Consider the following 56,482-nt stretch of genomic DNA (forward strand, 5'->3'; position numbering starts at 1 on the left):
TCTCCACACGCCGCCACCGCCCGCGGCACCCGGGGACGGGCCCGCACCATGTGGTGCGGGCCCTTCCGGTCGAATGGGGGTCTGAGGTCAGGCCGCCCGGTTCTGACGGCCTAGATCGCTGCCTCGTCGATGGCGCCGGAGACGATGGTGGCGTTCATCGCGCGGAGTCGATCCTCGTGCTCGTTGGCGTGATGCTGGCAGAAGAGGAGTTCTCCACCAGTGGCGAGCACCGCGCGGACGCGAGCTCCGGCACCACACCGGTCGCACCGGTCGGCTGCGGTCAACGGGGGGCTGGTCAGTGTTCCGGGCATGACTCCTCCGTACTGGCTCCCGGTGCGACCCGGGACCCCTGGGGGCTGGTCCGCCGCGTCGGGTGACGCGGTGGCATCACTCTGTCAGACGTTTGGCGTTCGGACGATGTTCCCGACGGTGTTTCTTTGTGGTTTCACTAACAGAAAACACGGCCGGACCGGTGATGCAGGTCACCGAACGGGCGCGGGATAGGGTCTGTCCGTGACGGACCCGACCCTCGTGCACATGTGCACCGCAGCCGAGTGGGAGCAATCCCGGACCGCCGGTGTGCGTGTCCCGGACTCGTTCGCCGAAGACGGGTTCGTGCACCTGTCGACGCTGCAGCAGGTGCACCTGCCCGCGAACCGTCTGTTCGCCGGGCGCGACGATCTGGTCCTGCTGTACCTCGACGCGACCGGGCTCGGCGCCGAGGTTCGCTGGGAACCCGGGGTGCCGACCGATCCGGCGTCGATGCGGTTCCCTCACCTGTACAGCCCGCTCCCCGTCGCCGCGGTCATCGCGGTCGCGCCGTACCGGCCGGGCCCGGACGGCACGTTCGGAACACCCCCGAATCGATGACCTGCGACCGGAAACTCGTTCCAGCGCTACCGTTGAGACATGAACGTGGAAGTGACCCCACTGCCCGGGATCGGGATCCGCAAGGACTTCGAACTCTCCACCGGGCGACGCGTCGGGGTGGTGACGCTGCGCGACGGCGGGACCGACCTGATCGTCTCGAAGAAGGACGATCCCGACGCCTGCCAGGCCTCGGTGCGGTTGACCGACGACGAGGCGGCCGTGCTGGCGAATCTGCTCGGGGCGCCGCAGCTGGTGTCGCAGCTGCGGGAGGAGCACCGGGACCTGCCCGGCATCACCACCCGGCAACTCCCGATCACCGAGGAGTCACCGTTCGACGGCCGCACACTGGGGGAGACCGCGATGCGGAGCCGGACCGGGGTGTCGGTGGTGGCCGTGATGCGGGCCGGCCAGGCGTACCCGTCGCCGAATCCGGATTTCAATCTGACCGAGGGCGACCTGCTGGTCGCAGTCGGCACTTCCGACGGCCTGGACGCCGCCACCAAGATCCTGCACCACGGGTGAGCCGTGGATAGCACCGCGCTCGCGCTCGTCGAGCTGGGTGCGGTCTTCTTCGTCCTCGGTGTGCTCGGTCGCCTCGCCGGCCGCGTCGGCATGTCGCCGGTTCCGCTGTACCTCGTCGGAGGTCTGTGCTTCGGGCAGGGCGGATTCATCACGCTCGGCGACATCAGCGGCTTCGGCCACCTGGCGAGCGAGATCGGCGTCGTTCTGTTGCTGCTGCTGCTCGGACTCGAGTACTCCGCGTCGGAACTGATGACCGGGCTGCGCAAGTCGTGGATGGCCGGCGTCCTCGACCTGGTCCTCAACGCGGCTCCCGGTGTGGCCGTCGCGCTGCTGCTCGGCTGGGGTCCGGTCGGCGCGCTCGTGATGGCCGGTGTCACCTACATCTCGTCGTCCGGCATCGTGGCCAAGGTACTCAGCGACCTCGGTCGGCTCGGCAACCGTGAAACCCCGGTGGTGCTCTCGATCCTGGTGTTCGAGGATCTGACGATGGCGGTCTACCTGCCGATCCTCACTGCGATCCTGGCCGGGGTCGGTCTCGTCGGGGGAGTGAAGGCACTGGTCGTCGCCCTGCTGATGCTGGCGCTCGTACTGACGGTCGCGCTGCGTTACGGCCACGTGGTGTCCGCGATCGTGGACGCCAAGGACCGCGAGGTGTTCCTGCTCAAACTGCTCGGTGCGGCGCTGCTCGTGGCGGGGTTCGCGTCCTCGCTGCAGGTGTCGGCGGCGGTCGGGGCGTTCCTGCTCGGCATCGCGATCTCGGGGGCGACCGCCCGCAACGCGGCTCAGGTCCTCGAGCCGTTGCGGGACCTGTTCGCGGCGATGTTCTTCGTGGTGTTCGGTCTCAACACCGACCCCGCGACCGTCCCGCCGGTGCTCGGCTGGGCGGCGGCGCTGGCGGTGGTCACCACGGTGACGAAGATCGTCACCGGGGCGTGGGCCGCTCGCAGGCAGGGCGTCGCCCTGATGGGTCAGTCCCGCGCCGGGGCCGCGCTGGTCGCCCGCGGCGAGTTCTCGATCGTCATCGCCGGTCTCGCGGTCTCCGCGGGTGCCGTCGAGGGGGAGATCGCGGCGCTCGCGACCGCGTACGTCCTCCTGATGGCTGTGCTCGGACCGGTCGCCGCCCGGATCGTCGAACCGGTCACCCGGTTGCTCGTGCCCCGGCTACGCGAACGGCCGTCGGCTCAGGAGCCGACGGCCGTTCCGGACGAGACGGGCGAGATCTGACGATCTAGTCGAGGTAGTCGCGCAGCACCTGCGAGCGCGACGGGTGGCGCAGCTTCGACATGGTCTTCGACTCGATCTGGCGGATCCGCTCGCGGGTGACGCCGTAGACCTGGCCGATCTCGTCGAGGGTGCGGGGCTGGCCGTCGGTCAGGCCGAACCGCAGCCGCACGACGCCGGCCTCGCGCTCGGACAGCGTGTCGAGGACCGACTGCAGCTGATCCTGCAGCAGCGTGAACGACACCGCGTCGACCGCGACGACGGCCTCGGAGTCCTCGATGAAGTCGCCGAGCTGGCTGTCGCCCTCGTCGCCGATGGTCTGGTCCAGGGAGATCGGCTCGCGCGCGTACTGCTGGATCTCCAGCACCTTCTCCGGCGTGATGTCCATCTCCTTCGCGAGCTCCTCGGGAGTGGGCTCGCGGCCCAGGTCCTGGAGCAGCTCACGCTGGATACGGCCGAGCTTGTTGATCACCTCGACCATGTGCACGGGGATGCGGATGGTGCGGGCCTGGTCGGCCATCGCGCGGGTGATCGCCTGCCGGATCCACCAGGTGGCGTACGTGGAGAACTTGTAGCCCTTGGTGTAGTCGAACTTCTCGACCGCGCGGATCAGGCCCAGGTTGCCCTCCTGGATCAGGTCCAGGAACGCCATGCCGCGGCCGGTGTAGCGCTTGGCCAGCGACACGACGAGGCGCAGGTTGGCCTCGAGCAGGTGGTTCTTCGCCCGGTTGCCGTCGCGGCAGATCCAGTTCATGTCGCGGCGTTGCGCGGCGGGGAGCTTCTCGCCCTTCTCGGCGTGCTCCTGCATCAGCTGGGTCGCGTACAGGCCGGCCTCGATGCGCTTGGCGAGCTCGACCTCCTCCTCGGCGTTGAGGAGCGCGACCTTGCCGATCTGCTTGAGGTACGCGCGCACCGAGTCGGCGGAGGCGGTGAGCTCGGCGTCCTTGCGGGCCTGCCGCAGCGCCTCGGACTCCTCCTCGTCCCAGACGAAGTCGCCGGACGCCTTGTCCTTCTCGGACGGCTCCTCGGTCGCCTCGTCCTCCTCGACGGTGACCTCCTCGACGACCTCGTCGGTCAGGTCGCCCTCGGGCACGTCGAGATCGCCGATGTCGCCGTCGTCGAGACCCTCGTCCATCGCATCGGGGTCGCCGGCCTTGGCGGTCGCCTTCTTTGCGCCCGCCTTCTTGGCGGCGGTCTTCTTGGCAGGGGCCTTCTTCGCGGCCGCCTTCTTGGCAGGGGCCTTCTTCGCGGCCGCCTTCTTCGCAGGGGCCTTCTTCGCCGCCGCCTTCTTCGCGGGAGCGGTACCGGTGACCTCCGCTTCGGTCGCGGAGTCGGAGGTCGGACTGGTTTCGGTGGCGGCCACGTACGCCCTTTCGTGACGGAGTCGTGCGGCGTCACGCCAGAGTGGATTTCCGGCGGAGAGGTCAGTTGATTTCGGCCGGCTTGGACGTCGGCCTCACCATTGTAACTATCGTCGCGGGGAGCTACGTTCCGATGCTGGTCACAGCGGCGAGAGCGGCCCCCGCGATACCCGCCGTGTTCTGCAGCGACGCCGCGACGACCGGTGTTCTGTTGGTCAGGTGGGGGATCCACTTCTCGGCCTTGCGGCTGATTCCGCCGCCCGCGATGAACAGGTCCGGCCACAGCAGGTCCTCGTAGCGGGTGAGCACCCGGGAGACCTCCTTCGCCCACTCCTTGTACGACAGGTCCTTGGTCTCCTTGGCCGCGGACGAGGCCCGGTGCTCGGCCTCCTTGCCGTCCACCTCCATGTGCCCGAACTCGGTGTTCGGCAGCAGCACGCCGTGGTTGAGAATCGCCGAGCCGATGCCGGTGCCGAACGTGAGCAGCACGACGACGCCGTCCACGTCCTTGCCCGCGCCGTACCGGTCCTCGGCGACCCCGGCGGCGTCGGCGTCGTTGAGCACGGTGACGGCGCGGCCACCGAGCGCTCCGGAGAACAGGGCGTTGGCGTCGGTCCCGATCCACGTCGCGTCGATGTTGGCGGCGGTGCGCGCGACGCCAGCCGTGACGACGGCGGGCAGTGTGATCCCGACCGGTCCGTCCCATCCGGCCTGCCGCACGATGTCGGCGACGGTCGCGGCGACGGCGGTGGGCGTGGCCGGCTGCGGGGTGAGGATCTTGATCCGGTCACCGATCAACTGGCCGGTGTCCAGGTCCACCACACCGCCCTTGACGCCGCTGCCCCCGACGTCGATGCCGAAACCCCGATTCGCCTGCTGCGTCGTCATGCCGGTCACGATAGTGGTTGTGGGTGCTGCGTGACGGGAACCCGTGAGGCACCATGGGGCGTGCCGCTTTTCGCCGATCATCCCGCAGTCCGTGCCCACCTCGACGCCGTTGTCGCACAGGCCCCCGACGACCCGGCCGCGTTGCGCGCGGTGGCGGTTCGGGTCGCGGTCGAGGCGGCCGAGCACGTCGCGCGCCGCCGTCCGGAGGTCTTCGCAGCGGTCGGTGACGAGGCCGCCTCCGACGCCGTGACCACGAAGAGCACCCCCACCGATCCGGTGACCGTAGTGGACACCGAGACCGAGGACGTGATCCGGGCGCGGCTGGCCGAGATCCGTCCCGGTGACGCGGTGCTGGGGGAGGAGGGTGGGCGCGACGGCGGCCCGGCCGGAGTGCGCTGGGTCGTCGACCCCATCGACGGCACCGTCAACTTCCTGTACGGGATCCCTGCGTACGCGATCTCCGTGGCCGCCCAGATCGACGGCGTGTCCGTCGCGGGCGCGGTGGTCGACGTCGCGGCGGGTGCGGTCTACTCGGCCGCCCGTGGTCTGGGCGCGACGCTCCACGAGGCCGACGGCACGGCGCACCGACTGCGCTGCACCACAGTCACCGAGGTGTCGATGTCGTTGCTTGCGACCGGCTTCGGGTACGCGCAGGGCCGCCGTCGCCAGCAGGGCGAACTGGTCGCCGCGCTGCTGCCCCGCGTTCGCGACATCCGCCGGATCGGGTCTGCCGCGCTGGACCTGTGCATGGTTGCGGCGGGTCGGGTCGACGCACACTTCGAGCACGGTCTGAGCCCGTGGGACTGGGCCGCAGGCGCGCTCGTCGCGGAGGAGGCCGGTGCCGTGGTGCGGTTGCCGTCGGCGGAGTCCAGCGGCGACGAGGGTGCGATCGTGGTGGCCGCCGCCCCGGGGGTCGCGAGGGCGTTGGATGCGCTGTTCGCGGAGGTGGGGGCGCTCGACCCGATCCCGGTGTAGCGGCGGCCGCCGAGGACGGCACAGTCGGTGCGAAGCGGCCGCCGAGATCAGCAGTGCGCGGCGCGCGCGGCCTTGAGGAGGTCGATGTCCACCGCGCCGGCGCCGCCGGGGGCGGCGGTCTTCAGCGAGGAGAGGACCTCTTCGGCGTCGGTGTTCGGCTGGAGCTTGCGGAAGTACGTGCCCAGTGCGAGGTCGACGATGTCGTCGCTGCGGCCGTCCTGGATCAATTCCGCGCACGGCATGGCCAGCCACAGGGCGCTGGCGGCCGCGAGGCCGTTCGATCCGAACCGGATCTGACCCTGGCACTGCATGTTCTGGTCGACGTAGACCGGGTCGTTGCCGGACTGTACGTCGGGTGCGGAGGCGAAGCCGTAGTCGCTGAGCTGGGACGCCACGTCCGCGGCCTGGCCGCGCTCACCGTTCGCGTTGAAGACCCGGACGCGGGTGGAGGCGAGCGGGGCCGGCTCGACGTCGAGCAGCGTCGTCGCGGACACCGGCTCGCCCAGCGGCTGCGGTTCGGGCTCGTTCGGGTCGAGCGGACCGGACACGGACGGCGGGTTGCACACGACCGGGGCGGACAGCTCCTCCGGCTTGGTCAGGATCCGGAACCACACCACGGCGCCGAGGACGGCGAGGACCGCGATGAGGGCGATCACCGGCAGTGCCCGGCGGTACGGGTAGGGCTTGCCGTTGGGGCCCGTGGAGCTGCCCTCGGTGATCAGTGAAACCACGTTGCGTCCTGACCTCTCGCTGTTCGGGTGCTGCTGCGTGCGCACAGCGTAGTGAAGGGCGGTGCCGGGTTGCGACACCGGAGGTCAGGCGGCGTGGGCGTGGTCGGCTGCGACGGCCTGCGCCGCGCGCGGCGTGTCGCGGTGTGACGGATGTCCTCCCGGCCCGGAATGTCCAGGGCCGCGGAGGTGTTTGTGACGATTGCCGGACGATTTTCGGGCCACGGGGAAATGGACCGAGACATTTTCGCCGAGTTCGGCTATTGTCTGCCCGCCTGATCGTGACAGGACGATGGTCGCGGAGGTGTGCAAGTTTCGGAGAATGTGAGGCGAATCATATTTTCTGTTGCTAACTTCCGGGCACGAATTTTCGTTCTGCCGCGTTGTGCAGCGAGGCTGCGACAGGCGGCGCGCCCACCGGGGCGTGGGGACGGGGACAGATGACGAGAGAGGACGAGGGGAACACGAGATGGCAACCGACTACGACGCACCGAGGCGTTCGGAATCCGATGAGGTGTCGGAGGACTCGCTGGAGGAGTTGAAGGCGCGGCGAAACGAGGCCCAGTCCGCGGTCGTCGACGTCGACGAGTCGGATACGGCGGAATCCTTCGAACTGCCGGGCGCCGACCTGTCCGGCGAGGAGCTGTCGGTTCGTGTGGTGCCGAAGCAGGCGGACGAGTTCACGTGCTCGAGCTGCTTCCTGGTGCACCACAGGAGCCGGCTGGCCAGCGAGGCCAACGGCGTCATGATCTGCATGGACTGCGCCGCCTGACGGTGCAGTACTGCGGCCGCGCAACCCGCCCGCGACCGAGCCCGTGGAGGCTCGGCCGGCGGTGAGGTGCGGCGGTGTCGCGCACCGACCCCGCGCCCGGACGAACAAGCGCCCGATCCGACCTGGACATCCAGTTCGGACCGGGCGCTCGTCGTTCGGGTACGGCTACGACGCGGTGGTCTTCCAGCCCAGTGCCGCGGCCAGCTCGTGCGGGCGGCGGGTGCTGACCAGCCAGTACGGCGTCGGATCCTCCGGATCGTCGAGCAGGATCAGCAGCATCGGCTTGACCCAGGTGCGGTTCTGCACGAACGCGGCCGGATCGAGCTGGCGGCCGAGCGCGGCGGACTTCGCCGACGGCGGCACCACCGCCACCCGGGAGATCACGTCGACGGGCAGGTGGGCGCGCCCGATCTGCAGCTCGCCCGGACCGCCGTCGGCGCCGGGCGTGACCTCGACCCGCCATCTGCTCAGCCACAGCAGGCCCCACGCGGGGAAGGGGAGCAGCAGCACGTACGGCACCCAGGCGAGGATGCTCGGCGCTCCCATGTGCACCTCGGCCGCGAGCAGGCCGGCGACCGCCAGACCCGCAACCCACCACCACAGCGGGACCCAGAGCCGCTCGGAATAGATCGGTGGTGCGGTGGCGGCCGTGTTGTGGACGGACGTCGATTCGTGGTTCCCAGGTCGGGGGTTCGCAGACACACACTCAGAGTAGTCTCGGTGCACGTGAGCGATCTTCCTGCCGTCGAGCTGCTACGCCTCGACCCCGAGATACCACTGCCGCGACGTGCCCACGAGGGTGACGCCGGCGTCGACCTCTGCTCGACCGTCGACGTGACCCTCGAGCCCGGCGAGCGGGCCCTGGTGGGCACCGGCATCGCCGTGGCGCTGCCGCTGGGGACGGTGGGATTGATCCATCCCCGCTCCGGCCTGGCCGCGAAGTCGGGGCTGTCGGTGGTGAACACCCCCGGAACGGTGGACGCCGGATACCGCGGGGAGATCAAGGTCTGCCTGATCAATCACGACACCCGCACCCCGATCGACATCCGCCGAGGCGACCGGATCGCGCAGCTGCTGGTGCAGCGCGTCGAATTGGTGACGTTCGTGGAGGTCGACTCGCTCGACGACACGAGCCGGGGCGCGGGTGGACACGGTTCGAGCGGTGGGCATGCGCTGCTGCACGCGGCGGCGGGCCCGGCCGAGGAAGAGGCACGCTGATGTTCGGACGGAAGAAGAAGGACGCCGCGGCGGCCGACGAGTCGTACTCGGCGGATGTCCCGGTGGATGACACCGACCCCACGGCCGTCACCGACGAGTTCCCGGCGCTCGGCACCGAGGATCGCGGTCCCTATGACGTGAACGACCTGGACGTCGATCCGGCCGAGGGGCGCCTGGACCTGGGCTCGGTTCTCGTTCCGGTGCCCGACGGCGGCCAGATCCAGGTGGAGATGGCGCCCGACGGGTCACCGCAGGCGGTGCACCTGGTGACGCAGCACGGCCGGATCACCGTGGCCGCGTACGCCGCCCCGAAGTCTCCGGGGCAGTGGCGCGAGGTGACCGCCGACCTGGCCGACTCGCTGCGCACCGACAACGCGCAGGTGACGGTCCAGGGCGGACCGTGGGGGCGCGAACTTCACGCGGTGACGCCCAATGCCGACCTGCGGTTCATCGGCATCGACGGGTACCGCTGGATGATCCGCTGTGTCGCGGCCGGGCCCGCCGGCTCCGCCGGTGCGGACGCACCGCTCGCGCAGATCGCGCGGGAGGTGCTGCGCGAGACCGTCGTCCGCCGCGGCGACGAACCGCACCCGGTGCGGACCCCGCTGCCGGTGATCCTGCCGCAGGTGCTGGCCGAGCAGTTGGTTGCCGCCCAGCAGCAGCAGGTCCTGGCGCAGCAGCAGGCCGCGGAGCAGCAGGCCGTGGCGCAGCAGCAGGCGGCCGAGGCCGCGGCGCTCGCCCAGCAGGAACGGGACGCGACGCCGCCGGAGCATCGACCCGGCGGTTCCGGCTCGGCGATGCAGCAGATGGACCGAAACTAGCTCCGCTGGCCGGCCGCCTCCAGGAGCGCGTTCAGGCAGTTCCGGCCGAGGACGGCGGGATCGGCGCCGACCTGGTCGAGGGTGACGGTGTGGAGGGCGGCGTCCGGGAGGATCCGCGTCCACAGTTGTGCGACCTCGATCGGGTGCACGGCGTCGTCGATCGCGGCGCAGATGCCGACGGGTACCGCGGTGTGCGCCATCTCGTCCTCGGTGAGGCCGTGGTACCCGGCGGCCTCGTCGAGTGCGAGTGGCAGGTGCGGCCACTGCGACCGCCAGGAGCGTTCCAGTTCCCCGCCCAGCCACGCGGGTGAGGTTTCGATCATCGCGCTGGTGACGGCCTCGAGTCCGTCGGCGCGGAGCCGGGTTGCGGTGAACGTGGCGCTCATCGCGGCGGGGGCATCGGTGGGGTCGCCGGTCCACGCGGGCAGTGCCGCGAGGACGCCCACCGCGCGGTCCGGGTGTCGCGTCGCCCACTCCAGCGCGACCGAGGCGCCGATCGAGATCCCCGCGGCGAGCACGCGGCCGTGTTCGGCGGCGGCGGCATTGAGCGCGTCGAGATAGCTGCCGACCACCCGGCGAGGGTCGGGATCGACGGCAACTACATGGACTCCGACCTGCGACAACGCGCCGGTGAAGGCGCGCGCGGCGAAGTCGGCATCGGACCCGGTTCCGGGTAGGGCCACCGCGACCGGTGGCAGCGTCAGCTGTGCCATACGTCGATAGTGCACGGCCGTCCGGGGACGGTCTGCAGGCGGTCTTGTTGACCGGTTCGGAAGTGGGTCTACAGTGGCGATCACACAGACCTACAAGCGGGGCGAGGGATCGCACCGTACCTGCTCGGAGGAGCGCGCAATGGCACTCGCGGCCAACGGATATTTCCGACGACTGTCCCGGCGGCTGACCGGAGATCTCGACGAACTCGACGCGGAGGAGATGGCGGAGTCCTCGCAGGCGTCGGGGGCCCAGCGGGCCAGTGACTGCCGGCACGGCGAGGAGGTGACGATGCAGGGCCGCTTGCGCAGTGTGGAGTCCTGTTCCAAGTCGTCGAGCGCCACCGTGCAGGCGGAATTGTTCGACGGCACCGATCCGGTGACGCTGGTGTGGATCGGCCGCCGCCGGATCGCCGGGATCGAGACCGGAAAGAAGCTGCTGGTCCGCGGCAGGCTCGGGGACCGCAACGGGCAGAAGGTCATTTACAACCCCTACTACGAACTGCTCGGCGACTCGTAGGAACTTCCGCAGGTGGAATGCTCCGGGTGACGGCCGGTGCCCACCTCGATCGCGATGTGGCACCCTCGTGTGGTGACCGACAGGCAGCAGCCCACCATCCTCGAACAGCTCGGCGGTATCAGCGGGCTCGTCTACTCGACGCTGCCGATCGTGGCGTTCGTCCCGGTGAACAGTTTCTTCGGCCTGACCGCGGCGATCTGGGCCGCGCTCGGGGTCGCGGCGGCGGTGCTGGTGTGGCGGCTGGTCGTGCGCGGCACCGTGCAGCCGGCGATCTCGGGTTTCATCGGGGTCGGGGTCTGCGCGTTCATCGCACACCGGACCGGTGACGCGAAGGGCTACTTCCTGTTCGGGATCTACACGTCGCTGCTGTACGCGGGCGCCTTCGTGGTGTCGATTCTCGTGCGGTGGCCGCTGGTCGGCGTGGTGTGGGGCTTCCTCAACGGGCACGGCAACAGCTGGCGTCGGTCGCGGGCGGCGATCCGCGCCTACGACATCGCCACCCTGGCGTGGGCGGTGGTCTTCGGGGCCCGGTACCTCGTGCAGTCGCAGCTCTACGACACCGATCACACCGGGTGGCTGGCGGTGACCCGGATCGGGATGGGCTGGCCGCTGACGGCGCTGGTTCTGCTGGTGACCGTCTGGGCGGTGCGCAGGGCGGACCAGTCGGTCGATGCGGAGGCGCTGGACGCGGACACGCTCGACGACGCCGCGGTCGACGACGGGGTGGTCGACGACGGGGCGGTGGACGCGAACCCGCAGGATTCGGACCGGGACACCCGCTCGTAGCTTCGGATCGACTTCGATGCGTTATGGAACTGCGGAGAAATTGTTATCTTCTGCGCGATTATTCATTCGAATGGATGAATTCCCGATATTCGTACGCCGTCGAAATGTCTTTGTCCGTTAGCGGACCGATTGCGCGGGAATCAGGCAAATCCGAAGTGCCGTAATTCCTGTGAAAGGCGAAGTATCTGTCCGCTTCGTCGGGATCAGCCCACGCCGGGTCGCTCGGCAGGGTGCCCGGTCTCGGGCCCCGGTCGCAGCGACAGCGTCACCACCGCGATTATCGCGCAGACCACTGCCACCGCCGTGGTCACCCACAGCACGGCGTCCAGGCCGTCGACGAATGCGCCGTTCGCCGACCGCAACAGCTGTGGGAGGTCGAGTCGGCGGGCGATTTCGTCGGCGGCGGGCACACCCTGACGTGCCCGCTCGGCGAGCGGCTGAGGGAGCGCTCCGGTGTTCAGGTTCGCCCGGTAGACGGAGTTCAGAACGGTGCCGAGGACGGCGACCCCGATCGTCCCGCCGGCCTGGCGCAATGCCTGGATCAGCGCCGCTCCGGACCCGGCCCGCTCCTCGGACAGGGCACCGACGGCGGCGGCCATGATCACCGGCAGTGCCAGCCCGAGCCCGAGTCCCGCGACGGTGAACCAGGTGGCGACCAGGCCGTAGCCGGTGTCCGCCCCGGTGACGGTGCCGAGGGCGGCGCCACCGGCCAGGACCCCGAAGCCGAGTGCGGCGACCGCACCGGGGCCGAGGTGGTTGCCCAGGGCGTCGCCGATCCGGGCGCCCGCCGCGAGTCCGGCGATCAGCGGCAGGAGTTTGACCCCGGTGGTCAGGGCGTCGTTGCCCTGCACGGACTGCAGCAGTTGCGGCAGCGCGAAGAACAGACCGAACATCACCAGGCTCATCAGGGTCGAGAGCGTTGCACCCCAGGTGAATTCGCGAACGGTGAAGAGCGAGGGGTCGACGAGAGGATGGGCCGCGATGCGGAGCCGAACCGCGAATGCGGCCAGCAGTGCCGCCGCGACGGCCAGAGCGCAGAGGGTTACCGCATCGGACCAGCCGGAGGTGCCCGCCCGCGTCAATCCGTAGGTGAGGGCGAACAGTCCCGTGCTGGCCAGTCCGGCACCGGGCAGGTCGAACGGGATCTTCTGCTTGGACCGGGACTCCGGCACCAGGGCCGCGACCGCCACGACCCCGACACACACCAGCGGCAGGTTGATCAGGAACACCGACCCCCACCAGAAGTGCTGCAGCAGCCAGCCGCCGACCAACGGGCCGAGAGGGAGTCCGACGGCCGTCGCAGTGACCCAGACCGACAACGCCCGGGCCTGCTCGCGGCGGCCGGGGAAGAGCACCGGCAGTACCGCGAGCGACATCGGCATCATCACGGCCGCGGCCAGGCCGAGGAGCGACCGGGCGGCGATCAGCTGACCGGCGGTGCCAGCGAAGGCGCAGAGCAGTGACGCGACACCGAACAGTGTCATCGCGCCGACGAGCAGGCGTTTGCGGCCGACCCGGTCGCCGATCGCACCGGCAGGTAGCAGCGCCGCGGCCATCACGAGCGTGTAAGAGGACACGAACCACTGCAACTGTTCGGTGCTCGCGCCCAGGTCGACGGCGAGAGTGGGGAGCGCCACCACGAGAACGGTGGTGTCCAGGCCGATGGTGAGCATCGCAACGGCGAGCGCCGAGAGCGCCCACCAGCGACGGCGCGTGGAGACGGAGTTCTTCGATGTGACGACCATGACGGTCACCTCGAAACGAGAGCTGCAACCAGTCGACGGTAACCCCTGTGAAAATCCGTCGACAAGGGCCCGGCGTCCGGCCCGCTCAGCGGGTCAGGCCGACCGCCTCGCGCAGTTCGTCCTCCACCTCGACCGAGGCCACGAAAACCAGTTCGTCGCCGCCCTCGATCGGGTCGTCGGGCTGAGGCACGATCACCCGGCCGCCACGGATGATCGTGACCAGCGCGGCGTCGCGAGGCAGCTGCATCCGGCGCACGGGCTTGCCCGCCAGTGCGGTGTCGGGAGGCAGGGTGATCTCCACCAGGTTCGCCTGACCCTGCCGGAATGTCATCAGCCGCACCAGATCTCCGACCGAGACCGCCTCCTCGACCAGCGAGGCGAGCATCCGCGGCGTCGACACCGCGACGTCGACACCCCAGGACTCGTCGAACAGCCACTCGTTGCGGGGATCGTTCACCCGGGCCACGACGCGCTGGACCGCGAACTCGGTCTTGGCGAGCAGGCTGACCACGATGTTGGCCTTGTCGTCGCCGGTGGCGGCGATCACCACGTCGTACGACTCGAGTTTGGCGGCCTCGAGCAGCCCGAGTTCACAGGCGTCGGCATGCACCCAGTGCGCCTCCGGAATCGCCTCCGGGTCGACGTGCTCGAGTTTGCGCTCGAGCAGCATGACGTGGTGGTCCCCGCGGACCAGTTCGCGGGCGATCGAACGGCCGACGGCGCCGGCTCCGGCAATTGCGACTCTCATCGGGTACATCCGATCGGGTAGTGGTGAGCGGTCACGCTCGCGGGTACTCGGGACGGTGTCGGTGGTCTCACTCGTCCGCCGGCGGGGGGGTCGTCGCGAGGGCCACGGCCTCGGCGACGGTGCCGGACACGGCGGCGATGTACACCTGGTCGTCCGCCTGGATCACCGTCTTGAGGTTCGGCAGCACGCCGGTGCCGAAGCGGATGAGGAACGCGACACGGGAACCGGTGAACTCCTCGAGTTCGGTGACCTTGTGCCCGACCCAGTCCTCGTGCAGGTCGAGCTCCGCGACCGCGACGGTGCCCGTCGGATCCCGCCACTTCGCGGTGTGCGACTCGAGTGTCAGGTGGTGCAGGAACCGGTCCGTCGTCCACGGCACCGTGGCCACCGTCGGGATGCCGAGCCGCTCGTACACCGCCGCGCGTTTGGCGTCGTAGATCCGTGCGACCACCCGGTTGACGCCGAAGGTCTCCCGGGCCACGCGCGCGGAGATGATGTTCGAGTTGTCGCCCGAGGACACCGCGGCGAATGCCTCGGCCCGCTCGATTCCCGCCTTGATCAGCACGTCGCGGTCGAAGCCCATGCCGACGACCCGCTGCCCGGTGAACTCCGGGTCGAGGCGCCGGAACGCCTCCGGGTCCCGGTCGATGATCGCGACCTCGTGTCCGATCCGGTTCAGCCCGGCCGCGAGGGCCGATCCCACCCGGCCGCACCCCATCACGACTACGTACACCGCTGGCCCCTCCGCTCCGGTCTCGACGGAGCTGTCTCTCGTGCCGCGCACACGGCACCGCTTCCTTGTGAACCCGAACGGTACCGCTCCTGATCGGCGGGTGCCCGCACGCGTGCCGAAATCGGCGGTGTTCGGTGCGGATGGCGCCGGATCGGTGCCGACGGCTTACGCTTTGGCGGTGTCAAAGCTCTCGACCGCTGCGAAGCGGCTGTTGGTGGGTAGACCGTTCCGGAGCGACAAGCTGGGTCACACCCTGCTGCCCAAGCGGATCGCGCTCCCGGTCTTCGCATCCGATGCGATGTCCTCGGTGGCCTATGCGCCGGAGGAGATCTTCCTGGTCCTGTCGGTGGCCGGCATCTCCGCATACGCGTTCACCCCGTGGATCGGGCTCGCGGTCTGCGTCGTGATGGCCGTCGTCGTCGCCAGCTACCGGCAGAACGTGCACGCCTACCCCTCCGGCGGCGGCGACTACGAGGTCGCGACCGTCAACCTCGGCCCGAACGCCGGCCTCACCGTCGGCAGCGCCCTGATGGTCGACTACGTACTCACCGTCGCGGTGTCGATCTCGTCGGCGGCATCGAACATCGGATCGGCGGTTCCGTTCGTCGCGACGCACAAGGTGCTGTTCGCGGTCGCGGCGATCGTGCTGCTCACCGCGATGAACCTGCGCGGGATCCGGGAATCGGGGACCGCGTTCGCGATTCCGACCTACGCGTTCATCGTCGGCATGTTCGCGATGCTCGGCTGGGGGCTGTTCCGGATCTACGTGCTCGGCGACGACGTGCGTGCGGTGTCGTCCGGATTCGAACTGCAGGCGGAGGACTCTCATCTGTACGGGATCGCGTTCGCCTTCCTGATCGCCCGCGCGTTCTCCTCCGGATGCGCGGCGCTGACCGGTGTCGAGGCGATCTCCAACGGCGTGCCTGCGTTCCGGAAACCGAAGTCCCGCAACGCGGCGACCACGCTGCTGTTGCTCGGCACATTCGCCATCACGCTGCTGATGGGCATCATCATCCTCGCCCAGAAGATCGGCGTGGTGTACGCACACGACCCGGCCACCCAGCTCATCGGGGCGCCGGCGGACTACCAGCAGAAGACGCTGATCGCCCAGCTCGCCGAGGCGGTGTTCTCGGGATTCCCGATCGGGTTCTACTTCATCGCGACCGTCACCGCCCTGATCCTGGTTCTGGCGGCGAACACCGCGTTCAACGGTTTCCCGGTGCTGGGTTCGATTCTCGCGCAGGACCGCTACCTGCCGCGTCAGCTGCACACGCGCGGCGACCGCCTCGCGTTCAGCAACGGCATCCTCTTCCTATCCGGTGCCGCGATCGCCTTCGTGGTGCTGTTCGGTGCCGAGGTCACCAAGCTGATCCAGCTCTACATCGTCGGCGTCTTCGTCTCGTTCGTGCTCAGTCAGACGGGCATGATCCGGCACTGGACCCGGCACCTGAGGGACGAGACCGATCCCGCACAGCGACGGCACATGCAGCGCTCGCGGGTGATCAACTCGATCGGCCTCGCGATGACCGGTGCGGTGCTGGTGATCGTGCTGCTCACCAAGTTCGCTGCCGGTGCCTGGATCGCGATCGTCGCGATGGTCGCGATCTTCGTGGTGATGAAGTCCATTCGGCGGCACTACGACAGCGTCGCCGCAGAGCTCGAGGAGCAGGAGTGGGATGGGGTGCTCCCCAGTCGTACCCACTCGATCGTGCTGGTCTCGAAGATGCACATGCCGACCATGCGGGCACTTGCGTACGCCCGCGCGACCCGCCCCGACACGCTGGAGGCGGTGACCGTCAACGTCGACGAACCGGACACTCGGGCATTGGTGCGGGAATGGGAGAAGAGCGACATCACGGTGCCGCTCAAGGTGATCGAGTCGCCGTACCGGGAGATCACCAAGCCGGTACTGGACTACGTCCGGCGGGTGCGGCGGGATTCGCCCCGCGACGTGGTGACCGTCTTCATTCCCGAGTACGTCGTCGGCCACTGGTGGGAGCAGATCCTGCACAACCAGAGTGCACTGCGGCTCAAGAGCAGGCTGCTGTTCCAGCCCGGTGTGATGGTGACCTCGGTGCCCTGGCAGCTGACCTCGTCCGAACGGGTCAAGCGTTACACCGTGCCGACCGGCCCCGGCGGGACCCGACGCGGATTCGACGCGCCCGAAGGAAACGTGAAGCAGTGAGCGAGAACTGGTACGGCCGGGAGCTCGAGGTCACGCTGGGCAATCCGGGTCATGGCGGGTTCTGCGTGGCCCGGTACGAGGGCCGCGTGGTGTTCGTCCGGCACGGGCTGCCGGGTGAGGTGGTGCGGGCCCGCGTCACCGAGGACCGCGGGGGTTCCTACTGCCGGGCCGACGCGGTGGAGATCATCTCGGCTTCGGCCGATCGTGTCGATCCGTTGTGCCCGATCTCCGGGCCCGGCGGCGCGGGCTGCTGTGATCTGTCCCACGCGACACTGTCCGCGCAGCGGGCGATGAAATCGTCGGTGGTCGCCGAGCAACTGCACCGTCTCGCCGGGGTCGAGCGCGATGTCGAGGTCGAGGAGCTGCCGGGAACCGGGGCAGGCGCGGGTTGGCGCACCCGGCTGCGGCTCGCTGTCGACGCCGACGGCCGCGCCGGCTTCCACGGCTATCGCAGCTCGGACGTGATCACGAATCTCGCCTGTCCGCAACCTGTTTCGGGTGTCTACGACGGGTTGGCCGAGCGGTCGTGGCGTCCCGGTGGCGAACTGCAGGTCACCGTGGACGCGGCGGGGGACCGGCACGTGGTCGAGATCGAACCGGCCCAGGTGAGCCGCACCGGCCGTCGGAGCCCCGGCAGGCGCGGCGCGACCGCCCGCAGGGCGGCGACGGCCCGGCCGCGGCGCGAACACGTGGTACTCGGGAGCGGGCGCGCCGTGCAGCGTGTCGGTGACCGGGAGTGGGAGCTGTCGGCGACCGGATTCTGGCAGGCTCATCGCGGGGCGGCGCAGCGGTACTCGGAGGTGGTCGCCGAATGGTCGGGGCTCGGCGTGGGTGACACCGCCTGGGACCTCTACGGCGGGGTCGGTGTGTTCGCTGCCGCGCTCGCCGGACAGGTGGGGGAGCGCGGCACGGTCGTCTCGGTGGAGTCGAGCCGCGGAGCCGTCGAGGACGGTAGGCGCGCGCTGTCGGATCTGCCGCAGGTCCGGCTGGAGTCGGCGCGGGCGGAGAACCTGGTCACCGCGCTCCCGGGCCCGGTGTCGACGGTCGTCCTCGACCCGCCGAGGTCCGGCGCGGGCCGTGCGGTGATCGAGGCCGTCGCGTCCGCCGGGCCGCGCACGGTCGTGCACATCGGCTGCGATCCCGCGGCCTTCGGCCGGGACGTCGGCCTCTATCTGGGGCAGGGGTACCGGCTCGCGCAGGTGCGGGCCTTCGACGCCTTCCCCCTCACCCATCACATGGAGTGCATCGCGCTGCTGCAGCGCTGAGGGTCCGCGCCGCGGCGCGCTCGCCTCGCGGGCCCGGACGTGTGGCCCCCGCCGGGAGGTGGGGTGTGAATCACACCCCGGAGACCCTGCCTCTACTTGCTTGCATAATGCAATCAATATATACTTGCATAACGCAAGCATATTAAAGTTGGCTTTACTTTTCCTGGGGGCTTCCCGTCATGACCGTGCAGACCACCACCGCGCAAGACCTGGTGGAGGAGGTGTTCCTCTTCGGTCGTACCCTGCGCAACCTGCTGGGCAACGCCGACGAATCCGGGCTGCCGCCCGCATTGCTGGGCGTCCTGCACGTTCTCGCGGGTTCCGCGCCGTGCAGGCAGAACGAGCTCGCCGTGAACCTGTGCGTCAGTCAGTCGTCGCTAAGCAGGCAGATCGCCGACCTCGTCGACGCGGGTCTCGTCGAACGCCGCACCGACCCGGCCGACGGTCGGGCCTCGTTGGTGCAGCTGTCCGACGCCGGAGTCCGGTTCCTCGCCGACAACAGGGAACTGCGAGCCGCCCGTCTCCGGCGGATGCTCGCGGACTGGAGCCAGGGCGAGGCCGAAGACGCATTGGCTGCCCTTCGGCACCTCAAACTGACCTTCTCGTCACCGGCTCGGACCCCCGTGACCGGCGCCACCGCACCACTCAAAGGGGGATTTCGCGCATGACCACCACCGAATCCACCGTCGGGCACCGCGCCCCGCCGGAGCAGCTGATGACACACCGGGAGATCCTCGAGGTGCTCGCCGGACTGCTCGCCGCACTGTTCACGGCGTTGATCAGTTCGACCATCGTGTCCACGGCGCTGCCGACGATCATCGGTGACCTCAACGGCAGCCAGACCCAGTACGCGTGGGTGATCACCACCTCGCTGCTCGCCACCGCGGCGTCCACGCCGATCTGGGGCAAGCTTTCGGATCTCTACAACAAGAAGTTGCTGGTCCAGTCCTCGATCGTCATCTTCGTCATCGGGTCCGTCATTGCCGGCCTGTCGTCGACGGTGCCGATCCTCCTCGGTGCCCGGGTGATCCAGGGCATCGGCATGGGTGGTCTGACCGCGCTGGTCGTCGCCATCATCGGAACGATCATCCCGCCGCGCGATCGCGGTCGGTACTCGGGCTACATGGGTGCCGTCATGGCGGTGTCGATGGCGGGTGGGCCGGTGCTCGGCGGTGTGATCGCGGACAGCCTCGGCTGGCGCTGGTGCTTCTTCGTGTGCGTGCCGCTCGCTGTCATCGCCCTGTTCCTGCTGCAGAAGACGCTGCACATCGACACCACGCGTGTCGAGGGCGTGAAGATCGACTGGCTCGGTGCCACCCTGCTGACCGCGGGCGTGTCCGTGCTGCTCATCTGGGTGTCCTTCGCAGGCAAGGCCACCTACTACGACTGGATCTCCACCGAGTCCGCACTGATGGTCGGTGCCGGCCTGCTGCTGCTGATCGCCACCGTCGTAGTGGAGAGCAAGGCGTCGTCGCCGATCATCCCGCTCAAGATCGTCGTCGAGCGGACCACCGCCCTCGCGATCATCGCGTCGGTGGCCGTCGGCATCGGTCTGTTCGGTGCCACCACCTTCCTCACCCAGTACTTCCAGACCGCGCGTGGCTTCTCGCCGACGGAAGCGGGCCTCCTGACCATTCCGATGGTGCTCGGCATGCTCACCGGCTCCGTGGTGTCGGGTCTGCTGATCACCCGGTTCGGTAAATGGAAGGGATTTGTCGTCGCGGGTGCCACGCTGCAGGTGATCGGCTTCGCGTTGCTCTCGACCGTCGATCACGAGACCGCGATCCCGGTGATCGGGCTGATGATCGCGCTGCTCGGCCTCGGCACCGGCATGTTGATGCAGAACGTGGTGCTCGCGGTGCAGAACACGGTGAGCGTCCACAACGTCGGCGCGGCGTCGAGCGTGGTCGCGTTCTTCCGCACGTTCGGCGGCGCGATCGGTGTCTCGGTGCTCGGTTCGGTCCTGGCCACCCGGGTCACGGAGCTGACGGCCGCCGGCTTCGCGAAGCTCGGCATCGACTCGCACACCCCGGGCGGCGGCGGGAACCTCAATCTCGCCGCCCTTCCCGAGCCGGTGCGTGAGGTGATCCGGGCCTCCTATGGCGACGCGACGGGCCGGATCTTCCTGATCGCCGCCGTCGTCTCCGTGGTCACCCTGATCGCCGTGAGCCTGCTGCCGAACAAGGCGTTGCGCACCACGATCGACCTGAAGCCGTCCGAGGCGGATCAGGAATACGCCAAGGTGTAGGCGCACACGAAAGGCCCGGTCCCACACCAGGGGCCGGGCCTTTCGCATGTTCAGGACTTGCGGTTGTACAGCCGCATCGTGATCGGCCCGAAGACGATCACGAAGCCGGCGCACCAGGCCAGCACGACGCCCAGTTGCGCGGCGTTCACGTCACCGGCCATCAGCCCGCGGATCGCGGTGACCAGATGACTGATCGGGTTCACGTTCACGAACGACTGCAGCCAGCCCGGCATCGTCGACGGGTCGACGAAGATGTTGGACGCGAAGGTGAGCGGGAACAGGATGAACATCGACACGCCCATCACCGCCTGCTCGGTGCGCATCAACATCGCGAACATCGTCCAGACCCACGACATCGAGAACGAGAACAGCAGCAGCAACGCCACGGAGGCGACCACACCGACGACTCCGCCCGCGGGCCGGAACCCGAGGATGAGGCCGAGCACCATCACGATCACCGACGCGATCGTGTAGCGGACGAGATCGCCGAGCAGCGCGCCCACCAGCGGGGCCGGCCGCCAGATCGGCAGCGACCGGAACCGGTCGAAGACGCCCTTCTCGATGTCCTTGTTCAACGTCAGCCCGGTGTACATCGTGATCATCACGACCGTCTGCACCAGGATGCCGGGGATCAGGAACTGCACGTACGCCTCGGTCGAGCCGGCCAGCGCGCCGCCGAACAGGTACGTGAACATCAGCGTGAACATGATCGGGAACATGGTCACGTCGAACAGTTGCTCGGGGACGTGCTTGATCTTCAGCAGGGCCCGCCACCCGAAGGACAGCGACGCCGCCACCGCGCCGGAGCGCTTCGGCCGGGGTCCGTCGAGGGCAAGGGCGGCGCTCACCGCGGCGGCGGGTGAGGTGGTGACTGTGGTGGTCGTCATGCCGGGGTTTCCTCGAGGTCGGAGTCGGCGGGCCGGCCGGTCAGAGCGAGGAACACCTCGTCGAGGCTCGGCTGCCCGAGGGCGAAGGTGGTGACCGTGATCCCGGCTTCGTTCAGCGCGGGCAGGGCGCGGGCGACGCGCTCGCTGTCGTCGATGCGTGCGGTCAGTGCGGCGGGATCGGATTCAACGGTGACGTCGACGCCGAGCGCCGCCCTGAGCACGTCGGCGGCGTCGGCGCGTCGGCTCGGGTCCGCGACCCGCACGTGCAGGGCACCGGACCCCACGGACGCCTTCAACTCGCCGGTGGTGCCCTCGGCGATGACGCGTCCGTGGTCGATCACCGCCACCCGGTCCGCCAACTGGTCGGCCTCGTCGAGGTACTGCGTGGTCAGCAACACGGTGGTGCCGCCCGCGACGAGTGCGCGCACGATCTCCCAGACCTGGTTACGGCTGCGGGGATCGAGACCTGTGGTCGGTTCGTCCAGGAAGATCAGTTCCGGGGTGACGAGGATCGAGGCGGCGATGTCGAGTCGGCGCCGCATGCCGCCGGAGTAGTTCTTCACCTGTCTGCCGCCCGCCTCCGACAGTTCGAAGGCGGCCAGCAGCTGGTCGGCGCGGGCGCGGGCGGCGGATCGGGAGAAGCCGTACAGGCGGGAGAGCAGGACGAGGTTCTCGGTGCCGGTCAGGTCCTCGTCGAGCGATGCGAACTGCCCGGTCAGGGCGACCTTGCTGCGGACGGTGTCGGCCTCGCGGACCACGTCGTGTCCGAGGACCCGGGCGGTCCCGCCGTCGATGTCGAGGAGGGTGGCCAGCATGCGGATGGTGGTCGTCTTGCCTGCACCGTTCGGGCCGAGTACGCCGTAGACGCCGCCGCGGGGAACGGCGAGGTCGACGCCGTCGACCGCGACGTTGCTGCCGAAGCGTTTGACGAGTCCCTTGGTGTCGATCGCGAGGTCGGACATGGGGTTCAGACTGTCCGATTTCGGCGGACCGGGCAACGCAATTACCGAATGACGGCGTCGCCCGGCGCGGTGTCTCCTTGCACGGAAATGCCGCGAATCGCCGAATCGAGCTGCGCATACGCGCCGGTCACCAGCCGGTTCAGGATGGACAGTTTCAGGGTCGGCGCGGCATCGGTGAGCTTCGCGAATCGGCCGGGGCCCATCACCGCGATGCGGGCCGGTGTGTCGGCACGGACGTCGTTGAGGAAGGTGCGGCCGGTCAACGTGGGAATCTCCCCGAACGTCATGCCGGGAGCGAGCGTGGAGATCCTTTTCCCGGTGCCGTTCGGTCCGGCGACCACGGTGCTGATCCGTCCGGACAGGATCAGCGCGATCCCGATGCCCTCGTCGCCGCGGTGGACGATGGTGTGCCCGCCGGGCACGTCGACGAAATCGAGTTCGGCTCGCACCAGCTCGAGCTGGTGCTCGTCGAGGTCTGCGAGCAGCGGATGGTCCGTGAGCTCGATGGACTCGGGGATACGGCCCGCGGCGCAGTGCCGGTCCAGCACCACGGTCTCCGCCCATTCCAGAGCGCTGTCGAGGTCGACGAAGACCCGGCCCTGTCCGGACGGGTCGAGGCTGGAAGCGGTGTTCCCGAGGTGGCTGTCGGGATCGACGAAGGCGCAGGGCAGGCCTCGGGCATCGAGGTCGGTGCGCATCTCGGTGAGCATGCGGCGCGCGACGTCACCGACCTCGTCGACGCGACGAAGGTCGACGACCAGGGCCTCCAGGTCCTGTACGCGCTCACTGATGGCCCGGACCGCGGACTCGGCGCCCGCGAACAGCAGGTCCCCGTGCAGTTCGTAGATGCGCGTCCGGTGACCGACTCGATCGAGTGTCGCCCGCTCGGCATCGGTGCGACGCTGCCGCGACGGCGCCTCCGCGACGGTGTAGCTGGACCGGATCGCCGACCGGGCCGCGCGGGTGACGTGCAGGAAGTGCAGATCGAGAGACCTCGACAACTCGCGGCACGCCTGGACCCCGCGCACGCTGTTGCCGTGCGAGTCCAGACGGGGGGAGTGCACCGCGATCCCGATCTGGCCCGGCAGTACCGCGAGCACGCCGCCTCCCACCCCGCTCTTCGCGGGTAGCCCGACCTGGGTGATCCACTCGCCGGCCGCGTCGTACATGCCGCAGGACGTCATCACCGAGAGCACCTGCTCGACGTGGGCGGGGGACAGGGCGACGCGGCCGGTGCGCGGGTGGGTGCCGTTGTTCGCCAGGGTCGCCGCGATCAACGCGAGGTCGCGGCAGGTGACGTTGATCGAACACTGCCGGAAGTACAGGTCGACCGCCTCGTCGGGATCATCGGCGATGATGCCGAACGAACGCAGCATGTGGCCGATCGCCCGGTTGCGGTGCCCGGTTCGTGCCTCCGACGTGTAGACGGCCTCGTCGACTGTCAGCTCCCGCCCCGTGTATGCCGAGTAGCACCGGCGGATCCGCTCGAACCGCGCGGCCGGGCCGGCACCGGCGATCAGGGACGCGGCGGTGATCGCACCCGCATTGATCATCGGGTTGCGGGGCCGTTCGGTGACGGGGTCGAGGCTGATCTCGTTGAAGGGCTCTCCGGACGGTTCGACGTCGATCTTGGCGGCGACGGAGTCCGGGCCGTTGTCGGCGAGGGCGAGTCCGTAGGTGAGTGGTTTGGAGATCGACTGGATGGTGAACTCGACGTTCGACGCTCCCACCTCGTAGACGTGGCCGTCGGTGGTGGCCACACACAGTGAGAACGTGTCCGGCGGTACCTCGGCCAGCTCGGGGATGTAGTCGGCGAGGGCGCCGGCCCGGTTGCCCAGACACCGCTCGTACACCTCGCCGATGATCGTGTCCACGACAGTGCGCATGCCGACCAGGTTGTCACTCGCGGCCGCGCCGTGCAGGTTGAGCCCGTCCCGGGCCGTGCAGGTCGAGCCCGTCCGGGGCGGCGCGCGCTGTGAGGTGACTCACCGCGGAAGGCATAATGGACCAGGCAGCGCGGCCGCACGACAGCGTCCGACGGTATGCCTGGCGGTGTTCGGATACCGGGCTCCGTAGACTGACCGGGTCGACCGGTGGTCGGTCGGCGGGTTGTTGTGCAGTACTGCGGAGGGAGCGATCTCGTTGGGTGTTCTTTCTCGAGTTCAGACGCCCGGTGATCTTCGTGGTCTGACCCTCGCCGAGATGCGTGAGCTCGCCGCCGAGGTGCGCGAGTTCCTGGTGCAGAAGGTGTCCGCGACGGGCGGGCACCTGGGACCGAACCTCGGCGTGGTCGAGCTGACCCTCGCGGTGCACCGGGTCTTCGACTCGCCGAAGGACGCGGTGCTCTTCGACACCGGCCACCAGGCGTACGTGCACAAGATCGTGACGGGTCGCCGGGACGGGTTCGACTCGCTCCGCAAGCAGGGTGGTCTGTCGGGTTACCCGTGCCGGGCGGAGTCCGAACACGACTGGGTCGAGTCCTCCCATGCGTCGGCGGCGCTGTCGTACGCGGACGGGCTGGCGAAGGCGTTCGCGCTCACCGGGCAGGACCGGCACGTCGTTGCCGTCGTCGGTGACGGTGCGCTGACCGGTGGCATGTGCTGGGAGGCCCTGAACAACATCGCCGCGGGCAGGGACCGCTCGGTGGTCATCGTGATCAACGACAACGGCCGCTCGTACGCGCCGACCATCGGTGGCCTCGCCGACCATCTCGCGGCGCTGCGGCTGCAGCCCGGCTACGAGAAGGTCCTCGACAACAGCCGGCGGATGGTCAAGAAGATGCCGTGGATCGGCCGCGCCGCCTACCAGTTCCTGCACGGCATGAAGGCCGGCATCAAGGACATCGTCAGCCCGCAGGTGATGTTCACCGATCTCGGGATCAAGTACCTGGGCCCGGTGGACGGCCACGATCAGGCGGCGATGGAGTCGGCGCTGCGGCGGGCCAAGGACTTCGGCGGCCCGGTGCTCGTGCACGCCGTCACCCGCAAGGGCATGGGATATGCGCCGGCCGAGAACCACAAGGCCGACCAGATGCACGCGACCGGAGTCATCGATCCCCGGACGGGTCGCTCGACCAGCGCCCCGGTCCAGGACTGGACTTCGGTGTTCTCCGACGAGCTGATCGCCCAGGCGCGGACACGCGAGGACGTCGTCGCGATCACCGCTGCGATGCCCGGCCCGACCGGCCTGGCCGCGTTCGGCGAGGCGTTCCCGAACCGGATGTTCGACGTCGGGATCGCCGAACAGCACGCGGTCACGTCCGCTGCGGGCCTGGCTCTCGGTGGCCTGCACCCGGTGGTCGCCGTGTACTCGACCTTCCTCAACCGCGCCTTCGACCAGTTGCTGATGGACGCCGCACTGCTCAAGCAGCCGGTCACGCTGGTCCTCGACCGCGCCGGCGTCACCGGCCCCGACGGCGCCAGCCACAACGGCATGTGGGACTTCTCGCTGCTGGGGATCGTGCCGGGCATGCGGGCGGCCGCGCCGCGGGACGCCGCCACCCTGCGGGAGGAGCTCGGTGAGGCACTCGCGGTCTCGGACGGCCCGACGGCCGTGCGGTTCCCGAAGGGCGCGGTCGGCGACGACATCCCGGCGCTCGAGCGGATCGACGGGGTCGACGTGCTGGCGATGCCACCATCGCGGCGCGAGGACGTGTCACCGCAGCGGCGCGGCGACGTGCTGATCGTGGCGGTGGGCTGCTTCGCCGCGATGGCGCTGGAGACCGCGAACAGACTGGCGCAGCAGGGCATCTCGGCCGCGGTCGTCGACCCCCGGTGGGTGTTGCCGGTGCCGCGTCCGGTCGTCGAGATGGGCCGCGACTTCTCGATGGTCGTCACCGTCGAGGACAGCGGTGTGCACGGAGGCATCGGTTCGGCGGTCTCCGCTGCGTTGCGGGCCGCGGGCATCGACACCCCCGCGCGCGACGTCGGCGTTCCGCAGCGGTTCCTCGACCACGCCTCGCGGGACCAGGTGCTCGCCGAGGTCGGCCTGACCGCTCAGGACCTCGCCCGCCAGATCACCGGCTGGGTGGCCGGGCTCCGGTCCGAGGAGGACGCGCCGGCCGCCCCGAACGCCGCGGACAGCGACATCGTCACCCCGAAGCCGTGACCGGGTGTGCCGGGGCCGCGTGACGGCCCCGGCACCGGGCCTCAGCCGGCGGCTTCGAGTGTGCGGCCGCGGGTTTCGGTCACGAGCTTCCACACCACGAAGAACGAGATCGCGGCCATCACCGCGTAGGCGCCGTAGGTGAGCGAGAGGTTCCAGTCGGCCAGGGCCGGGAACGTCGCGGAGACCAGGAAGTTCGCCACCCAGTTGGACGCGGTCGCGATGCCGACGGCCGCCGCGCGTACCCGGTTCGGGAACATCTCGCTGATCAGCACCCACACCACGGGGCCCCAGGAGAAGGCGAAGAAGAACACGAACGCGTTGGCCGCGATCAGCGCGACGGTGCCGGCGGTGCCTTCGAGGGTGGCGACCGACTCGCCGATGTCGTTGGTGGTGACCGTTGCCGAGCTGAAGCAGATCGCGGCGGTCGCCAGGGAGACGGCCATGCCGACCGAACCGATCAGCAGCAGCGGCTTTCGCCCGATCCTGTCGATCACGGCGATCGCGACGAAGGTGCCGACGATGTTGACCAGTGCACTGACGACGCTGATCAGCAGCGACCGGTCCTCACCGAAACCGACCGCCTCCCACAGGGTTGCCGAGTAGTAGAAGATCACGTTGATGCCGACGAACTGTTGCAGCGCGGCGAGCGCGATGCCGACCCACACCAGCGGCGCGACACCAAGCGGCTTCGAGAACAGTTGGCGCAGTGTGGTCTTGGTGCGGTGCTCGCTGAGCGAGGCGCGGATCTCGCCGATCCGGGCGGTGACGACATCGTCCCCGCCACCTTCCAGATTCGCGAGGATCTTCCGCGCCGCGTCCTCGCGTCCGCGCAGCACCAGGAACCGGGGCGACTCGGGGATGGTGAAGCTCATCAGCAGGTAGAGCAGGGCGGGTACCGCTTCGAGGGCCAGCATCCACTGCCACGCCTCGATGCCGGCCAGGTGTTCCCGGGCCCCGCCGGCGGCCTGGTTGAGTGCGTAGTTGACGAGCTGCGAGATCGCGATGCCGAGCACGATGGCCAGCTGGTACATCGACCCGAGCCGGCCGCGGATCGCCGCGGGGGCGATCTCCGCGATGTACGCCGGTGCGATCACGGATGCGAAGCCGACCGCCACACCACCGACCACTCGCCACGCGGTCAGGTCGTAGATGCTGAAGGGGAACGCCGAGCCGAGCGCGCCGACGAGGAAGAGGATCGCCGCCAGCTGCATGACCTTGATCCGGCCGAGCCGGTCGGCGATGTCGCCGGCGATCCAGGCGCCGAGTGCGGCGCCGAGCAGTGTCAGCGAGACGGTCAGACCCGTTCCGCCGGCACCGATGTCGTATTTGTCGCGGATCGCGCCGACCGCGCCGTTGATCACGGCGGTGTCGTAGCCGAAGAGGAATCCGCCCAGTGCCGCCGTGGCGGCGATCATCAGCGCGTGCCCGACGGCGGCCCTCGCGGCCCCGGATCCCGTGCCGCCGAAGGCGGTGTCGCTCGTTGCCATGTCAGCCCCCAGACTCTCGGCCTGAATGCCTCCGGGCCGACGCGCCGTTGCGTCGTGACACACCCGCAGCATTCTGACGCTACTGCGAATCCGGCTCGTGCGCGCGGTGGCCACGCGACTGCGCCCCGGGGCCGAGGCTCCCGGGGCGCAGTCGCGGATCGACGTGTCGCGAAATCAGCCGATGTTGGCGGACAGGTCGGGAATCATCCGGTTGACCTGGTCCTCCCAGTTCTTCCAGTTGTGTACGCCGGTGGCGGGGTAGTCGTAGTGGGCGTTCGCGCCACCGAGGGTCGACATCCGGACCTCGAACGCGCGGGTGTTGGCCAGCGCCAACGCCTCGAGGGGCACCGACTGCACGATGCCGAGGGCGTCGCTCACGTCGCCCGCGCCGGGGACGCCGCTGCCGGAGGCGATCCACAGCCGGGTGTTGTTCACCTTCAGCATCGGCGCGAAGACGAAGGGGTCCATCCGCAGCCACTGCGGTCCCCATGGGGGCGCCATCGCGTCGATGTTGAAGCCGCCGGCCGAGATCATCGCGGCGCGCAGCGCCTCCCGCATGCCCGGAGCGGAGTTGTTGAGGAACCCGGAGTACGACCCGGCGAAGCTGAACTGCTGCGGGTGGTACGCGGCCAGGGTCAGGGCCGCGCTGCCGCCCATCGAGAGACCGAACACACCGTTGCGGTTCGAGCTGAAGCCCAGCCGGGAACCCAGTGCGTCGGGAAGCTGCTGCGTGAGGAAGGTCTCCCACCGGTACGTGTTGGCCTTGCCGTCGACGTTGCCTCCGGCATCCGAGCTGCCCAGCGCCGACGACCCGCCCGAGCTGCCGGTGGAGGACCCGAGATCGCCCGGGCCCCATGTGCTCGGCGCGTTCCAGTCCGCGTAGAAGCTGGACTGGCCGCCGACCGGCATCACGACGTTGATGTTCGCCGCGGTCAGGGCCCGTGCGACGTTGGTTTCGATCTCCCAGCCGTTGAGATCGTCGCGGGCCCGCATGCCGTCGAGGGCGTACACCACGCGATCGGTGTTGCCGTTGGCCGCGCGGAAGATGCGTGACTTGATGTCCCCCATGTCGGATCTGACCCAGAAGTCGAAACCGAAGTTCGGGTCGTATGCCGCGTTCGCGGTGCCCACGGGACCTGCTACCGACGCCCCGAGCGGTAGCACGATCGCCATGGACACCAACACCGAGCGTTTGAGCCAGGACCCGGCTCTTCCGCCCTTCACTTGTCTGACTCGCATCCCTTTACTGGCCTTTCGTCCGTGCGGCCGTGCACAGCCGCAGGTTCACGGGTTCGTGCACTGTATCGCGGTGTGCGCGCGGTGAAGGCCGGACGACACGATCGTGATGCAATCGGTGACAGGGCCCATTGCAGTTCGCCGCCACGCCGATGCGGGGAAGATCGCAGGTCGCAGGTGTGCCCGGGAGAGCGTGCATGCACCGGCGGGCGCGGCACGGGAGACACCCGTCGCCGCGCCCGCCGATGCGGTCTCGCGCTGCCGGTCAGACGCTGGCAACACCCTCGGCCAGGAACCGCTTGCCGTTGACGGCCTCGGAGGTGCCGGTGCGGTCCAGGTACGGGGTGATGCCGCCGTTCCAGAAGCCGAAGCCGCCACCGAGGATCAGGCACAGGTCGATGTCCTCGGGGGCCGCGACGACGCCTTCGTCGAGCATGATCGCGATCTCCTCGGCGAACGCGCGCCGGGTGCGCTCGAGGACTTCCTCCGCGGTGGACGGCTTGTCGCCCTGCGGCCACAGTGCGGCGACCTCGGGGTCGACGACCTGTCCCTCCGGACCGTAGGTCCACACGCCGGGCTTGCGGGCCTCGACGAGGGCCTCGAGCCCGGGGGAGGACTTGAACCGGTCGGGGTACGCGGCCTGCAGGGTCTCGCCGGTGTGCAGCGCGACGGCCGGTCCGACGAGGGCGAGCAGGGTGAACGGGCTCATCGGCATACCGAGTTCGGCGACCGCGTTGTCCGCGACCTCGAACGGGGTGCCCTCGTCGACGGCGGTCATGACCTCGCCGAGGGTGCGGGTGACGAGCCGGTTGAACACGAACCCGGGCTTGTCGGCGCACAGCACCGCGGACTTGCGCAGCGTCTTGGCGGTCGCGAACGCGGTTGCGAGGGTGGCGTCATCGGTCTTCTCACCCTTGATGACCTCGAGCAGCGGCAGCACCGCGACCGGGTTGAAGAAGTGGAAGCCCACGACCCGCTCCGGGTGCTTCAGGTCCGAGGCCATCTCGGTGATGGACAGCGAGGAGGTGTTGGTCGCCAGGACGGTCTCGGGGGCCACGTGCTCCTCGAGTTCGGCGAACACCTTCTTCTTGACGTCCATGTTCTCGAAGACGGCCTCGATGACGAAGTCGGTCTTCGCGAACGCGGCCTTGTCCAGCGAGCCGGAGACGAGCGCCTTGAGGCGGTTCGCGGCGTCGGGGGACAGCCGGCCCTTGCCCTGGAGCTTGTCGATCTCGGCGTGCACGTAGCCGACGCCCTTGTCGATGCGCTCCTGGTCGATGTCGGTGAGGATCACCGGCACCTTGAGCTGCTTGACGAACAGCATCGCGAGCTGGCTGGCCATGAGGCCGGCGCCGACGATGCCGACCCCGGAGATCTTGCGGGCCAGGGACTTGTCCGGTGCTCCGGCCGGCCGCTTGGCGCGGGAGTTGACGAGGTTGAACGCGTACAGGCCGGCGCGCAGTTCGTCGGTCATGAGCAGGTCCGCCAGGGCCTCGTCCTCGGCCGCGAAACCGGCGTCGAGGGTCGCCGGGTCGGTGAGGTCGATGGACCGGGCGGCGTCGAGCAGTGCGACGGTGCGCACGGCGCCGGGGGCGTTGTTCTTGGTCTTGCCGGCGACGATCGCCTGCGCGCGGGCGATGGCCTCGTCCCAGCCGGCGCCGCGGTCGATCTCGGGGCGGGCGGGGACGATCTCTCCGGCGAGGACCTTCGCCGCCCAGGCGAGGGACTGTTCGAGGAAGTCGGCGGAACCGAGCACGACGTCGGCGAGTCCGAGCTTGGCGGCCTGGGCCGCATTGATCGTCTTGCCGTTGTTCAGCGGGTTCTCGACTGCGATGGTCACGGCGTTCGCGGGCCCGACGACGTTCGGCAGCAGCTGGGTTCCGCCCCATCCGGGGACCAGGCCGAGCATGGCCTCGGGCAGGCCGAGGGCGGGCACGTTGTCGGCGTAGGTGCGGTAGTGGCAGTGCAGGCCGACCTCGAGGCCGCCGCCGAGCGCGAGGCCGTTCACGAACCCGAAGGTCGGGACGGTGGACTCGCGCAGCCGGCGGAACACCTTGTGGCCCAGACGGCCGAGTTCGAGGCCCTGCTCGCGGGAGCTGATCGACGGGACGCCCTTGAGGTCGGCACCGGCGGCGAAGATGAACGGCTTGCCGGTGACGGCGATGGCGGCCGGGTTGGCGGCGAACGCCTCGTCGAGCGCGGCGTCGAACGCGAGCAGGCCGCGCGGGCCGAAGGAGTTCGGCTTGGTGTGGTCGAAGCCGTTGTCGAGGGTGATCAGCGCGACGGGGCCCTCGATGCCGGGGACCGAGACCAGCTTGGTGTAGGCGTTGGTCACGACCTCGTCGGCGAAAGCGCTTGTGATGTCGGTCATTTACTTGGCTCCCGCCTGGTAATCAGCGTGGTTGGGGTTCTCCCAGATGACGGTTCCGCCCATGCCGAGGCCGATGCACATGGTGGTCAGGCCGTAGCGGACGTCGGGGTTCTGCGCGAACTGACGCGAGAGCTGCGTCATCAGGCGCACACCCGAGGATGCGAGCGGGTGGCCGCATGCGATGGCGCCGCCCCACTGGTTGACGCGCGGGTCGTCGTCGGCGATGCCGAAGTGCTCGAGGAACGCGAGCACCTGCACGGCGAACGCCTCGTTGATCTCGAACAGGCCGATGTCCTCGATCTTCAGGCCAGTGCGGGCGAGCAGCTTCTCGGTCGCCGGGACCGGGCCGATGCCCATCACGGCGGGATCGACGCCCTGGAACGCGAAGCCGACCATCCGCATGCCGACCGGCAGGCCGAGCTCGGCGGCGGTGTCCTCGCCGGCGAGGATGCAGGCGGTGGCGCCGTCGTTCAGTCCCGCGGCGTTACCGGCGGTGATCCGGCCCGCGGGGCGGAACGGGGTCTTGAGCGCGGCGAGGTCCTCGATCGTGGTTCCGGGACGCGGCGGCTCGTCCTCGGTGGCCAGGCCCCAGCCGTTCGCGGCCCGGGTGGCGACCGGCGTCAGGGTGTCGGCGATGAAGCCGGCCTTCTTCGCGGCGTCGTACTTGTTCTGTGAGGCAACCGCGTAGGCGTCGGTGCGCTCCTTGGTGATCGACGGGAACCGGTCGTGCAGGTTCTCGGCGGTGTTGCCCATCACCAGGGCGGATGGGTCGACAAGCTTGTCGGTCATGAACCGCGGGTTCGGGTCGGCGCCCTCACCCATCGGGTGGCGGCCCATGTGCTCGACGCCGCCGGCGATGACGACGTCGTACTGGCCGAAGCCGATGCCGGACGCGGTGGTGGTGACGGCGGTCATCGCGCCCGCGCACATGCGGTCGATCGCGAAGCCGGGCACGGTCTCGGGCAGGCCCGCGAGGATGGCGGAGGTGCGGCCGATGGTCAGGCCCTGGTCGCCGGTCTGCGTGGTGGCGGCGACGGCCACCTCGTCGACGCGCTCGGGCGGCAGCTGCGGATTGCGGCGCAGCAGCTCACGGATCGCCTTGACGACCAGGTCGTCGGCGCGGGTCTCGGCGTAGATGCCCTTGGCCCCGGCCTTGCCGAACGGGGTGCGGATGCCGTCGACGAAGACGACGCCCCGCCCCTGCGAAGTGGATGGAGACACGCTGATTCCTCCTGGTGGAGACTGCTCACCGCCAAGGTCCGGGGTGAGGCTCGGGTTGCCCTCGTAGCGAGTCGTCCCGCATTCGCTACCGGTCAGTAACTTACCCTACGTCAATACCGCGGGTACCGACACTGGGGAGGTGTCGGGGTGGTGTCCCACTGCTCGCGCGGGCGCCGGCCGGTTGCGGTTGGGCCGTTCACTCGTGATTCGCCTCGCTACCGCTGGGTAAGGTTGCTCGTCGAGCATCGGTTCGACGAGGGGAAGGTGGCGCAGTGGTGTTCACCAGATACGTCGCGATCGGCGACAGCCAGAGCGAGGGGCTGAACGACGGCGACGACGACGGCGGCTACCGCGGCTGGGCGGATCGGCTGGCCGAACGGATCGCCGTGGTCGAGCCGGACGTCCGCTACGCGAACCTCGCGATCCGAGGCCGGTTGGCCCGGCAGGTGCGGGAGGAGCAGCTCGCACCCGCCCTGGCGATGCAGCCGGACCTGGCATCCGTCGTGGCCGGCGTGAACGACCTGCTGCGCCCGAAGTTCGATCCCGCCGCGGTCGCCGCGGAACTGGAGATGGCGTACTCGGCGCTGAGCGCCGCCGGCGCACGCGTGCTCACCATGGCGTTCCCGACGCTCGGCGCCGGAATGCCGGGCGGCGGCGCGATCATGGCGCGGATCTCGGCGTTGAACACACAGATCCGGGCGGCGGCCGGCCGCCACGGCGTCGTGGTTGTCGACCTCGAGGCGTACCCGGTGTCCACGGATCCGCGGCTGTGGAGCTGGGACAGGCTGCACCTCAACGAGGTCGGACACGACCGGCTGTCCGCCGCCGCGGCAAGCGCGCTCGGCCTCCCCGGTGCCGATCTGAGCTGGCAGGAGGACCTGGGGCCGTTGCCGCCGAGGGCGCTGCCCGACCGGGTGCGCGGCGACGTCGAGTGGGCCGTGCGATTCCTCGGTCCGTGGCTCGGGCGGCGCCTGCGCGGCACCTCCTCTGGAGCGGGCCGGACAGCGAAACGGCCGCAGCTGACGCCGGTGCGGTGAATCCGGGCGGTGCCGCCCGGGTCAGTTGGCCGAGTACCGGTACTCGAGCACCGGCTCACGAGCGAGCACGTCCCCGCGTTCCGTGATCGTCAGCGCGGTCGGGTCGAGGGCGTACTTCACCGACCGGTTGGTGACCGTGAAGCCGTCGTCGGTCGCCTTGGGGTCGTCCAGTTCGATCTCCGACCCGTCGTGGTCGCGTCGGCCCATGTAGTAGTAGCGCCCCGCGTCGGTCCGGCAGACCACGATCGTGGACTCGTCCGTCCGCGCCACCACGACCGCCGGGTTGGTGCGGTTGCAGCGCGGACCGCTGCCGTCGGTGAATCCCTGCGCGTCCGCACCGTCGACGTGGCCGACGAAGTCCATCGGCGCGCCCGCGGCCTCCGACGACTTGGCCGCCTGACCGGGCGGCACCTTCTTGGTGGTGGTGGTGGCCTTCGTGGTCGTCGCCGGTGCCGGGACGAGGACCGTCTCGGTGTGTGTCGGCGCGGCGGTGGTCGTGACCGGCGCCGGCGGCGCCGAACTCGCGGTGACCGACGATGCCGACGCGGCGTCCGGACCGCGGTCACCGAGCAGCCATGCGGTGGCTCCGGCCGCCGCGAGGGCGGCGACCGCCGCACCGGCCGCAACCGGAACCAGGAGTCGGCGAGGACGAGTCGGGGTTGCAGTCGCCGGCGCGACGGTCGTCATGGTCGGTGCGACGGCCGTCCCGGCCGGCGTGACAGTGGTCACGGTCGGCGCGACGGTCGTCGGGGGCACCGGCGTCGACAGATGGGTTGTCGGCGTCGGCACCGCGACGGTGGCGGGGGCACCGCCGATCAGCGCGGTGTTTGCGGCAGCGGCCAGAGCGCCCGACGACGGGAACCGATCCGTGGGGTTCTTCGCCATCGCCCGCGCGATCACCGCGTCGAGGGCGGGCGGCAGGTCCGGGCGCACCGCCGTGACCCGAGGCGCGGGCAGGTTCAGGTGCGCGTGCACGAGATGGGCAGTGTCGGATCCGGGAAACGGCAGCTGCCCCGTCAGCAGGTGGTACAGCGTGCACCCGAGTGCGTACTGGTCGCTGCGCCCGTCCAGCGTACGGCCCTCGAGTTGTTCCGGCGACGCGTACTGAAGGCTCGCAACGACCGTGCCGGTGCGGGTCAGGGCGGTGGCCTCGAGGCTCTTCGCGATCCCGAAGTCGGCCAGCAGAGCTCGCTCCGGGTCGCCGGGCCGAGGCGAGGTCAACAGGATGTTCGCCGGCTTGACGTCGCGGTGCAGCACCCCGTGCGTGTGGGCGTGGTCCAGGGCGCGGGCGATGTCCGCGACGATCGCGACCGCGCGCGCGGCGGGCATCGGCCCCCGGCGCAGTGGCGTCGCCGCATCGGTGCCGTCCACGTACTGCATCGAGATCCACAGCTGCTCGTCTCCACCACGCGGGTCGCGTTCCGCTCCACCACGCGGGTCGCGTTCCGCTCCACCACGCGGGTCGCGTTCCGCTCCACCACGCGGGTCGCGTTCCGCTCCACGGTCGTAGACGGTGACGATGTTCGGGTGGTCGAGCCGCGCCGTGTGATCGGCCTCGCGCAGGAAACGGTCCCGGCCCTCCGGGTCGCGGGTCAGCGCGGGGTCGGGGAGTTTCAGCGCGACCAGACGCGGCAGGCTCGGATGCGCCGCCAGGTACACGCTGCCCATGCCGCCGGAGCCGAGTCGCCGCTCGATCCGGTACCCGGCGAACACACTGCCCGGCTGTAGTTCTCGCGCGCTGATGCTCCACCCCTGACCTGGTCCGTGCAAACGTCGGTCAGCATATCCGGGCGGGTCGGCACCCTCGGCGGACGTGCGTCTCGGGCCCGGTGGGACCTGGGTGGCACCGGCCCGCCGCCGTTCGGTTTCGCGGACCGCCCTTCCGGGTCCCCGGAGCCCGGTAGCCTCGGGATCCCTGTGTCCGAGCGGCTGATCCGGGAGGGGAGTCGGGGCGAATGGTCAGTTTCTTCACCAGGCAAGGCGATCGGCTGGTCGCGGAGAGGTTGGCGGTCAGTCATTGGGCGCCGACGCAGTTGGGTGGGCACGCCGTGTGCGGTCTGCTTGCCCGGCAGCTCGAAACCCATTGTCCTGCCGGATTCGTCCCGGCCCGGATGACGGTGGACCTCTTCCGGCCCGTGTTGAACGCTCCGATCGAGGTGCGCAGCGAAGTCGTGCGTGAGGGGACGCGGATCGCCGTTGCGGATGCCTCGATCGTTCAGGACGAGCAGGTACGGGCGCGTGCGTCGGTGGTGTTCCTGACTCCCGGTGCGGAGCCGGCCGGCCGGGTGTGGAGCGCCGCGCCGGACCTGCCGTTGCCACCGGAAGGGTGTGTGTCCCCGCACGGTGCCCCGCCGCTCTTCAAGAGTGGTGGTCGTGACTGGTCGCCCGACTACGCCGCGAACCAGAACGCGGACCGCAAGACCTCGTGGCACAGTCTTCCTCCGCTGGTGGCAGGGGAACCGATCTCGCCGTTCCAGCGCGCCGCGGTGCTCGGCGACACGACGAACCAGGTGTGCCACTGGGGTTCGCACGGTGCCGGCTACATCAACACGGACATGACGCTGACGCTGTCGCGACTGCCCGTCGGCTTCGAGCTCGGTCTCCGCGCCGACAACGCCGTCGCGGCCGACGGCGTCTCGATCGGCACCGCGACCCTCTACGACCGCACCGGACCGCTGGGGACCTGTGTCGTCACCGCGTTGTCCAACGCCCGCAGGCAGATCGATTTCACGGCGCCGAGGCCGGTCTGAGGTCCGCCGTGGAACCGCCTGTCGCGGCGGCCAAACGGTGATGGAAGGTGGCGAGAAGGACGGCACCCACCGCCACGGGCAGAAAGTACGGGTAGACGACCACCACCGGAGTGGTGGACGGGCCGATGGTGTTCATCAGCGCCAGCGCCCCCAGCAGCGGGCAACCGGCGAGACCAGCGGCGGCGGCCCAGGCGACGGCGCGCCGGGGGACCGCGGCCGGGGCCAGGCAGAGGACGACGGGGACGGCGAGCACGGCGATCAGACCGAAGCCGAAGTAGGCCAGCGCCGAGGCCGCGCACTCGGCGGGGGACTCGATTCCTCCGGGGTTGCCGACGGCGAAGTGGCCGAGTTCGCAATCGGTGAACTGCAGCATCGGCTCGCGTGCGACCACGACGCCGAGGACGGCCGCGAGGATCGCGAGGACCACCCATTCGGCGCGCAGCAGGATCATTCGGCGATCCTGCCACGGCGCCGCACGGGACGGTCAGATCGACGCGCGTCTCTGCGGTCGTCGGACCAGCGCGCGTCTCCCGGTCGTCAGACCAACGCGCGACCGGTGCGGATCCGCCACCGCAGATCGGCCATCAGGTAGTTGTAGGGGAACTCGCGAACGATGCCGGGCAGGAACCGGTTGACGGTCGCGATCGCCTTCATCAGGCGATCGAATCGGCGCTGGTCCCGGCTCGTCCAGGAATAGTGCATCTGGTCGCGGAACTCCTGCGGGAGAAAGCCTTTGGTGATGAACAGGTTGAGCGGTCCGAGCAGCTTCGCGAGGATCGGGTTGGCGAACCCGGCGCGGGCGATGATGTCGAGGTGGGCGCGAACCGCGTCGTCGATGGACACCTTCTTCATCGCCTCGGTCCAGTACTCCTCGAACGCGTCCCGATTCTCGGGCCACATCTCCTGCTTGACCTGCAGTGTCGTCCCGAACACTGCGCCCCGCTGGTAGTAGTACTCGCGCTCGGCGGGGGTGTACTCGCCGCGCAGGACGCGATGGGTGTCCTCGAATCCGCGGTAGATGCAGGCCGCGACCCACAATTGCAGCTCCGGATCGAACGCGTTGTACTCGACCGGGCTGTCCTCGTTGGACCGGACCTGTGCGTGCGCGCGGTTGACGCCGCGGCGATAGAGCCGCTTCTCGTCGTCGGTACCCATCGACGCCACCGCGAGATACTGCAGCGTGGTGCGGCTGCGTTTGATCGGATGGTCGAACAGGCGCCCCGACTCGACCTTGCTCTCCATCACGCCGTAGCCGACGCCGGGCCACGAGAGTTGCATGATGACGTTCGCCGCGCCGGCCATCAGGGAGACGCCGTCGACCTGGGCGAGCACGGGCCCGCCGTCGATCGCCCGCACGGCGGCGCTCCCCCCGGTCGCGGACCGGGCGGACGCGTCCTGCGCCTGCGTTCCCTGTGTCGACGAGTCGTCGCCGGTCACATCCCCATCAGACTGCTCCAGCACCGACATCTGCCCCTCCAGACCGTTCGATTCTCCGCTATCTGATCACGACCGTACTCACATATATGTCGTGCGTCCAGCGGTCGGTGGAAAGATGATCGCCATGACGTCGTCGGCGCGGGTCTACGCGGGAGTGGAGGGCGATCAGCGGCGCGCCGAGCGGCGCGCCCAGCTGATCGAGGCGGGTCTCGACCTGCTCGGTGGACCGGAAGGGGAGTCGACGCTGTCGGTGCGCGGTGTCTGCAGGCACGCCGGCCTCGCGACCCGGTACTTCTACGAGTCCTTCGCCGACCGTGACGCCCTGACGGTGGCGGTGTACGACCACGCCACCTCGCGCATCGCCGAGTCCACGCTGGAAGCGGTCGCCGATGCGCCGAAGCAGGAGCGGGCACTGGTGCGCGCCGGCGTCGCGACCATCGTCCGCGAGATCTCCGAGGATCCGCGCCTGGGCAGGCTCGTGTTCTCCGGCCCGGTCACGTCCGTTCTGGCACAGCGGCGGCTGGAATCGGCCCGGATGTTCGTCGGACTGACCACCGCTCAGGCGGTGGACTTCTACGACCTGCGGTCGGGTGCCGACGTCGACCTGGCCGCCCACTTCGTCGTCGGGGGCCTGGCGCAGATCCTGACAGCGTGGCTCGACGGCAATCTCGACGTCGCGGCCGATGTGCTCGTGGACCGGTGCACCGACCTGATGCTGGCGGTCGGCACCCTGGTGTAGCTCAGCGCCCGGCTGTGTCCCGGTTCACGCTCAGGGCGTGTGCGAGAACCGGTGTGGTCAGCTCGCGCTGCCACGGTCGGGCGTCACCTTCGGCCAGCGCGGCGTCGACGAAGTCCTCCAGAGCCGAGGCGCTTTCGCCGCGGTGGTCGGCCGGGTCGAAGTCCCAGCACAGCCGGCGGACCAGCTCCGGGGTCAGCAGGTTCTCGACGGGTACGTGCACCCGCTCGCTCAGCGCGGACATCTCGCTGCGGGCCGCGGTGAGTCGATCGGCGGCTTCGGGGTGCTTGCGGGCCCAGCGATTGGCCGGCGGTGGACCGGTGAACGGTTGGGTGAGGGGCGGCAGGTCCGCCTCGGGCAGCGCGCGGGCCCGTTCCAGCGCCTGCAGCCACACCCGCGAGGACCGGCGCTGGCGAGGGCCGCCGAAGACCGGCAGTGCGCGCAGGGCGTCCACCGACCTCGGGTTCGCGCTCGCGGCCGCGACGATCGCCGAATCGGGCAGGATCCGGCCCGGAGCGATGTCCCGTCGGCTCGCGATCTCGTCGCGTGCCTGCCACAGTTCCCGAACCGCGGCGAGCTGCCGGGGTGACTTGAGGGAGTGGATCTGCGAGGTGCGACGCCAGCGGTCGGACTTCGGCTTCGGCGGACCGGCGAGGCGAACGTGCTCGAATTCCTGTGCCGCCCATGCGGCCTTTCCCTGAGCATCGAGCTCGGCGGCCATCGCGTCACGCAACTCCACCAGCACCTCGACGTCGAGAGCCGCGTAGTTGAGCCACGATTCGGGCAGCGGTCGGCGGGACCAGTCGTCGGCGCCGTGCCCCTTGCGCAGTTCGAGGCCCAGCATCCGTTCGACGATCGCTGCCAGCCCGACCCGATCGAAGCCGGCGAGCCGCCCGGCGAGCTCGGTGTCGTAGAGGACGGCCGGGCGCAGGCCGAGCTCCGCCATCCCGGGCAGGTCCTGATCGGCGGAGTGCAGCACCCATTCGAGCGGATTGATCGCCTCGGCGAGCGGGCCGAGATCGGCGGCGATCGGGATCGGGTCGACCAGCACGGTACCGGCACCCGCGCGCCGGAACTGCAGCAGGTAGGCACGATTGGAGTAGCGGAAGCCCGAGGCACGTTCGGCGTCGACGGCGAGCGGCCCGGTGCCTGCCGCGAGGCGGGCCGCCGCCTCCGCGGCCATCCGGGGAGAGTCGACGACCTCGGGCAGTCCGTCCGCCGGGGTCAGGAGGGGGACCGCGGCGTGCGGGGGCTCGGGGTCGCTCGACCCGGACGTGGACGACTCAGCCATGGACAGTGACTTTACGGCTCCACGGTTCGTGGCTGCTGGAGGGTCGTTTTTCGGGGTCGCTTCCGGGATTTCGCGCGCGCCGCGGCGGCCAGGTCGTCGAGTGCCGGCTCGAACGCGTCGGCGAGGTCCCACAGGTGCGGGGCAAGTTCCCGGCACGAGGTCAGACCCACGTTGAGGCTGCCGTCGAGCGACATCACTGTCACGTTCAGGCCGTTGCCGTGGAAGATCGGGCCGAGCGGATACATCGCGGTGATCCGGGCCCCGAGGAGATACAGGGGGACCGACGGTCCGGGCACGTTGGAGGTGATCAGGTTGGTGACCACCGGATGACGCTCCGCGAGACGCAGCGATGCGTACGCCCGCATCACGCCGCCGAACAGGGTGGGGGCCGCGAACTGGGACCAGTCCTGCAGCAGTGTCGCGCCGAGCGACGCGTTGTGCGACTTGACCATCGTGTTGTGGCTGTTGGTCTGCATCAGTCGCTCCACCGGATCGGCGATCTGGGTGCCCAGCTGGGTGAACATCCCCGAGAGCTGGTTGGTGCCCGGCCGATCGGAGAGGTCGTGGACGGACACCGGCACCATCGCCACCAGCGAGCTGTCCGGCAGTTCGTCGCGGGCCTCGAGGTAGCGGCGCAGCGCCCCGCCGACCATCGCCGTGACCACGTCGTTGACCTTGACGTCGAAGGTGTTCTTGACCAGCTTCACCTTCTCGAGGTCGAGTTGTGCCCAAGCGACGGTGCGGTGCCCGGTGATCGCGCTGTTGAAGGAGGTTCGCGGCGCCGTGAACGGCGCGGGCATCGCCTCGCCGCGGCGTGCCCGGCGGATCCACTTGGGCAGCAACGTGACTCCGCCCGGCAGTGCCCGCGCCACCTTCAACGGCCGGGTGGCGAACCCGATCAGCCCGCTGACCGCCAGGTCGAGGGTGCCGCCGGGCCCCGCGCCGCGCTGCTCCGGGTCGGGTTCGGGCCGGGGCGCGTCGGGGGTCAGGCTGCACAGCTGGGCGAGCACCATCGCGGCGGTGACGCCGTCGACGTTGGCGTGGTGCATCTTCGTCATCAGCGCGACCGACCCGTCCGCGACGCCTTCGATCACCCACATCTCCCACAACGGGATCGTGCGATCCATCTGCTGACTGGCGATGTGGCCGCACAGTTCCTCGAGTTCGTCGCGACCGCCCGGCGCGGGTACCGCCACCCGGTGCAGGTGCCGGTCGATGTCGAAGTCGGTGTCGTCGATCCAGGCCGGATGGTCGAGGTTGAACGGCGAGTCGTACAGCTTGCGGCGGAAACTCGGCATGTCGCGCAGGCGATCCGCCAGTTCGGCCTTGAAGGCGGGATAGCTGTAGCCGCCGGGGACGGTCGAGACGTCGAGGATCACAAGGCCGCACACGTGTAGCAACTGTGTGGGTGTCTCGAGGTAGAGGAACGTGGAATCCAGACCGCTCAGTCTCTCCATCGGTACATGCTAAAGCGGGTGCCGGCGTGTGGACCGGCGAACGGACAGGCGGTGACCGATGCCACCTCAGCGACCGAGTTGGGTGATCCCGGCCGGGGGCAGGCCCGCAGCGGCCGCGAGTACCTCGCAGAACGCCTCGACGTGCGGGGCGAGCGATGCGGTCGCGGCGGTCCAGGACGCGCGCAGTTCGAGCTGGTGCGCCCGCGGGGGTCCGGCGATGTCGCCGTAGCGGACCGAACTGGTCGCGGTGACCGTGCCGCCGAGCGCGGTCACGTGCTCGTGGTGGGCGTCGAGCGCGTCGACCAGCCAACTCCACGCCACCTCCGGGAGCAGCGGGTCGGCGGCGAGGTCCGCTTCGAGATCGGCCTGGATGTACGCGACGAGCCGCATCGTGCCGTTCCATGCCTCGTCCCCGGCCGGGTCGTACAGCAGGATCAGCCGCCCGAACGCGTCACCCTCGGATTCCTCGGAGACGATGTCGGAGTCCGGGTGCCGGACCTCCGCGCCGATCGCGTAGCTGTACGGGGCCAGCCGCTGGGGCGGGCGGATGGGGCCGATCTCGATCTGCGGATGGACCGATGCCGTGTGCATCGACTCGACGGCGCTGCGGAACTGCGCTGGCTCGGCGTTGGGTCCGGACATGGTCACCAGTCGGACGGTAGACCGGTCCCGACGGGCCGCGCGGTAGGCGCGCCGGTCCGGGGGTGAGCCCCGGCAAATAAAACTGTCGTCTGACAGGTATTGCGGAAAAGATTCGGGCCGAGACGTGCGGTAATAGCGCGTAGCGTGCGATCGAAGGTCGGACCCGAGGTCCAACAGTGGAGGTGCGTCGAGGCGGCCACCGTGCACCGTCGCGCCGGTCGAGTGGGCCGCCGTCTTTGGGTGTCGCACGCGGGCGTCTGGCAGCATGGCCACCACAGGACGAATCGGGCGACGAGCGTTGGGACACATGAGCGATCTGGAAGACACGAATTCGGCGATGGCCACCGGGGCGCGGTATCCGTACCGCAGGCGCCTGACCGACGCACCGCTCCTGGCGGCCGCATCGGGTCGCCGGCCCGTCCACCGTCCGGTGTGGTTCATGCGTCAGGCCGGGCGTTCCCTACCCGAGTACCGCGAGATCCGCGCAGGCATCGGCATGCTCGAATCGTGCTTCAACCCCGAACTGGTCTGTGAGATCACCATGCAGCCGGTCCGTAGGCACAAGGTCGACGCCGCGATCCTGTTCTCCGACATCGTGGTTCCGCTCAAGGCCGCCGGGGTCGATCTCGACATCGTCGCCGGCACCGGCCCGGTCGTGGCGAACCCGGTGCGCACCGCGTCCGACGTCGCGGCGTTGCCCCGGCTGCGTCCGGAGGAGGTCGGCGCGGTCACCGAGGCCATCTCGCTGCTCACCACCGAACTCGGCGGCACCCCGCTGATCGGGTTCGCGGGCGCGCCGTTCACGCTGGCGTCGTACCTCGTGGAAGGCGGCCCGAGCCGCAACCACGAGCGCACCAAGGCGTTGATGCACTCCGACCCGAAGACCTGGCACGCGCTGCTCGGCGCCCTCGCCGACACCACCATCGCCTTCCTCAAGGCGCAGCTGCACGCCGGCGTCGACGCGATCCAGCTGTTCGACTCGTGGGCCGGAGCGCTGTCGCTGGCCGACTACCGCACGTTCGTGCTCCCGCACTCGCAGCGGGTGTTCGCCGAGATCGCCGAGGCCGGGGTGCCGCGCATCCACTTCGGGGTCGGCACCGGCGAACTGCTCGGGGTGATGGGGGAGGCCGGCGCCGACGTCGTCGGCGTCGACTGGCGGGTCCCGCTCGACGAGGCCGTCCGGCGGGTCGGACCGGGGAAGGGGCTGCAGGGCAACCTCGACCCGGCCGTGCTGTTCGCGGGCTGGCCTGCGATCGAGAAGGAGGTGCGCCGCATCGCCGGGGAGGCCGACCGGGCCCTCGCGTCCGGCGCCACCGGGCACATCTTCAACCTCGGCCACGGCGTGCTGCCCGACACCGATCCGGCGGTCCTGACCGACGTCGTGGAGCTGGTGCATTCGCTGTGACCACCGTTGCGGTCGTCGGGGGCGGCATTTCCGGACTCGCCGCGGCGTACCGGCTCCGGACCCGGCTCGGCCCGGACGCCCGGATCCTGGTGCTGGAGGAGTCCGACCGGTTCGGCGGAAAGCTGCGCACCGTCCCGATCGCCGGTGACCCGGTCGACGTCGGCGCCGAGGCGTTCATCGCGCGCAGGCCCGAGGTGCCCGCGCTGCTCGCCGAACTCGGCCTGACCGATCAGGTCGAGAATCCTTCGGGAGCACGACCGCTGCTCTGGGCGGACGGCCGGCTGCACCCGCTGCCGACCGGCACGCTGATGGGCATCCCCGCGCGGGCCGATTCGCTGGCCGGTCTGGTCGACGCCGCCACCCTGGCTCGGATCGAGGGCGAACCGTCCACGCCGCTGCAGTGGGACCGCGGCAGCGACGTCTCGGTCGCGGCCCTCGTCGGCGCCCGCTTCGGTGAACAGGTGGTGCGCAGGTCCGTCGACCCACTGCTCGGTGGCGTGTACTCGGGCCTGTCCGACACCGCGAGTGTCCGGGCCGCGGTCCCGGCGCTCGCCGCGGCACTCGACGCGGGCGCGACGAGCCTGACCGAGGCCGTCCGGACGGCATTGCCACCCCAGTCGGACGCGCCGGTGTTCGGCACGCTGCGCGGCGGCTACGGGGTGCTGCTCGACGCCCTGCGGACGGCGTCGGGTGCCGAGTTCCTCGATTACACCCCCGCGACCGGCTTGCGTCCCGCGGGCGACCGCTGGTCGCTGGATCCGGTCGGTGAGGTGGACGGGGTGATCGTGGCACTGCCCGCGGACCGGGCCGCCACCCTGCTCGCGGACGCGGCATCGGAGGCGTCCGCGCAGGCCGCCCGCATCCCGCTCGCGTCGTCCGTCGTCGTCGCCCTTGCGCTGCCGAAAACAGCTGCGCTGCCGGAGAACTCGGGGATCCTCGTCGCGACGGGAGAGGATCTCGCGGCGAAGGCGTTCACGCTGTCGTCGCGCAAGTGGCCGCACCTGGCGCAGCGCGAGGTGACGCTCGCCCGCGCGTCCTTCGGCCGGTTCGGTGACGCGGCGATCGTCGACGCGGACGACGACCAGTTGATCACCCTCGCCCGCGCCGACCTGGCGACCGTCACCGGGGTCACCGACCAACCGGTCGCCGCGTTCGTCCAGCGGTGGCACGGAGGGCTCCCGCAGTACCGCGCCGGGCACCTGGAGATCGTCGACCGCCTGGAGGCGGCGATCGCGGGAGTCGACGGCATCGAGATCGCGGGCGCGATGCTGCACGGCGTCGGCGTGCCTGCCTGTGTCGCCTCCGCCACCACGGCGGCGACGCGGCTCGCGGCGCGGGTGGCAGGATAGGGCCATGGCACGCCTCGATTACGACAAGCTCAATTCCACCCTGCGCTACGCGATGTTCTCGGTGTTCCAGGCCCAGCCCGGTGTCCTCGGTGACGACCGCGCCGCCGCGGTGAAGAACGCCCAGGACTTCTTCGACTCGTTCGAGGACACGGACGTCGTCGTCCGTGGCATCTACGACGTCGCCGGCGTGCGCGCCGACGCGGACTTCATGATCTGGACCCACGCGGAGAAGCTCGAGGATCTGCAGAAGCTGTACGCCGACTTCCGGCGGACCACCGACCTGGGCCAGGCGAGCGACCCGGTCTGGTCGAATGTCGCACTGCACCGTCCGGCCGAGTTCAACAAGAGTCACGTCCCCGCGTTCATCGCCGGCGAGGATCCGGGCAACTACATCTGCGTGTACCCGTTCGTCCGGTCCTACGAGTGGTACCTGCTGCCCGAGGCGGAACGCCGCACGATGCTCGCCGATCACGGGAAGGCCGGGCGCGGCTACCCGGACGTGCGCGCCAACACCGTGCCCGCGTTCGCGCTCGGCGACTACGAGTGGATCCTCGCGTTCGAGGCTCCCGAACTCGACCGGATCGTTGACCTGATGCGTGACCTGCGCGCCACCGAGGCCCGCATGCACGTGCGCGAGGAGACGCCGTTCTTCACCGGCCCGCGCGTGTCGGTCGAGCAGCTGGTCAACTCCCTGCCCTGAGGGACGCCCCGGCGGCCGGGACGGATGGATGCCGTTTCCGGCCGCGCCAGGGCCGTGATGTGACATTCTCCGTGGTGGAACGACGGCGGTACCCCACCTGCATGGGCTGAGGTGCCGTCGTCGGGTGTACAGGGCAGGCCACCACGGAGGGACCCACCATGTCGCATCGCTTCTCCCAGGTCACCAGGCGATTGAGCGTCGTTCTCGCTCTCGCCGCAGTGTTCACCGCCGTGGCACCGGCGGCGGCCGCACCGAACAACGGCGCCCCGCCGGGCGAGCCGAACAACAAGAAGGTCACCGTGATGACCAGGAATCTGTACCTGGGCACGGGGCTGACCGACATCGTGACCGCGACGACGTTCCCGCAGTTCGTCGAGGCGGTCACCCGGGCCCGGCAGAACGTGATCGACACCGACTTCCCGGCGCGCGCCGAGGCGTTGGCGACCGAGATCCAGCGCAGCGGCCCCGATCTGGTCGGGCTCCAGGAGGTCTCGCTGTGGCGGACCCAGACGCCGTCGGACCTCAACGGGCCGAACGCGACCACCCCGTTCCAGGACTTCCTCGCGATCCTGCAGACCGAACTCGCCGAACGCGGCCTGTCGTACACCGCGGTCGCGACGTCGACCAACGCGGACGTCGAGGCCCCGTACCTGGACCCGGCCGCGCCGGTGAATCCCGCGGTCGGCCTGCCGCTGTCGGACATCCGGCTCACCGACCGCGACGTGATCCTGGCCCGCTCCGGGGTGGCCACGTCGAACCCGCAGAACGGCCACTACGCCGCGCAGCTCACCGTGCCCACCGCGGCCGGTAGGCCGGTGACCTTCACCCGCGGCTGGACCTCCGTCGACGCGACCGTGAACGGGGCCGCGTTCCGGTTCTTCAACACCCACCTCGAGACCGAGTCCCCGGCGCCGGCCATCCAGGTCGCGCAGGGCGCCGAGGCGCTCGGAATCGTCAACTCGAGTCCGCTGCCGGTGATCGCCGTCGGCGACTACAACTCCGATGCCGCGGGGACGACGACGCCGACCTACGCGAACCTGATCGCCGGAGGTCTCGTCGACGCGTGGCCCGCCGCCAACCGCTCGGCGGCCGGACAGACCTGCTGCCAGAACGAGCTGCTGACGAACCCGGTCTCGGAGAACGGCACCCGGATCGATCTGGTCCTGACCAAGGGCGACTGGCAGGCCAAGAATGCGACGTTGGTCGGCGCGGAGCCGTTCCGTGCCTCACCGGCGCCGCTGTGGGCGTCCGATCACGCGGGCGTGGTGGCCGAGCTCAAGCTGAAATAGGGGCCGGTGGCACACTGGCCACCGTGACTTCGGAGCCGGTACGGCGCCAGCAGATGGCGCACTGGGGGATGTTCGAGGCGGAAGCCGTCGACGGTGACGTCATCGCAGTGCACCCGTTCGCCGGTGACGCAGACCCGTCGCCGCTGCTGGCCAACGCGATCGGTTCGGTGCGGCACCGGTCCCGGGTCGCCGGGCCTGCGGTGCGCCGAGGCTGGCTCGAACGGGGCCCGGGGCCGTCCGATCGGCGTGGTGCCGACGAGTTCGTCGCCGTGTCCTGGGCGGAGCTGACCGAGCTGCTTTCCGGGGAACTGCGCCGGGTGGTCGACACCCACGGCAACCGCGCGATCTACGGCGGCTCGTACGGCTGGTCGTCGCCCGGCCGGTTCCATCACGCGCAGAGCCAGGTGCACCGGTTCCTGAAGATGCTCGGCGGCTACACCCGCTCCGAGAACAGCTACTCGCTCGGCGCCACCAGCGTGATCATGCCGAGGGTGATCGGCACCCACTGGAAACTGTTCGCCCGCGCCACCAACTGGGACGTCATCGCCCGCGAGACCGACCTGATGGTGTGCTTCGGCGGCGTGCCACTCAAGAACACCGCCGTCAACGACGGCGGCACCAGCAACCACCCGACCCGCGGCGCACTGGACGCGCTGCGCGCCCGCGGCGGTGAGATCGTCTCGATCAGCCCGCTGCGCGACGACATGCACGGTGCGGCGCGGTGGCTGGCGCCGCGGCCCGGCAGCGATGTGGCGATCATGCTGGCGCTGGGCCATGTGCTGGCCACCGAGGGGCTGGCGGACCGGGCGTTCCTCGACCGCTACACCGTCGGCTACGACAAGTTCGAGGACTATCTGCTGGGCCGCAGCGACGGCGTCGCCAAGGATCCCGCGTGGGCGGCGGCGCTGTCCGGCCTGCCCGCGCAGACGATCGTGGACCTCGCGCGCCGGATGGCCGCCGGCCGCACCCTGGTGACGGTGACGTGGTCGCTGCAGCGGGTCCGGCACGGCGAACAGGCACCCTGGGCGGGCGTCACCCTGGCCGCGATGCTCGGCCAGATCGGCCTGCCCGGAGGCGGCTTCGGACACGGCTACGGCTCGATGAACGAGCCCGGCCTCGCCCCGGTGCCGTACCCGCTGCCCACCCTGTTCCAAGGCCAGAATCCGGTGCCGGATTCGATTCCGGTGGCCGCGATCTCGGACCTGCTGCTGAACCCGGGGCAGGAGTACGACTACAACGGCGAACGGCGCACCTTCCCGGACATCCGGCTCGTCTACTGGGCCGGCGGCAATCCGTTCCACCACCACCAGGACCTCGGCCGGTTGCGCCGGGCTCTGGCCCGGCCCGAGACGATCGTCGTCCACGATCCCTACTGGACGCCGATGGCCCGTCATGCCGACATCGTGGTCCCCTCGACCACCGCGCTCGAACGCGACGATCTCTCGTGCACCCGCAACGACCCGCTGCTGGTGGCGATGCAGGCCGCCACGCCGAGGTATGCCGACGCGCGTGACGACTACGACACCTTCTCCGCGTTGGCGCACCGGCTCGGGTTCGGGCACCGCTTCACCGAGGGCCGCACGTCGGGGGAGTGGCTCGAGCACCTCTACGAGCAGTGGCGCAGCTTCGTCCTCGCGGACGGCGGTGAGGCACCCGGGTACGACGAGTTCCGGTCCCGCGGTCACGTGGAGATGCGCACCGAGGACGGCCTGACGCTGCTCGAGGACTTCCGCGCCGATCCGGATCGCAACGCGCTGCGTACCCCGAGCGGGAAGATCGAGATCTTCTCCGTCGACATCGACGGCTTCGGATACGACGACTGCGCCGGGCACCCCACCTGGTACGAGCCGCAGGAATGGCTCGGCGGTGAGCGCGCGGCGACCTATCCGCTGCATCTGATCGCGAACCAGCCGCGCACCCGCCTGCACAGCCAGCTCGACCACGGGCGTACCAGTCAGGCGTCGAAGATTCGCGGGCGAGAGCCGATCCGTATGCATCCCGATGCGGCGGACGCGCGGGGTGTCGCCCCAGGCGACGTGGTGCGGGTGTTCAACGACCGCGGCGCGTGCCTGGCGGGTGTCGTGCTCGACGCCGAGATGCTGCCGGACGTGGTGCAGCTGTCGACGGGGGCCTGGTACGACCCGCTGGACCCGGCCGATCCGAATTCGCTGTGCGTGCACGGCAATCCGAACGTGCTCACCCCGGACATCGGGACATCGAGATTGGCGCGTGGCAGCACCGGCCAGCACGTGCTGGTGGAGATCGAGAAGTTCGAGGGGGAGCTGCCGCCGATCCGGGCCTACGACCCGCCGGTGGTCCGGTCGCCCTGATGCGGCGGATGTGACCGCTCTACGGGATTCTCCGCCCGAATCGTGGTCACGCGAACGGCCCACCCCGCAGGATGGACATGCCGGACGACCTGTCCGCGCCGACATCACGGGAGAGGGCACACACGCCAATGGGGGTTTACGCGGTCACCGGATCCGCATCGGGAATGGGCAACGCGGTCGTCGAGAGGCTGACCGCGGCCGGGCACACGGTTGTCGGCGTCGACATCGCCGGCGCGGACGTCGTTGCCGACCTGTCCACTCCGGAGGGCCGTCGCGCGGCGGCAGAGAAGGTGCTCGCGGCCGCCGGCGGGCGGCTGGACGGGGCGGTGCTGGCGGCAGGGTTGGGACCCACGCCCGACCCGGACCGGCCCCGAATGATCGCGCAGGTCAACTACCTCGGAGTGGTGGAGCTGCTGCAGGCGTGGCGTCCCGCCCTCGCCGCGGCCGGGAACGCCAAGGTGGTGGTCTTCTCCAGCAACTCGACGACCACCACGCCCGCGGTTCCGCGCCGGACCGTGCGCGCGCTGCTGGACGGCGACGCGGACCGCGCAGTCCGTTCGCTGCGGTTCCTCGGCAAGGCGGCCCCGCCGCTCGCGTACGCCGCCTCGAAGATCGCGGTCAGCCAGTGGGTGCGGCGCGCCGCGGTCACCCCCGAGTGGGCCGGCGCGGGAATCCGTCTGAACGCGCTGGCTCCCGGCGCGATCCTCACGCCGCTGCTGGAACGTCAGCTGGCCACCCCGGCCGAGGCGAAGCTGATCAACCGGTTCCCGGTGCCCGTAGGCGGCTTCGGTGATCCCGGCCATCTCGCCGACTGGGCGGTGTTCATGCTGTCGGAGGCGGCCGAGTTCCTCTGCGGCAGCGTGGTGTTCGTCGACGGCGGATCCGACGCCTACTTCCGCCCGAAGGACTGGCCGCGGTCGGTGCCGATCCGCCGGATCGGCGGCTACATGTGGCGGATGTGGGCGTTCTCCCGCCGGTAGCAGCGGCGACCGGCCGCCACCGCGATCCGGTCGCGGCCGCCCGAGAACCCGGCGGCGTGCCGCTGTACGGCGTACGGTGAACGTTCATGAGCCGAAACGGTGCATTTCGGGGACGACGAGACCGAGCACTTCGCGGGCGGCCCGCCCGGCTGGTTCCGGGGCGAACCGCCCGTGCGGCCTGCGCCGCGTTCGCTGTGACACTTCTCCTGGGCGCCTGCTCCGACGACTCGGGTGGCTCGGAGTCGGCGTCCGCATCGGGGACGACGCCCTCCGGAACCGGGACGGCGACTCATACGATCGACCAGGCGACGCTGCAGGCGGCGCTCGAGACGGGCGCGACGGAGTTCCTGTTCCCGGGCGCGGTCGCGTTGCTGCGCACCCCGACCGGCACCGTCACCGCGACCTACGGGACCACCGAACGCGGTGGCGGCGCACCGGCGAACCTCGACGACCACATCCGGGTCGGCTCCAACACCAAGACGTGGACAGCGACCGTGATCCTGCAGATGGTGCAGGACGGCAAGATCGCGGTGTCCGATCCGGTGTCGAAGTACCGGCCGGACGTTCCCGGCGGCGACGGCATCACCATCGAGCAGCTCCTGGACATGCGGTCCGGCCTGTACAACTACAGCGAAACCCCGGAACTCAACGAGGCGCTCGACAACGACCCGCAGCGGGTGTGGACGCCCGATCAGCTGCTTGCGCTCGCCTTCGCGCACCCGCCGTACTTCCCGCCCGGCCAGGGCTACCACTACTCGAACACCAACTACGTGCTGCTCGGCCTGATCGCCGAGCAGCTCGACGGCAAGCCGCTGCCGCAGATCTACCGGGACCGGATCTTCGGTCCCGCGGGGCTGACGAGCACCTCGTTCCCCGACGCGGCTGACACGACGATCCCCACCCCGTACTCGCACGGGTATTTCTTCGGCTCGAACATGCTGACCCTCACCGACCCGGCCCTGCCCGCCGACATGCAGGCCGCGGCGAAGGACGGCACCCTCGCGCCCAAGGACGTCACCAACGCGAACCCGTCGTGGACGTGGGCGGCCGGACAGGGCATCTCCACCGCGAACGACCTCGCGACCTGGGTGGAGGCGCTGGCGGGCGGCAAGGTGCTCGACGCGGACATGCAGGCGAAGCGGATCGCCAGCGTGAAGCCGACCGACCCGAGCAATCCCGAGGCCGCCGGCTACGGCTGGGGGATCGCGAAGATGGGGCCGATGTACGGGCACACCGGTGAGCTGCCCGGGTACAACTCGTTCATGGGATCCGACCCGGAAACGGGTGTCACCCTGGTCGTGTGGGCGAACCTGGCGCCAGGCGCCAACGGCCAGGATCCCGCCTCGACGATCGCGAAGGGCCTGATCGAGAAGATCTACGCGGGCTGAGTTCACAGACCCAGGGCGGCCTGGACCTCGCGCAGCGCGCGGGCGGAGGCCAGCAGACCGTCGGCCTCATCTGAGGACAGCGGGACCTCGAGCGCCCTGGTCGCGCCGCGGCCGTCGACGAGGGTGGGCAGCGAGAGGCACACCCCGTCGATGCCGTGGGCGCCGCGATGCAGCGTCGACACCGGCAGAACGCGATGCTCGTCGCGGAGCACGGCCTCGATGATCCGGGCCGTCGACAGGCCGATGGCGAGGTTCGTCGCGCCCTTGCCCTCGATGATCTCGTAGGCGCTGCGCACCACTTCCGTGGAGATCTCGGCGCACGTGGCCGCGCCGAAGAGCGGCCCGTCGCCCGCGTCGTACCGCAGCGCCGGCACACCGCCGACGGTCGCGCTCGACCACAGGGTGATCTCGGAGTCGCCGTGTTCGCCGACGACCAGGGCGTGCACGTTCTCCACCGCGATCCCGACTCGCTGCGCGATCAGGAACCGGAGTCGTCCGGAGTCGAGCACGGTGCCCGACCCGAAGATGCGTGGTGCCGAGTCGAGCCCGACGGCACGGATCGCGGCGAAGGTGACGATGTCGACCGGGTTGCTGACGAACAGCACCACCGCATCCGGTGACAGGTCGAGCAGGGCGGGGGTGAGTGCCTGCGCGAGTTCGACATTCGCGGCCGCCAGGTCGAGCCGGGACTGTCCCGGCCGCTGCTTGGCGCCCGCGGTGACGACGATCAGGTCCGACCCCGCGGTCACGGCGAGGTCGTCGGAGCCCTCGATCCGGCACGGCGGAGCGAACTGGGTGCCGTGATTGAGGTCGAGCACCTCGGCCCGCACCTTGCCCGCGTTGGTGTCGTACAGCGACAGCGCGTCCGCGGTCCCGCGGATCAGGCAGGCGTACGCGACCGCGGTGCCGACGCTGCCCGCCCCGATGATGGAGACCGTGGACTTGCGGGTGGTTTCCGTCATGGTCCGATCGTCCCCGCCGTCGGGGCTCCGCGCAGTCCCAGTGGCGGCCTACTCGGCGGGAACCAGGCGCAGCGAGATCGAGTTGATGCAGTACCGCTGGTCGGTGGGGGTCGGGTAGCCCTCGCCCTCGAAGACGTGGCCGAGGTGGCTGTGGCAGTTCGCGCACAGCACCTCCACCCGGCGCATGCCGAGCGAGTCGTCCGCGCGCAGGACCACCGCGTCGGTGTCGGCGGGGTCGAAGAAGGACGGCCAGCCGCAATGGGACTCGAACTTCTCCCCGGACGTGAACAGCAACGCATCGCACGCCCGGCAGTGGTACTCGCCGACGGTCTTCGTGTCCGTGTACTCACCGACAAAGGGACGCTCGGTGCCCGCCTGCCGGAGCACCACGTATTCCTCGGGAGTGAGCTTCTCGCGCCACTGCGCGTCGGTGAGCTCGAAGCCGGGTCCGCGGCCGGTGTCGTCGGAGGCCGCGCCGCGGCCGGTGTCGGAAGTCATGGCACCACGCTACTCAGGGTGCGCCGGTTCAGCCGACCGGAACCTTCTCCGGTTCGGGTTCGTCGAACACCGGGTCGATGCCGCGGTCGAGTCGGCCCTCTCGCTTCGCGGTGAGGTAACGGGCCACGAGGACACCGCAGATCACCAGAAGCAGCAGGCTCCAGCCGAGGGTGGTCTTCATGTACTCCGCCGCCCGCCCGGTCGCCGGGAAGTGGCCGGACAGCCAACTGTCGAACGTCATGAACCCGTACACCGCCAGCCAGGCCGGCCAGTTCCGCATCACCGAGTTGCGGAGCACCACGCTCATCAGCAGCGGCAGGAGCATCATCGAGTAGTACATCTGGCCGAGCGAGCCGATCAGGAAGTATGCCGTCATCAGCACGCCGGTCGCGGTGGTGAGGAAGAACAGCCGGTCCTCGCGGTAGTAGCGGTACAGCAGCCACAGCGACACCAGCACCACCACCGCGAAGATCGCCCGCAGCGCCAGGATCATCCAGGTCGGCAGGTCGTAGTAGGCGCCGTTGCCGACGATCGCCGAATTGAAGTAGTCCCGCGACTCCATCAGGTACGGCAGCGTGTGGTGCACGAACTCCATCGGGTCCGCGGACAGCGGCCACGCAATCGCCGTCAGCACGAGTGGGACGCCGACCGCCGTGACGAGGGCACGCCACTGCTTCGTCACCAGTGGCAGCAACAGCAGCGGTGCGAGAACGGGTTTGATCGCGAGTGTCAGCCCGATCGAGACACCGGCCCAGGCGTCCCGGCGACGCAGCAGCAACAGTAGGAACGCCACCTCGCCGAGGAGGATCAGCCCGTTGATGTTGGTGAAGACGAGCGTGTTGGTGACGGTCTCGCTGGCGAACATGCCGAGCAGCAGGATCGGCGCGGCGACGGAGTCGAGGGCGAGCCCGAACATCTTCAGCAGCAGGTAGCCGGCGATGATCACCGCGACCGCGTTGCCGAGGATGAACAGCCAACGCGACCGTTCCGGGTCGATGATCGCGATCGGCGAGAGCAGCAGGGTGCCGCTCGGCGCGTACAGGTAGTGCGGGTCGACCCAGTTGAAGTTCGCGGTGTACACCGGCTGCCGGTTCAGGAACGCCAGCGCCGCCTTGTACACCGGCGTGAAGTCATCCGTGCGGGCTCCGTTGACGGCCTTGACCAGCACTCGATGCAGCACGGTCATGATCGCCAGCGGCCACAGCGCGAACTTCACCACCTCGGCTGTCGTCCGGGCGGTGCGTGGTTCGAGCTGTCGAAGGAACACCGGTGGCACGGTACCCGACCGGAGGGGGTGAACCACCCAAGACACCCACCTCGAACTCAGCCCGGGCAGGCTCCGCCGTCGGGCGGCAGGATCCCGGCCTGCGCGTACCCGGCGACCGCGAGTTGCGCACACTCCGAGTGCGGCAGCGCCGGATGCCCGGATCCGAGCCACGCGATGGTCGCCGTGGGGGTGCCGACCGCCGCGAGCACGCCCGTCGCGGACGAGGAACCGTCACCGGCCACCGGGTCGGCGGCGCCGGCGACGGTGAGGGTGGCTGCCGTCGCGGCATTCGGGGCCGGCGCAGGCGGGGTCGTCGGCCACGATGCGCACAGCAGCAGGTCCAGCGCGCCCTCGGGACCGAACACCGGATACCGCTGACCCCAGTCGGTCATCAGCTCCCGCACCCGACCCGGCGTCGGCCACTGGCGGCCGTCCGAACACCGGGCGACGAACTGTCCGTCGGTGCGCGTCGCGGCGGCGGCCGCGTCGATCCGCCACTGCAGGGCGCTCGTGTCGCCACGGCCGGCGGCCGCGAGCGTGTCCGCGAACTCGCGGACCTGGGTGCCGACGTCGCCGCGCGGGGAACCGAACTGGTCGGTGAGCGCCGTGAGCAGGGCGTTCGCCGAGACCTGCCCGAGATCGCCGCGTCGGGCCCGGTTCGCCAGGTCGGTGACCGCGCCGACCGGATCCAGACCGAGCGCACATTCGAGTGCCACGCACTGCCGGGCGAAGCCTGTCAGGGCCGCCTCGCGGCCCCGCACCACGGACTCCGCGCCCGTCGCCGCGTCCGCGCCGACGACGGAGGGGGAGTCGAGGACCAGCCTGCCCACCGCGTCCGGGTACTCGGACGCGTACGCCAGCGCGACGTCCACCCCGCTGCCCGTCGCGAGCACGCCGATCCGGTCCACGCCCCATGCGCGGCGCAACTGGTCGAGATCATCGGCGGCGTGCGGGGAGTCGAAGGACAGCTCGTGGGGTTGCAGGAAGTCGGTGCACGCGGTGGTGGCGTCCCGGCCGAGCGCAAGGACGGTGTCGACGGCATCGCCGCCGGCGACGGGCGGCGGAGTGAACTGGCCGAGGTCGAGCATCGCGCGGCGCAGCTCCGCGGTCATCGGATCGGTGCACTCGATCGGCGTCGAGGTGCCGATGCCCCGCCGGTCCAGCGCGACCAGTGGTCGGGTCGAGAGCAGCGATCCGATCGGAGCCGCGGCCAGCGCGGCGAGGGTGCCGGTCGAGGAGCGGTCGGCGCCGGACGTCAGGACGAGGGGAGCGGCGTCGGTCGGGGTCTGCGGCAGGCGGGCCCGCAGCGCGCCGAGGGAGAACGCGCCGTGCATCGCACTGGCGGCGTCGACGGGCGCGGCCAGTTCGGCGCACTCGAGGACCAGCCCGGCCGGTCCGGGGCCCAACCCGAGCACGTCGAGTGTCGACTGCGTGCAGTCCCGCCAGTCCAGGTCGTGGACCGGGACGGGCAGGTCCGGCACCGATCCGGGCAGGTCGCCGCTCGGCTCGGTGGTCGCACGGTCGCGGTGTTCGACGACTGCGACGTCGGGCCGCACGCTGGGCCCCGCGCCGCACGCCGTGCACAGCGCGATGACCAGTGCCGCCAACCCCAGTGTGCGCATGCGTCACAGCCTGCCAGGTCGCTCGCGCACCCAGCGGGTCAGCATCGTGCCGTCGTCGTCGGCGAGTACGTGCGCACGGCGCATCGGGCGCGGTGTCGCCGACGGAGACGCCGTGATCCGGCCTGAGGGGCCCGCAACCAGAACCGGTGACGTGGTCAGGCACAGTTCGTCGACGGCGTCGTCCGCGAGCAACTGCCCGAACAGTGTCGGACCGCCCTCGCACAGCACCCGGTGCAGCCCCCGTTCGGCGAGCGCGGCAAGGATTCCGGCGGTCGGGACGCTGCGCTCGCCGACTTCGAGCACGGTGGCCCCGGCCCGGGTGAGTGCGCCGGTGCGCTCGGCCGGTGCCTCGGTGCCGGTCAGGATCAGCGGCGCGACCTCCGTGTCCGTCAGCAGTCGTGAGCTCGGATCGAGGTGCGCACTCGCGGTGACCACCGCGATCGGCGGGACCGGTGCCTGCCCCCGCTCGACGCGCCTGCGGCGGGCGTCGGTGTCCGGGGCCGCGCCGCCGTAGTTCTCGGTCCGCACCGTGGACGCGCCCACGAGAATCACGTCCGCGAGTTCGCGGAGGATCGTGAACAATCGGCGATCTGCGGGCGTGCCGAGCCCACCCGAGGTACCGTCGGTGGCCACGGCGCCGTCGATGCTGGACACGAAGTTCACCCTGATCGACGGCGCGCCACGGTCCGCGGGGTAGGGGTACAGCCCGCGGATCTCTTCGTCGCGGAGTGGTGTGAGGTATCCCTCAATATCGA

Annotated in this window: 51 protein-coding genes (1 of these 51 cut by a window edge); 24 read left to right on the top strand and 27 right to left on the bottom strand. The window is 70.0% G+C overall.

The annotated features are described in order from the left end of the window. Positions 1 to 110 precede the first annotated feature (110 nt). Positions 111 to 311 carry a DUF7455 domain-containing protein gene (locus tag ACWDU4_RS21320; protein WP_450115915.1) on the bottom strand — a complete coding sequence of 67 codons (201 nt, stop codon included), beginning with the start codon at positions 309 to 311 and terminating at the stop codon, positions 111 to 113. A 226-nt stretch (positions 312 to 537) separates the two neighbouring features. Here ACWDU4_RS21320 and ACWDU4_RS21325 point away from each other — a divergent pair, with 226 nt between their 5' ends. The 3 genes from ACWDU4_RS21325 to ACWDU4_RS21335 are packed head-to-tail and all read left to right on the top strand — an operon-like array spanning position 538 to position 2,616. Then, positions 538 to 870 (top strand): DUF952 domain-containing protein, encoded by a 333-nt coding sequence (locus ACWDU4_RS21325; RefSeq protein ID WP_450115965.1) that lies wholly within the window; start codon positions 538 to 540, stop codon positions 868 to 870. Between the two features lie 39 nt (positions 871 to 909). Next, a complete protein-coding gene (locus tag ACWDU4_RS21330; RefSeq protein ID WP_450115916.1) occupies positions 910 to 1,392 on the top strand; it encodes a cation:proton antiporter regulatory subunit in 483 nt (160 codons plus the stop codon). A gap of 3 nt (positions 1,393 to 1,395) precedes the next feature. Further along, positions 1,396 to 2,616, top strand: coding sequence for a cation:proton antiporter (locus ACWDU4_RS21335; RefSeq protein WP_450115917.1), 1,221 nt, complete (start codon positions 1,396 to 1,398; stop codon positions 2,614 to 2,616). Positions 2,617 to 2,620: 4 nt separating this feature from the next. Here ACWDU4_RS21335 and ACWDU4_RS21340 read toward each other — a convergent pair whose 3' ends face one another. Together ACWDU4_RS21340 and ppgK are read right to left on the bottom strand one after the other, a co-directional pair. Beyond that, positions 2,621 to 3,976 (bottom strand): RNA polymerase sigma factor, encoded by a 1,356-nt coding sequence (locus tag ACWDU4_RS21340; protein ID WP_450115918.1) that lies wholly within the window; start codon positions 3,974 to 3,976, stop codon positions 2,621 to 2,623. Positions 3,977 to 4,097: 121 nt separating this feature from the next. Then, positions 4,098 to 4,862: a polyphosphate--glucose phosphotransferase gene (gene ppgK, locus ACWDU4_RS21345; protein ID WP_450115919.1), complete on the bottom strand. Its 765-nt coding sequence runs from the start codon at positions 4,860 to 4,862 to the stop codon at positions 4,098 to 4,100. A 141-nt stretch (positions 4,863 to 5,003) separates the two neighbouring features. Here ppgK and ACWDU4_RS21350 point away from each other — a divergent pair, with 141 nt between their 5' ends. Continuing rightward, entirely contained in the window at positions 5,004 to 5,837 is an 834-nt protein-coding gene (locus ACWDU4_RS21350) for an inositol monophosphatase family protein (RefSeq protein WP_450115966.1), read from the top strand. Between the two features lie 47 nt (positions 5,838 to 5,884). Here ACWDU4_RS21350 and cei read toward each other — a convergent pair whose 3' ends face one another. After that, positions 5,885 to 6,568: an envelope integrity protein Cei gene (gene cei / locus ACWDU4_RS21355; protein WP_450115920.1), complete on the bottom strand. Its 684-nt coding sequence runs from the start codon at positions 6,566 to 6,568 to the stop codon at positions 5,885 to 5,887. 466 nt (positions 6,569 to 7,034) lie between these two features. Between cei and ACWDU4_RS21360 the strand changes: the two genes are divergently transcribed. Continuing rightward, positions 7,035 to 7,337 carry a DUF4193 domain-containing protein gene (locus ACWDU4_RS21360; protein ID WP_387469245.1) on the top strand — a complete coding sequence of 101 codons (303 nt, stop codon included), beginning with the start codon at positions 7,035 to 7,037 and terminating at the stop codon, positions 7,335 to 7,337. Between the two features lie 165 nt (positions 7,338 to 7,502). Here the strand turns inward: ACWDU4_RS21360 and ACWDU4_RS21365 are convergent, their stop codons facing one another. Continuing rightward, positions 7,503 to 7,967: a DUF3093 domain-containing protein gene (locus ACWDU4_RS21365; RefSeq protein ID WP_450115967.1), complete on the bottom strand. Its 465-nt coding sequence runs from the start codon at positions 7,965 to 7,967 to the stop codon at positions 7,503 to 7,505. Positions 7,968 to 8,057: 90 nt separating this feature from the next. On the opposite strand from ACWDU4_RS21365, the gene dut reads away from it, so the two are divergent. Together dut and ACWDU4_RS21375 are read left to right on the top strand one after the other, a co-directional pair. Continuing rightward, positions 8,058 to 8,555: a dUTP diphosphatase gene (dut, locus tag ACWDU4_RS21370; protein ID WP_450115921.1), complete on the top strand. Its 498-nt coding sequence runs from the start codon at positions 8,058 to 8,060 to the stop codon at positions 8,553 to 8,555. Continuing rightward, positions 8,555 to 9,376 (top strand): DUF3710 domain-containing protein, encoded by an 822-nt coding sequence (locus ACWDU4_RS21375; RefSeq protein WP_450115922.1) that lies wholly within the window; start codon positions 8,555 to 8,557, stop codon positions 9,374 to 9,376. The genes dut and ACWDU4_RS21375 overlap by 1 nt, the downstream gene beginning before the upstream one ends. On the opposite strand, the gene ACWDU4_RS21380 is transcribed toward ACWDU4_RS21375, so the two are convergent. Further along, positions 9,373 to 10,089, bottom strand: coding sequence for an alpha/beta fold hydrolase (locus ACWDU4_RS21380; RefSeq protein ID WP_450115923.1), 717 nt, complete (start codon positions 10,087 to 10,089; stop codon positions 9,373 to 9,375). The genes ACWDU4_RS21375 and ACWDU4_RS21380 overlap by 4 nt on opposite strands. A 139-nt stretch (positions 10,090 to 10,228) precedes the next feature. On the opposite strand from ACWDU4_RS21380, the gene ACWDU4_RS21385 reads away from it, so the two are divergent. Further along, positions 10,229 to 10,606 (top strand): OB-fold nucleic acid binding domain-containing protein, encoded by a 378-nt coding sequence (locus tag ACWDU4_RS21385; RefSeq protein WP_450115924.1) that lies wholly within the window; start codon positions 10,229 to 10,231, stop codon positions 10,604 to 10,606. Positions 10,607 to 10,660: 54 nt separating this feature from the next. Then, positions 10,661 to 11,392: a DUF3159 domain-containing protein gene (locus tag ACWDU4_RS21390; protein ID WP_450115968.1), complete on the top strand. Its 732-nt coding sequence runs from the start codon at positions 10,661 to 10,663 to the stop codon at positions 11,390 to 11,392. 203 nt (positions 11,393 to 11,595) lie between these two features. Here the strand turns inward: ACWDU4_RS21390 and ACWDU4_RS21395 are convergent, their stop codons facing one another. The 3 genes from ACWDU4_RS21395 to ACWDU4_RS21405 all read right to left on the bottom strand — a co-directional run bounded on the left by ACWDU4_RS21395 (position 11,596) and on the right by ACWDU4_RS21405 (position 14,618). After that, complete coding sequence (locus ACWDU4_RS21395; protein ID WP_450115925.1) at positions 11,596 to 13,137, bottom strand: MFS transporter; 1,542 nt, start codon at positions 13,135 to 13,137, stop codon at positions 11,596 to 11,598. 85 nt (positions 13,138 to 13,222) lie between these two features. Further along, the gene (locus ACWDU4_RS21400) at positions 13,223 to 13,885 is read right to left on the bottom strand and encodes a potassium channel family protein (RefSeq protein WP_450115926.1); all 663 of its coding nucleotides are present in this window, start codon (positions 13,883 to 13,885) and stop codon (positions 13,223 to 13,225) included. Positions 13,886 to 13,952: 67 nt separating this feature from the next. Beyond that, positions 13,953 to 14,618, bottom strand: coding sequence for a potassium channel family protein (locus ACWDU4_RS21405; RefSeq protein ID WP_450115927.1), 666 nt, complete (start codon positions 14,616 to 14,618; stop codon positions 13,953 to 13,955). A 178-nt stretch (positions 14,619 to 14,796) separates the two neighbouring features. Here ACWDU4_RS21405 and ACWDU4_RS21410 point away from each other — a divergent pair, with 178 nt between their 5' ends. From ACWDU4_RS21410 to ACWDU4_RS21425, 4 genes are all read left to right on the top strand, one after another. Continuing rightward, positions 14,797 to 16,803 (top strand): APC family permease, encoded by a 2,007-nt coding sequence (locus ACWDU4_RS21410; protein ID WP_450115928.1) that lies wholly within the window; start codon positions 14,797 to 14,799, stop codon positions 16,801 to 16,803. Beyond that, positions 16,800 to 18,068: a class I SAM-dependent RNA methyltransferase gene (locus ACWDU4_RS21415; RefSeq protein WP_450115929.1), complete on the top strand. Its 1,269-nt coding sequence runs from the start codon at positions 16,800 to 16,802 to the stop codon at positions 18,066 to 18,068. The genes ACWDU4_RS21410 and ACWDU4_RS21415 overlap by 4 nt, the downstream gene beginning before the upstream one ends. Before the next feature lie 179 nt (positions 18,069 to 18,247). Next, positions 18,248 to 18,736 carry a MarR family winged helix-turn-helix transcriptional regulator gene (locus tag ACWDU4_RS21420; RefSeq protein ID WP_450115930.1) on the top strand — a complete coding sequence of 163 codons (489 nt, stop codon included), beginning with the start codon at positions 18,248 to 18,250 and terminating at the stop codon, positions 18,734 to 18,736. Next, positions 18,733 to 20,316: an MDR family MFS transporter gene (locus ACWDU4_RS21425; protein ID WP_450115931.1), complete on the top strand. Its 1,584-nt coding sequence runs from the start codon at positions 18,733 to 18,735 to the stop codon at positions 20,314 to 20,316. Before ACWDU4_RS21420 ends, ACWDU4_RS21425 begins: the two co-directional genes overlap by 4 nt. Positions 20,317 to 20,366: 50 nt before the next feature. On the opposite strand, the gene ACWDU4_RS21430 is transcribed toward ACWDU4_RS21425, so the two are convergent. The 3 genes from ACWDU4_RS21430 to glsA are packed head-to-tail and all read right to left on the bottom strand — an operon-like array spanning position 20,367 to position 24,051. After that, entirely contained in the window at positions 20,367 to 21,203 is an 837-nt protein-coding gene (locus tag ACWDU4_RS21430) for an ABC transporter permease (RefSeq protein WP_450115932.1), read from the bottom strand. Next, a complete protein-coding gene (locus ACWDU4_RS21435; RefSeq protein ID WP_450115933.1) occupies positions 21,200 to 22,165 on the bottom strand; it encodes an ATP-binding cassette domain-containing protein in 966 nt (321 codons plus the stop codon). The genes ACWDU4_RS21430 and ACWDU4_RS21435 overlap by 4 nt, the downstream gene beginning before the upstream one ends. Positions 22,166 to 22,206: 41 nt before the next feature. After that, positions 22,207 to 24,051 (bottom strand): glutaminase A, encoded by a 1,845-nt coding sequence (gene glsA, locus ACWDU4_RS21440; RefSeq protein WP_450115934.1) that lies wholly within the window; start codon positions 24,049 to 24,051, stop codon positions 22,207 to 22,209. Between the two features lie 256 nt (positions 24,052 to 24,307). Here glsA and dxs point away from each other — a divergent pair, with 256 nt between their 5' ends. Continuing rightward, entirely contained in the window at positions 24,308 to 26,272 is a 1,965-nt protein-coding gene (dxs, locus tag ACWDU4_RS21445; protein ID WP_450115935.1) for a 1-deoxy-D-xylulose-5-phosphate synthase, read from the top strand. Between the two features lie 41 nt (positions 26,273 to 26,313). Here dxs and ACWDU4_RS21450 read toward each other — a convergent pair whose 3' ends face one another. The 4 genes from ACWDU4_RS21450 to ACWDU4_RS21465 all read right to left on the bottom strand — a co-directional run bounded on the left by ACWDU4_RS21450 (position 26,314) and on the right by ACWDU4_RS21465 (position 32,587). Further along, positions 26,314 to 27,759 (bottom strand): sugar porter family MFS transporter, encoded by a 1,446-nt coding sequence (locus ACWDU4_RS21450; RefSeq protein WP_450115936.1) that lies wholly within the window; start codon positions 27,757 to 27,759, stop codon positions 26,314 to 26,316. A gap of 174 nt (positions 27,760 to 27,933) precedes the next feature. Beyond that, on the bottom strand, positions 27,934 to 28,998 hold the full coding sequence (locus tag ACWDU4_RS21455) for an alpha/beta hydrolase (RefSeq protein ID WP_450115937.1): 1,065 nt from the start codon (positions 28,996 to 28,998) through the stop codon (positions 27,934 to 27,936). Positions 28,999 to 29,260: 262 nt separating this feature from the next. Beyond that, entirely contained in the window at positions 29,261 to 31,366 is a 2,106-nt protein-coding gene (locus ACWDU4_RS21460; protein ID WP_450115938.1) for a 3-hydroxyacyl-CoA dehydrogenase NAD-binding domain-containing protein, read from the bottom strand. Further along, a complete protein-coding gene (locus ACWDU4_RS21465) occupies positions 31,367 to 32,587 on the bottom strand; it encodes a thiolase family protein (protein ID WP_450115939.1) in 1,221 nt (406 codons plus the stop codon). Positions 32,588 to 32,862: 275 nt separating this feature from the next. Between ACWDU4_RS21465 and ACWDU4_RS21470 the strand changes: the two genes are divergently transcribed. Then, complete coding sequence (locus ACWDU4_RS21470) at positions 32,863 to 33,624, top strand: SGNH/GDSL hydrolase family protein (RefSeq protein ID WP_450115969.1); 762 nt, start codon at positions 32,863 to 32,865, stop codon at positions 33,622 to 33,624. A gap of 21 nt (positions 33,625 to 33,645) precedes the next feature. Here ACWDU4_RS21470 and ACWDU4_RS21475 read toward each other — a convergent pair whose 3' ends face one another. After that, on the bottom strand, positions 33,646 to 35,337 hold the full coding sequence (locus ACWDU4_RS21475; protein ID WP_450115940.1) for a serine/threonine-protein kinase: 1,692 nt from the start codon (positions 35,335 to 35,337) through the stop codon (positions 33,646 to 33,648). Between the two features lie 242 nt (positions 35,338 to 35,579). Between ACWDU4_RS21475 and ACWDU4_RS21480 the strand changes: the two genes are divergently transcribed. Continuing rightward, entirely contained in the window at positions 35,580 to 36,374 is a 795-nt protein-coding gene (locus tag ACWDU4_RS21480; RefSeq protein WP_450115941.1) for a thioesterase family protein, read from the top strand. On the opposite strand, the gene ACWDU4_RS21485 is transcribed toward ACWDU4_RS21480, so the two are convergent. Both ACWDU4_RS21485 and ACWDU4_RS21490 read right to left on the bottom strand, forming a co-directional pair. Then, on the bottom strand, positions 36,352 to 36,825 hold the full coding sequence (locus tag ACWDU4_RS21485; RefSeq protein ID WP_450115942.1) for a hypothetical protein: 474 nt from the start codon (positions 36,823 to 36,825) through the stop codon (positions 36,352 to 36,354). The two genes, ACWDU4_RS21480 and ACWDU4_RS21485, sit on opposite strands and share 23 nt — an antisense overlap. Positions 36,826 to 36,911: 86 nt before the next feature. Continuing rightward, a complete protein-coding gene (locus ACWDU4_RS21490) occupies positions 36,912 to 37,676 on the bottom strand; it encodes an oxygenase MpaB family protein (protein WP_450115970.1) in 765 nt (254 codons plus the stop codon). Between the two features lie 250 nt (positions 37,677 to 37,926). Between ACWDU4_RS21490 and ACWDU4_RS21495 the strand changes: the two genes are divergently transcribed. Then, a complete protein-coding gene (locus ACWDU4_RS21495; protein WP_450115943.1) occupies positions 37,927 to 38,550 on the top strand; it encodes a TetR/AcrR family transcriptional regulator in 624 nt (207 codons plus the stop codon). Position 38,551: 1 nt separating this feature from the next. Here ACWDU4_RS21495 and ACWDU4_RS21500 read toward each other — a convergent pair whose 3' ends face one another. From ACWDU4_RS21500 to ACWDU4_RS21510, 3 genes are all read right to left on the bottom strand, one after another. Next, a complete protein-coding gene (locus tag ACWDU4_RS21500) occupies positions 38,552 to 39,838 on the bottom strand; it encodes an HRDC domain-containing protein (protein WP_450115944.1) in 1,287 nt (428 codons plus the stop codon). A gap of 11 nt (positions 39,839 to 39,849) precedes the next feature. Further along, positions 39,850 to 41,295: a WS/DGAT/MGAT family O-acyltransferase gene (locus ACWDU4_RS21505; protein ID WP_450115945.1), complete on the bottom strand. Its 1,446-nt coding sequence runs from the start codon at positions 41,293 to 41,295 to the stop codon at positions 39,850 to 39,852. A 66-nt stretch (positions 41,296 to 41,361) separates the two neighbouring features. Further along, positions 41,362 to 41,937 (bottom strand): DUF3000 domain-containing protein, encoded by a 576-nt coding sequence (locus ACWDU4_RS21510; protein ID WP_450115971.1) that lies wholly within the window; start codon positions 41,935 to 41,937, stop codon positions 41,362 to 41,364. 307 nt (positions 41,938 to 42,244) lie between these two features. Here ACWDU4_RS21510 and hemE point away from each other — a divergent pair, with 307 nt between their 5' ends. From hemE to ACWDU4_RS21545, 7 genes are all read left to right on the top strand, one after another. Beyond that, the gene (gene hemE, locus ACWDU4_RS21515; protein WP_450115946.1) at positions 42,245 to 43,342 is read left to right on the top strand and encodes a uroporphyrinogen decarboxylase; all 1,098 of its coding nucleotides are present in this window, start codon (positions 42,245 to 42,247) and stop codon (positions 43,340 to 43,342) included. Further along, positions 43,339 to 44,691 carry a protoporphyrinogen oxidase gene (locus ACWDU4_RS21520; protein ID WP_450115947.1) on the top strand — a complete coding sequence of 451 codons (1,353 nt, stop codon included), beginning with the start codon at positions 43,339 to 43,341 and terminating at the stop codon, positions 44,689 to 44,691. The genes hemE and ACWDU4_RS21520 overlap by 4 nt, the downstream gene beginning before the upstream one ends. 4 nt (positions 44,692 to 44,695) lie before the next feature. After that, positions 44,696 to 45,391, top strand: a complete 696-nt coding sequence (gene hemQ / locus ACWDU4_RS21525; protein WP_450115948.1) for a hydrogen peroxide-dependent heme synthase — start codon at positions 44,696 to 44,698, stop codon at positions 45,389 to 45,391. Between the two features lie 158 nt (positions 45,392 to 45,549). Continuing rightward, positions 45,550 to 46,680: an endonuclease/exonuclease/phosphatase family protein gene (locus tag ACWDU4_RS21530; RefSeq protein ID WP_450115949.1), complete on the top strand. Its 1,131-nt coding sequence runs from the start codon at positions 45,550 to 45,552 to the stop codon at positions 46,678 to 46,680. A gap of 53 nt (positions 46,681 to 46,733) precedes the next feature. Continuing rightward, positions 46,734 to 49,010 carry a molybdopterin-dependent oxidoreductase gene (locus tag ACWDU4_RS21535; protein WP_450115972.1) on the top strand — a complete coding sequence of 759 codons (2,277 nt, stop codon included), beginning with the start codon at positions 46,734 to 46,736 and terminating at the stop codon, positions 49,008 to 49,010. A gap of 128 nt (positions 49,011 to 49,138) precedes the next feature. Continuing rightward, complete coding sequence (locus ACWDU4_RS21540) at positions 49,139 to 49,990, top strand: SDR family oxidoreductase (protein WP_450115950.1); 852 nt, start codon at positions 49,139 to 49,141, stop codon at positions 49,988 to 49,990. 194 nt (positions 49,991 to 50,184) lie between these two features. Next, entirely contained in the window at positions 50,185 to 51,378 is a 1,194-nt protein-coding gene (locus tag ACWDU4_RS21545; protein WP_450115951.1) for a serine hydrolase domain-containing protein, read from the top strand. A 2-nt stretch (positions 51,379 to 51,380) separates the two neighbouring features. On the opposite strand, the gene ACWDU4_RS21550 is transcribed toward ACWDU4_RS21545, so the two are convergent. The 5 genes in view from ACWDU4_RS21550 to ACWDU4_RS21570 are tightly spaced (at most 56 nt apart) and all read right to left on the bottom strand, a layout consistent with a single transcriptional unit that may run on beyond the window. Continuing rightward, positions 51,381 to 52,340, bottom strand: coding sequence for a lactate/malate family dehydrogenase (locus ACWDU4_RS21550; RefSeq protein ID WP_450115952.1), 960 nt, complete (start codon positions 52,338 to 52,340; stop codon positions 51,381 to 51,383). Positions 52,341 to 52,388: 48 nt separating this feature from the next. Continuing rightward, positions 52,389 to 52,838, bottom strand: coding sequence for a peptide-methionine (R)-S-oxide reductase MsrB (msrB, locus tag ACWDU4_RS21555; RefSeq protein ID WP_450115953.1), 450 nt, complete (start codon positions 52,836 to 52,838; stop codon positions 52,389 to 52,391). Between the two features lie 28 nt (positions 52,839 to 52,866). Beyond that, positions 52,867 to 54,105: a glycosyltransferase family 87 protein gene (locus ACWDU4_RS21560; RefSeq protein ID WP_450115954.1), complete on the bottom strand. Its 1,239-nt coding sequence runs from the start codon at positions 54,103 to 54,105 to the stop codon at positions 52,867 to 52,869. A 56-nt stretch (positions 54,106 to 54,161) separates the two neighbouring features. Beyond that, complete coding sequence (locus ACWDU4_RS21565) at positions 54,162 to 55,727, bottom strand: alpha/beta hydrolase (protein WP_450115955.1); 1,566 nt, start codon at positions 55,725 to 55,727, stop codon at positions 54,162 to 54,164. A 3-nt stretch (positions 55,728 to 55,730) separates the two neighbouring features. After that, positions 55,731 to 56,482, bottom strand: partial view of a pyrimidine reductase family protein gene (locus ACWDU4_RS21570; RefSeq protein ID WP_450115956.1) — the 3' portion only. 10 nt of this gene lie beyond the right edge of the window; the window shows 752 of its 762 coding nt (coding positions 11-762); its start codon lies off the right edge, out of view — the gene reads right to left on this strand; the stop codon is at positions 55,731 to 55,733.

Source organism: Rhodococcus sp. NPDC003348, assembly GCF_053589375.1.

Excerpts from the sequence above, each read along its gene's own strand:
- ACWDU4_RS21450 (WP_450115936.1), bottom strand. The coding sequence starts at position 27,759 with ATGGCAACGAGCGACACCGCCTTCGGCGGCACGGGATCCGGGGCCGCG.
- ACWDU4_RS21540 (WP_450115950.1), top strand. The coding sequence starts at position 49,139 with ATGGGGGTTTACGCGGTCACCGGATCCGCATCGGGAATGGGCAACGCG.
- ACWDU4_RS21325 (WP_450115965.1), top strand. The coding sequence starts at position 538 with ATGTGCACCGCAGCCGAGTGGGAGCAATCCCGGACCGCCGGTGTGCGT.
- ACWDU4_RS21490 (WP_450115970.1), bottom strand. The coding sequence starts at position 37,676 with ATGGCCGGCGCGGCGAACGTCATCATGCAACTCTCGTGGCCCGGCGTC.
- ACWDU4_RS21385 (WP_450115924.1), top strand. The coding sequence starts at position 10,229 with ATGGCACTCGCGGCCAACGGATATTTCCGACGACTGTCCCGGCGGCTG.
- ACWDU4_RS21330 (WP_450115916.1), top strand. The coding sequence starts at position 910 with ATGAACGTGGAAGTGACCCCACTGCCCGGGATCGGGATCCGCAAGGAC.
- ACWDU4_RS21460 (WP_450115938.1), bottom strand. The coding sequence starts at position 31,366 with ATGACCGACATCACAAGCGCTTTCGCCGACGAGGTCGTGACCAACGCC.
- ppgK (WP_450115919.1), bottom strand. The coding sequence starts at position 4,862 with ATGACGACGCAGCAGGCGAATCGGGGTTTCGGCATCGACGTCGGGGGC.
- glsA (WP_450115934.1), bottom strand. The coding sequence starts at position 24,051 with ATGCGCACTGTCGTGGACACGATCATCGGCGAGGTGTACGAGCGGTGT.
- ACWDU4_RS21360 (WP_387469245.1), top strand. The coding sequence starts at position 7,035 with ATGGCAACCGACTACGACGCACCGAGGCGTTCGGAATCCGATGAGGTG.
- ACWDU4_RS21435 (WP_450115933.1), bottom strand. The coding sequence starts at position 22,165 with ATGTCCGACCTCGCGATCGACACCAAGGGACTCGTCAAACGCTTCGGC.
- ACWDU4_RS21565 (WP_450115955.1), bottom strand. The coding sequence starts at position 55,727 with ATGCGCACACTGGGGTTGGCGGCACTGGTCATCGCGCTGTGCACGGCG.
- ACWDU4_RS21430 (WP_450115932.1), bottom strand. The coding sequence starts at position 21,203 with ATGACGACCACCACAGTCACCACCTCACCCGCCGCCGCGGTGAGCGCC.
- ACWDU4_RS21510 (WP_450115971.1), bottom strand. The coding sequence starts at position 41,937 with ATGTCCGGACCCAACGCCGAGCCAGCGCAGTTCCGCAGCGCCGTCGAG.
- ACWDU4_RS21550 (WP_450115952.1), bottom strand. The coding sequence starts at position 52,340 with ATGACGGAAACCACCCGCAAGTCCACGGTCTCCATCATCGGGGCGGGC.
- ACWDU4_RS21455 (WP_450115937.1), bottom strand. The coding sequence starts at position 28,998 with ATGCGAGTCAGACAAGTGAAGGGCGGAAGAGCCGGGTCCTGGCTCAAA.
- hemE (WP_450115946.1), top strand. The coding sequence starts at position 42,245 with ATGAGCGATCTGGAAGACACGAATTCGGCGATGGCCACCGGGGCGCGG.
- ACWDU4_RS21390 (WP_450115968.1), top strand. The coding sequence starts at position 10,661 with ATGTGGCACCCTCGTGTGGTGACCGACAGGCAGCAGCCCACCATCCTC.
- ACWDU4_RS21480 (WP_450115941.1), top strand. The coding sequence starts at position 35,580 with ATGGTCAGTTTCTTCACCAGGCAAGGCGATCGGCTGGTCGCGGAGAGG.
- ACWDU4_RS21400 (WP_450115926.1), bottom strand. The coding sequence starts at position 13,885 with ATGAGAGTCGCAATTGCCGGAGCCGGCGCCGTCGGCCGTTCGATCGCC.
- ACWDU4_RS21425 (WP_450115931.1), top strand. The coding sequence starts at position 18,733 with ATGACCACCACCGAATCCACCGTCGGGCACCGCGCCCCGCCGGAGCAG.
- ACWDU4_RS21495 (WP_450115943.1), top strand. The coding sequence starts at position 37,927 with ATGATCGCCATGACGTCGTCGGCGCGGGTCTACGCGGGAGTGGAGGGC.
- ACWDU4_RS21500 (WP_450115944.1), bottom strand. The coding sequence starts at position 39,838 with ATGGCTGAGTCGTCCACGTCCGGGTCGAGCGACCCCGAGCCCCCGCAC.
- ACWDU4_RS21505 (WP_450115945.1), bottom strand. The coding sequence starts at position 41,295 with ATGGAGAGACTGAGCGGTCTGGATTCCACGTTCCTCTACCTCGAGACA.
- msrB (WP_450115953.1), bottom strand. The coding sequence starts at position 52,838 with ATGACTTCCGACACCGGCCGCGGCGCGGCCTCCGACGACACCGGCCGC.
- ACWDU4_RS21320 (WP_450115915.1), bottom strand. The coding sequence starts at position 311 with ATGCCCGGAACACTGACCAGCCCCCCGTTGACCGCAGCCGACCGGTGC.
- ACWDU4_RS21420 (WP_450115930.1), top strand. The coding sequence starts at position 18,248 with ATGACCGTGCAGACCACCACCGCGCAAGACCTGGTGGAGGAGGTGTTC.
- ACWDU4_RS21375 (WP_450115922.1), top strand. The coding sequence starts at position 8,555 with ATGTTCGGACGGAAGAAGAAGGACGCCGCGGCGGCCGACGAGTCGTAC.
- ACWDU4_RS21485 (WP_450115942.1), bottom strand. The coding sequence starts at position 36,825 with ATGATCCTGCTGCGCGCCGAATGGGTGGTCCTCGCGATCCTCGCGGCC.
- ACWDU4_RS21380 (WP_450115923.1), bottom strand. The coding sequence starts at position 10,089 with ATGGCACAGCTGACGCTGCCACCGGTCGCGGTGGCCCTACCCGGAACC.
- ACWDU4_RS21530 (WP_450115949.1), top strand. The coding sequence starts at position 45,550 with ATGTCGCATCGCTTCTCCCAGGTCACCAGGCGATTGAGCGTCGTTCTC.
- ACWDU4_RS21395 (WP_450115925.1), bottom strand. The coding sequence starts at position 13,137 with ATGGTCGTCACATCGAAGAACTCCGTCTCCACGCGCCGTCGCTGGTGG.
- ACWDU4_RS21535 (WP_450115972.1), top strand. The coding sequence starts at position 46,734 with ATGGCGCACTGGGGGATGTTCGAGGCGGAAGCCGTCGACGGTGACGTC.
- hemQ (WP_450115948.1), top strand. The coding sequence starts at position 44,696 with ATGGCACGCCTCGATTACGACAAGCTCAATTCCACCCTGCGCTACGCG.